Raw genomic sequence first — 55389 nt, 5'->3', positions numbered from 1 at the left:
CCACCAGGGAGCCGTGGCCGTCGGTGGCCGCGGCGGCGGCGGTGGCGAGGATCGCGAGGCCTACCGCGGCGCCGGTCTGCTGGCTGGTGGTGAACAGCGCCCCGGCCAGTCCCTGCTGGCTGGGCTGGACCCGGTTGGTGATCGCGATCGACGCGGCCGGCAGCGCCAGCCCGACCCCGGCCGCGGTCAGGACCAGGCCGGGCAGGACCGCCGCCGGGTAGCTGGCCCCGGCGGTGATCTGCGCGAGCCACAGCTGCCCGGCGCCAACCAAGGCCAGCCCGGCCAGCAGTATGGCCTTGATGCTGAACCGGGCCAGCAGCCGGCGGGTACCGAGGGTAGAGACAAGCACCACGGTCACGGTCGACGGGACCAGCGCCAGGCCGGTCGCCACCGGGCTGAACCCCAGCACCTTCTGCATGTACAGCGACGCGAAGTACACGTAGCCGGCCAGGATCGCGCCGATCAGCAGCATCGCCGCGATCGCGGCCCGCCGGGCCGGCTCCGCCAGGATCGACAGGGGCAGCATCGGGGCCGCCGACCGCTTTTCGGCGAGCACAAAGCCCGTGGTCAGCAGTACCGCCAGGGCCAGAGCGACGAGTGTGGCGGGCGCGGTGAAGCCGTGCTGCTGCCCGCTGCTGAGCCCGAAGATCAGCGCCGCGATTCCGGTGGTCACCAGCAGCGCCCCGCGCACATCGACGCTGCCGCCGCTGCCGGACAGCTTCCCGGCCGGCAGCCGCGGGACCAGCGCGAGCATGATGGCGATGATCGGCGGGTTGATCAGGAATACCGCCCGCCAGCCCAGGTACTGGGTGAGCAGCCCGCCGGCCACGATCCCGGCGGTCGCGCCTGCCGCGGTGGTGGCCTGCCAGATCGCCAGCGCCCGGTTGCGCGCGGTCCCTTCGGCGTTGGTCGTCGTCAGCAGCGACAGCGCGGCCGGGGAGACCATCGCCCCGGCCGCGCCTTGCACGATCCGGCCGATGATCAGCATGATCGGCCACTGTGCAAGCCCGCAGGCCAGCGACGCGACCGCGAACAGGGCCAGGCCGGCGGCCAGCACCTGCCGCCGGCCGAGCAGGTCCGCCAGGCGGCCTCCCGCCAGCAGCAGCGACCCGAACGCCAGTGCGTACCCGGTGACGATCCACTGCAACTGCGCCGCGGGCATGCCCAGCTCCCGCTGGATCGACGGCAGCGCCACGTTCACGATGCTGAAGTCCAGCTGCAGCACAAACTGGGCGGCGCAGATTAGCGAGATGACAAACACGGCCCGCCGCTGGCCGCCCGCAGCGGGCAATGGCGCGGCGCCATTTGTCGGGTGGTCTGCCATGACGGATCTCCTGTCCTGACTGTGTTCCTTACTGGTTCATCGGCGTCAACCACGCGCATCACAACGCCGATGCCGGTCCGGCGGCACCGCGTACAGATACACTGCATCTGCCTGGCAGATGACACTGTCCAGATAAGCTGCAATTCAGTCCTAGAGGTGGTGGCCGATGGAACTCAGACAGCTACGTCACTTCCTGGCGCTGTTCGAGGAGCGCAGCATCACCCGCGCCGCAAAGCGCGAGCTGATCGTGCAGTCAGGCCTGTCGAACTCGCTTCAGGCCCTCGAACGCGAACTCGGTACGCCCCTGTATGTCCGCGGAACCAGGCCTGTCCGGCTCACCGCGGCTGGCGAGGCTCTGGTGGGTCCGGCTCGCCGGACCCTGGCGAGCGCAGCGCAGGCGGAACAGGCCGTGCAGCACACCCGTGACGTGCTCATCGGCACACTGCGCCTGGGCGTCTCGCTGTCGGCTCAGCATCTGGTGCCGTTCGCTTCCTATCTCGGCGAGTTCACTCGCGATCATCCCGGCATCGACCTGCGCCTGCAGTACGGGCCCGCGTTGACGATGATCTCGATGGTCGAGACGGGAGAGCTGGATTGCGTGATCGGACCCGCGGTCAGCCAGGTCCCTGGCGTCCGGATGACCCGCCTGGCGGGGGAACCGCTGCACTTCGTCTGCCGTGCTGATCACCGCCTGGCGGAGCGGGCTGAGGTCAACGTGAGGCAGCTCGCCGGCGAGCGGTTCGTCGAGGTACCCCCCGGGTGGACGGCCCGCCTGCTCAGTGACGCGGCGTTCGCCGGCGAAGGAATACCGCGCCGCGTCGTCTGTGAGGTCGGCGACTGGGAACTATTCCTCGAGCTGGTCAGCGCAGGTGTCGGTATCGGCTTCGCTCCAGTGGGCCTGCGGTACCCCGTGCTTACCGCGCCAGAAAGCGTTCTGCGGCTCATCGCGGTTGAGGGCGTGCGCCTGGAAAGGCACATTTACCTGATGCTGCCCTCGGCGGGCGAGACCAGTCCGGCAGCACGGCGGTTCGCCGATCAGCTGTTGCACATCCACCCCATGGGCAGCTAACCGGCGCCTGGTAGCCAGCGCAGCACTGCCGACTCGGAAGCGGCGCCGCTGCCGGTGCGCTCATGCCGCGACCATCTGATCGTCAGATGGACTCCATCTGAGGCAGGTGCGACGCAGGCGACATCGGCGGCAACGCAGGCGCGGTTGTACCGGGCGAAACCTCCACGCCAACCGTGGAGGTGCCTGCTACCACCACCGGCGAAGGAGACCTGCCGTGACCACCAAGCCAGTACTCGAACCCGCCGCCCAGCAGTTCGCGGACGCGACCGCCGACCCGCCCTACCTGGTCGACCTCGGCCCCGAGAAGGCTCGCGAGACCGTCGACCAGGTGCAGTCCGGCGACATCGCCAAGCCCGACGTCGACGTCACCGACACGACGGTGCCCGGCGGGCCGTCCGGAGAGGTGTCAATCCGCATTCTGCGCCCGCGCGAGCCGACCGGCCCGCTGCCGGTCATCGTCTACATCCACGGCGGGGGATGGGTGTTCGGCAACGCGCACACCCACGACCGGCTCATCCGCGAGCTCGCGGTCGGCGCCAACGCAGCCGTGGTGTTCCCGAACTACAGCCTCTCACCGGAGGCCCAGTACCCAACCGCGATCGAGGAATGCTACGCCGTCGCCGCCTGGGTCGCCCAGCACGGCGCCGAGCAGAACCTCGACCCGGGCCGCATCGCCATCGCGGGCGACTCGGTCGGCGGCAACATGACCGCGGCACTCACCCTGCTGGCCAAGCACCGCGGCGACGTCAGCTTCGCGCAGCAGGTGCTCTTCTACCCGGTCACCGACGCGAACTTCGACACCGAGTCCTACCACCAGTTCGCCGAAGGCTACTTCCTGCGCCGCGACGAAATGCAGTGGTACTGGGACCAGTACACGACGTACCCAGCTCAGCGCGCCGAGATCACCGCCTCGCCAATGCGCGCTTCACTCGACGAGCTGGCCGGATTGCCGCCGGCGCTCGTGATCACCGGCGAAGCCGACGCGCTGCGCGACGAGGGCGAGGCGTATTCCGCCCGGCTGCGCGCCGCCGGTGTCTCCGTCACCGCGGCGCGCTACCAGGGCATCATCCACGGCTTCGTCATGCTCGACGCGTTGCGCGGCACGCACGCCGCCAGCGCCGCCATCGCCCAGGCGATCACCATCCTGACCGCCGCCCTGCACCCCGCCACCTGACAACCACACCCGCAAGCCAACGGCAACCACAGCGGCCGGGGTGGAAACGCGAGTCCAGCCGCCGAGGATAACGGCCAAGATCACGATGCCAGCTATCCAGGTGTCATGGGGGCATCCACCCCCTTCAGTTCCACTGCGCGACCTGACAGGAGGCCGGGGCCGACGTGCTCGGGCTGGGTGATGTAGTCCTGCCCGACGAAGCTGGCCGAGCTGCCCGGATCAATGACCTGCGCCCACGAGACCGGGTACGTGTCGGTCGAGTCCCCAGACTGGTCCATGAACGTCACGCTGGCACGGTTGGTGATCCTCGACTCAATGCACCATTTGAACGGGTTCTCAAGGAGGTCCGGTCGGCGACCCTGACGTGCGCACAAGCCGCCGCACATGACAACAACCCCGATGACCCGCACCGCCGCGCAGGCTGTCAGCGCAAGCTACGAGCACCCCTTCGTGGCCGCGGTGCGGGACTACGCCGAGCGGGTGCAGCGCCCGGCGGCGCTGGCGACCGACCGTCGCGGCGTCCCTGTCCGGCGGGTCGCCGAACTGCGCGACCTGGGCCTGCTCAGTCATCTCGACCCGGACGGCTACGCGGGCCTCGAGCGCGGCGCCGTCCGCCGGGCGCACGAGATCCTGGCGCGTGCCTGCTTCAACACCTGGCTCGTCTGGACCCAGCACAACCCGCTGGCCGGAGACCTGGCGGAGTCCGTCAAGGCGGGCAGGCCGCAAGGTACTCCGGTGTCAGCTCGGCGGGGCCGGTGTCGACGGTCTGCACCGTGTCCGGGTCACGCCGTCGGCGGCGACGATCGCGGCCACCATCGCCCGGCCCCGGGGGTGGGCGCGTAGCCGACGCGGCGGCCGGCCAGGTCGCGCGGCGCCGCTCTTGGCGGCGACCTGGATGGCCTCAAGGCTCTCGTGGTTGACCGCGGCGACCGCGACAAGTACCTCGCCGCGTTCCCGCCCGACCAGCAGCCGGTTGGGCGGGAACAGGGCGAATTCGGCCCGGCCGCGCGCGAGGTACATCCCGATCGCCCCGCGGTCACCCGCCCGGCAGGTCACCACGGCCGCGGCCTAGTCGGCCGACGGTTTCCGGCCCGCCTGCTGCCCCGGCCGGGTAGTCCGCCCGCCCTTCCGGCTCCCTCTCCCGGCGTAGGCTGGTGTCTCACACCCCCGTCCGCGAGAGGCCGCGTGCTACCCCCAAAAAATACGCCACTCGATGCAAAAGCGAGCATGAGAACAAGCTCGGGGACATCGCGTTTCATGTCGCGGCGCACCGCCACCGCCGCCTTTATCACCGTCGCAGCAATGGCCGTCGCCGCGGTTGCCGCCGCCGCACAGCCCGCCCGTGTCCAGTCGCCGGCAGCCGTTACGCCTACCCGGCTCGCCCGCAGTGCCGGGCTGGCAGCAGCACAGCGCCCGGTCATGGGATACAACACCTGGTACCAGTACGGGCGGTCCGCCACCGAGGCGGACGTGCTCACCCAAGCGCGGGCGATGAAATCCCGCGGGCTCCAGGCCGCCGGGTACAACCTGATCACCCTCGATGACGGCTGGCAGGGCACCACCCCGGCCCAGCGGAAGGCCGGCGTCAAGCTGACATGGAACCGGGCCGAGTTCCCGCACGGCATCCCCTGGCTGGCGCGGCAGCTCCAGACCCTCGGGTTCAAGCTCGGCATCTACACGGCGATCGGGGCTCGTAGTTGTTTCGTCCGCGGTTACGGCGCGGCCGGCAGCTTTGGCCACTATCAGGAGGACGCCCGCCTGTTCGCTTCCTGGGGTGTTTCCTTCGTCAAGGTCGATGACTGCGGCGGCCTTCCGCCGCGCACCACGGACGCGCAACTGCTCGCCGATTATGTGCAGTTTGGCTGGTACATCATGGCGGACGGGATGAAGGCTTCACAGGAGGCCCCGGTCTTCGTGGCTCCCGCCGACTTCACCGCCGCCGTCGCTGCCGCTTCCAACGCCGCTAACCAGTGGCGGGTCGCCGCGGACGAGCACACGTTCCAGACCGCGGCGCAAATCATCCTGGGCCATCTTGACACCGATCTGCCGCTGGCCCGGTTCGCCGGCGCCGGCCACTGGAACGACCTGGACATGCTCGTCCCCGGCCCGGTGGGCGCGCATCATTTCGGCTGGACCGTGCGGCAGGAGCAAAGCCAGCTCGCGGTGTGGTCGATGGAGGCGTCCCCGCTGATCCTGTCAACGAACGTCCCCAGGCTCACCCCGGCCGAGCTGGCGCCTCTCAAGAATCCGGACATGATCGCGGTCGACCAAAGCGGCGCCCAGGCGTCCCGTGGCGGCCTTACCGGGTACGTCCGCTACCTATTCAAGCCCGCCGACGGCGGCGTCGCGGTTCTGCTGGCGAACACCGGCACGTCCGCGGCCAAGGTCGCGCTCCCGCTCGATCGGGTGGGCATCCGGTCAGCGACCGCGCAGGTCCATGACGTATTCGGCGGCTCATGGACAGCCGGCAGCCTGCAGGCCGTGCTCGCCCCTGGTCAGGCCCGGCTGTTCGTCCTCAAGACGGCCTAAGCCGGGCCACCACCAGGCCGGCGCGGCCGCGGGTGCCCGCGTCCGTCTGGAGCGCGTTCTCCTGGCGGGACCAGCGCGCGAAGAACGGCTGGTACGTGCCCCAGTCGGGCCGCCGCCTGCGTTCCGCCGCCGGGGTGTCGACCCAGATCAGGTAGGGCAGGGCCGGGGCGGCGGGCGGCGGGCCAACGCAGCAGCCCTCGACCACGAGGAAGTCCGCGGGCTCGATGCGGCCCCATTCACCCGGTCGGCCCGCGTGCCAGTCGTACTTCTGCCACCGGGCGGGCCGTCCGGCGGCGAGCGGGCGGAGCACCCACTCGGTGAGCAGGCTGACCGATTCCGCGAGCGCGTCCCAGCCGGGGCAGGTTCGCCGACCTCGGCCCCGATTGGCACGAACGCAAGGCCGACCGCGACCGCAAGATCCGCGCCCACCTCCGCCAGCTCCACGCCCTCGACGTCACCGTCACCCCGCCGCCTAAACCCAGAAACCCCCGCTGACCAGGCCCGCAGCCCGCCCCGCCGCGAGCCGTTAAACCACGCCCGCATTCGGTTGCTGATTCTCATGGTCAGCAGCGGGTCCGTGGGTTCTAGTCCTGCCCGGCGCGCCTGTTCACAATCCTTCTAGACCTTCAGGGCGCGGCGCTGGGAGGTAAACCAGGAGCCAGCGACGCCAGCTGCCTACGACGCCGGCGAAAGGCCGAGGATCTGGCCCAGGCGGCTGAGGCCGACGTCGAGGTCGGCGTCGGGGCCGGCGACGAGCTGGACGGCGACGTGGTCGGCGCCCGCCTGGTGATGTTCCTCGAAGCGCCGCGCAATGGTCGCGCCGTCACCCGAGATGACGAGGGCATCGATGAGGCGATCGCTGCCCTCGCCCGCCACGTCCTGCTCGGTGAAACCAAGGCGCTGCAGGTTGCTCGTGTAGTTGGTGAGGCCCAGGTAAGGCTTGACGACCCACGGGCGGCCGACCGCTCGTGCCTTGGCCGGGTCCGCTTCCATGACGACGCGCTGTTCGGGGGCCACGGCCCGAGCGCGGCGAGTATCCGCCGGCCTTCCGGCACGCCCTCGGCGTCGAGGACGTCAAGGTAATCCACCAGCGTCTGATACGGCGAGCGGTACGCCGCGTGGGCTTCGGGATGCCCGACGCCGATGCCGAGCAAGAAACGTCCCGGGTGCGCCGCCTCGATCCGGTGGTAGGAGCGCGCCACCTCGGCGGCGTCGGCCGTCCACACGTTGACGATGCCGGTCGCGACCTTGATTGTGCTGGTCGCGTCCAGGATCGCCGCCACGTGCGAGAGGTCGGCGGGCGGCGAGCCGCCCTGCCAGACGGCCCCGTAGCCGAGCGACTCGATCATGCGTGCCCGCTCCGGCGTGAGTACCGCCGCGCGCCCGAAGACACCGTAACGACCCAACTCCATGGTGGCCCTCCTTGTTGACGAACCTCTTTGGCGCCAACTGCCGGGCGGCCGGGAATCATCCTGGGAAGGCTGGCTCGGATCAGCGTGCCGCGCCCGGCTGGCGGCGCCTGCTTCGAGCTGAAAGCAGGCTAGGGCTGGCTGTTTCGAGTTCGAAGGAGCCGAGCTGGGCAACACCGAGTGTCCGTCAACGAGGCAACCTCACGTGATGTTTGCGACACTCGACGCCGTCCCGTCGAAGATGGACGCCAAGTGGCTGAGCCGGACGAGGGCAGACCCGGGGCTAGCTGGATCCGCGGTCAGTGCCGTCGCGCCCGGGCCTGGGTCCGCTGCCGGGACGCCGTCCGCGCTGATTCCCCAGGCCGCAGGGATCGCGCTCACTGCGGCCTCGATCTCGTCCTCGATCGCCGCGACGGATCGGTCCAGCAGCGTGACGTGGTCTAGGTGCATGCGGATCAGCACGGGATGGTGGTCGCCGAGGAGCATGCCGTCCAGCGCCTGCCTGACGGCGGCGTGCCCGCCGGCGACCCGCCCGGAGGCCAGGGCCGCCAGGGTCCCCGGGTCGCGCTCGCCGCCGCAGATGGCCTCCAGGATCGCGCGGGCGGACTTGGAGGCGCCCAGCGACCAGACCGCTGATGACAGCTTGACCAGCGCGCCCTCCAGCAGCTTCTCCAGCCGCTGCCATTCCCGGAACCGGTCGCGGACCAGCATCAGCCGCGTGCGGGTCAGGTCCCGCAGCGCCCTGATCTCCGGCGGCGGCACGAAAGACGGGCGCAGCAGGCCCATCTCCGCCAGCCGGGCGATCCACTGCGCGTCCAGCCGGTCGGTCTTCGGCCGGCCGGCCAGCTGCCGGGCGTGGGACGGGTTCACCAGGCGGACGCTCAGCCCGGCGGCCTCCAGCAGGTAGTACCACATCCGCCAGTAATCCGACGTTGCCTCCATGACCACGAGCTCGACCCGGTCGGCGAGCAGCCGCCCGGCCAGGGCCAGGATCTCCCTCGCCGTCGCGGGGACCTCCTCGACCCGCGACGCCCGCCGCCCGCCCTCGCGGCCCGGCGGCAGCCGGGTGCACACGTCCGCTTTCGCCTTCGCGATGTCGCTGCCCGCCACCCGCTCGTGGCGGAGTTGGTAGTCCTCGTCTTCTACCAGGCGGGCGGGGATCTTCCGTGCTCTCGCGTTGCCCAACCGGGGCCTCCTGTGCTTGGAACCGGTGTTACCAGGCGGGCTGCCCGGGGACCTCGGTCGTGCAGGCTCGGAAGCCGCGAATGTTGACCGTCGTGCTCAAAGGCGACAAGAGGCGACCCTCAGGTCAAGGTCCCGGCGCCAGGCTTTAACACGGGCTCGCGTCCCAAAGGGGGCAGGCGTCACGGGCAGCCCGCGCCCATCGTCCCAGCCCGGCACGTCCCGCGAGAACCGATCAGCTGTCGCGGTCCGCAGCCAGCACATGAGGTGCCGCCCGCGCCACGGAGTGGCAGTGACCCGCGCCAGCCGGCAACCCGCGGCCCCGCGCCCACTTCTCACGGCAGCGCGACCGCCGCGGCGACCAGGCTTTGACGGACATCCACCATCAGGGGTTCATCCCCGGAAGGATTGCCGATCATGGAAGGCATGGGGAAGAAGCCCCGGCGGCGCCGTTCGTTTACTGCTGAGTTCAAGGCGGAGATCGTGGAGCTGTGCCAGCGCGGGGACCGGTCGGTGGGGCAGGTCGCGAGGGACTTCGACCTGACCGAGACCGCGGTGCGCGAGTGGATCAGGCAGGCCGAGCGCGACGCCGGGACCGGGGACGGCGGGCTGACCAGCGACGAGCGCAACGAGCTCGCGCAGCTGCGCAGGGAGAACCGCAGGCTGAAGGAGGATGTCGAGATCCTCAAGCGGGCGACGGCTTTCTTCGCGAAGGAGACCCGGTGAGGCTTTACCCCTTCATCGAGGCGGAGAAGGCGCAGCAGCGCAACGTCAAGCGGGCGTGCGAGCTGCTGAAGGTCTCCAGGTCCGCCTACTACCAAGCACGCGGGGACGGGCCGTCGGGCCGGGACCGGGACGACGCCGAGCTGGCCGCCCGGGTCAAGGCGGTCCACGAGGACTCCCAGGGCCGCTACGGCGCCCCGCGGGTCCACGCGCAGCTGCGCGCCCAGGGAAAGAAGCACTCCCGCAAGCGGGTCGCCCGGCTGATGCGAGCCCAGGGCCTGCGCGGGCGGGCCGCTAAGCGGTGGAAGAAGACCACCATCCCCGACCCGGCCGCCGCCGCACGGGCCGACCGGATCAGGCGGGACTTCACCGCCGACGCCTCCAAGCTGAACATGCGATGGTGCGGCGACATCACCTACATCGCGACCTGGGAAGGATGGCTCTACCTATCAGTTACGTGGAATCCGAGCGCGGAAGGCACTGTCGGCCGAAGGCCGTCCTCACCTGCGAGGATTCCCACGTAACACGGATTCTGTGGACTGCGACGAAGGAGCATTCCACAGAATCGCGACCGTGATCGACATCGCCTCACGCCGCGTTGTCGGCTACGCGATGGCCGATCACCTGCGCACCGAGCTGATCGCCGGCGCGCTGTCGAACGCGGTCGCCGCCCGCGACCCGCAGCCGGGCGTGGTCTTCCACTCCGACCGGGGCTGCCAGTACACCTCGGCCGCCTACGCCGCCCTCGCCGAGCAGAACCAGGTCACGCTCTCGGTAGGCAGGACCGGGCAGTGCTGGGACAACGCGCTGGCCGAGAGCTTCTTCTCCTCGCTCAAGGGCGAGCTCATCGACACCAGGGCCTGGCCGACCCGGGCCGGGGCCAGGCGGGCGGTCGTGGAGTACATCGGCTGGTACAACGGCACCCGGCTGCATTCCGCACTCGGCTACCAAAGCCCCGCCGACTTCGAAGACAACCATCACGAGAACGTCAGGCAAGTAGCCTGACCTAGCCATCAACCCTGTCCGTCAAAGCGGGGCAACCTCAGCTCAGTCTTGATGTCCTGGCAGGCGACCGCACCGATGACCGGGGCGGCAAACCGCCCGCACAGCCGCCGCTGCGTGTGCGCGTGCTTGCGTGACCACCATGAGCTGACCGGCAGGCGGTCCGGGTCCAGGTAGTGTGCGATCGAGTCGGCGCCTGGCCTTTTCATGTTCGGTGCGTCGGCCGCCAGCCGGTCCTTGACCTTTTCCAGCTTGGCGGCCAGCTTCTCTTCGGTGGCCGCCTCGCACTGTTCGCGTCGCCCGGCCTCGCGCCAGACCGCACGCCAAGCGGCCCCCTTCGTCGCGGCCGGTACACCGTGATGCCGTGCTCAAGCTCGATGACCTCGCCACCGCCGCGGGTGGCCGGGCGTCCGGCACCAGTAGAGCGAACCTGGCCTGGGGCACGGCGGACCGCAGCGCCCCGGGCTGGTTGTGGGGGAATTTGTGGGGATCTTGACGACCGCGGGCGAGGCCTGCGACATGGGAGAGCCCTCTCTTCCTGCGTTGATGCAGGTGAGAGGGCTGACTGCGGGCTGACCCTGGGTGGGCGGTACTGGGCTCGAACCAGTGACCTGCCGGTTGTAAGAGGGGCTGTCCCTGCCGGGGTGAATGCGACGCTCGGACTCGCCAGCCCCGCCACCTGCATAAAGACCTGTACGAACCGATAGGGCCATTCTAAACAGCCCTGCCGACGAATGCCGGATTGTGCGGTTTTATCCGTGGGTCTTTTGTGGGGCGCGCCACACAGGGCCGTCTATCGGCCAAGCCGGCCTAGCGGGACAATCGGTCACCTCTGCCGGGTGATCCGCAGACATGACGCTGGTGCGCACACTTCTTTCAAGCGGATTGCGACGTCGACGGTGTCACCGGGATGGACCCGCGTTCAAGCTCGCGATCTGATGTAGGACGGGACCGTCGCCATGAATCGGAGGTACATATGGAACTAATGGAGCTGAAGGAGAAGACCACGCTCTCGCGGGAGGAGGCAGCCAAGCGCCTGCATGCAATCGCTGACGAGCTAGCGTCGAACAACGACGTCGTGGTCGAGCGACAGGACCTACGGTTCGTTGCGCACGTCCCCGATCAGGTCCATCTGAAAGTGGAATTCGAGATTGAGGACGACGGCACCGAACTCGAGATCGAGCTGACCTGGTAGTCATCAGAGCGTTGGCGGGACAGTCGAATGGCGCGCCAAGCCGCTACCTCCTTGCCACCATGCCGTGAACAAATGTCAGCCACCGACCAGCAACGCCAGCAGCAGGCCCGGTAGCCGCCAGTCGGTGAGGGCTGTACCGGCCAGGACGGCCGGACCGGCGCGCAGCAACGAGCCGTCCGGCGAGGCCGCGAGCAGCGCGCGACCTGCCTCTGCGGCTGCCGGTTCGTACTCCAGGCCTGCCGGCGACTGCCGCAGGCGCTTGTCTTGTGGCTGGGCCCGCATCCGGTCCGGGCAGGCTCGGCTTGGTTTACATCGGTCCGGCCGCCCTCGAGCGTGCCGGCCCCGGATGGGTTCGGCGGCCCTCCTGTTCGCTATGCCAGCGATCGGGTGTGGGGCGCGGGGGCCGCGCCCTGGCCGGACTGGGCCGCCAGCCCGCAGCGTGTACGGCCGCATCCACGATGGCTGCAGCGGCTTGTATGAGCTCATCTGCCCCGACTGCGGCGATCATCCTGACCTGGATTACTCCGAGGTCGTGCCGCGGCTTCAGCGCGCACTCGTTCGGGTGAGGACATGAACGTTCGGTGCTCGGCAACGCCAGCCCGCCGCATGCCTATGAGGTTGCGAGCGACTGCGGCACAGCATGATCTCCGGACTGATACCACAGGAACTCGCCGGATGGGACGGGCTTTGGAGCGCCGGGGACCGAGGGCGGCGCGGCAGCGCCGCCTACAGGCGAGCAGCAACCTAAGCAAACCCTGCACCGGACCCGGTAAACGTCAACGGCTGGCATGCAGCATCTGGTAGGGCGGACAGTCGGCCGGGCTGCCCGACTCACCCTCAGAAGGGTGAGGCACAGACATCGCGCTAAGTGAGAGCCTGGCAGGGACATGAAACTAGGGATCGTGGCTGGGGCCGCCCGGTAATAGCTAGGCCCGCGCTCGGTGACATCAATTCAGCGGCACGGGACCTCCTGGCAGCGGCGACCGCGCGCTGCCCCTGGGCTGGGCCCGGCACACGAAGGCTGGATGGACCTAAGCCGGATCACCGACTGGGTGTGCGAGCACTGGGACCAGCCCGAAGAGGGAATCCGGGAAACCCGCGGGCGCCGCAAGGACTTCACCTACGGCCGGTTCCAGTGCTGGGTCGCCCTTGACCGCATGATCCGGCTGGCGGGCACCCACGGGCGGCCTGGCAACATCGGCCGCTGGATGGCCGAACGCGACAAGATCAACAACCAGGTCATGACGCGCGGGTGGCACCAGGAAGAGGGCGCCTTCATGCAGCATTACGGCACCGACGTCCTAGACGCCTCCCTGCTGCTCATGCCCCTGATGGGCTTCGTCACCCCCCACCGACCCCCGATCCAGCTCCGGCAGGAGATGCCGACACGCTATTTGTTCTTCCGGCGCTTGGGTTTCATGCGGCCTTTGCACTCTGGGGTGGGGAGGTGCGGGGCGGCAGGGCGGAAGATTCGCGGCGGTGTCAGCTGCTTAAGATCGTCCACTTGCTGGCGCTGCTTGTTCCGCGCAGGAGCTGACCGCGGTCTTCCCCCTGGCACCCGCGACGCTGCTGGCGTGGCATCCGTCACGACGCTGATCCTATTTCCGAGCTGGACGCCGGCGGAGGTAAGTACGACGCGGAGCGTCTGGAGCCGTTGCTCAGGCCGGGCGGGGCATATTGTGTGTCCAATCTGCGCCGGGGGCTGCCGCGCCCGGCGAACGGGGACAAGCTCAGACCGATTTCAGACTAGGTTCGGTCTGCCGGATGTCCGCGGCTTCTCAGCAGGTGAGTCGCGGTGGCGATGTGCTTTTGCCAGTCTGTCTGCGGCTGAGGATCGGGTTCATGTTTGCCGGCGGCGGCTGCTTGGGTCTGTTCGGCCGCCCGGGCTGCGGCGCCTGCTATCAGGTTGTGGTGGGCTGGCGCGGGGCGGGGCGCGGGGCGTGTCAGAAGTTCTCCCAGGTTGTTGGCGTGCGCGACCCGTGTTCCTAGATAGCGCGGATGGCCGGCTCTGAGCCAGGCGGACAGGCGCTCCCGGCGATCTCGGTGTTCGAGGTCGGCGGCGCAGAAGCGCAGCAGGATTGTCTTGATGACCGATGTGTGATCGAAGAGCGTGTGTGACACCGAAGCCGGCTCGACCCACGGCGACACGATCATCGCCGGTACACGCACGCCATAGCGGCCGAACGTCTTGGGATCGTCGTCGTCGGCTTCGGGTGGCGGAACATGATCGAAGAACCCGCCGTGCTCGTCGTAGAAGATGACCAGGAGCGTCTTGTCCCACTGCGGGCTGGTCGCCAGCGCGTGGTAGACCGCCAGAACGAGGTCTTGGCCGTCGCTGATGTCCGCGGTCGGGTGGTCATCGTTTTGCTCGAAGCCGAATGGGTTGAAGTTGCCCCAGTTCGGGTCGATCCACGAGACCGACGGCAATGTACCGCGGGCGGCGTCTTCAAGAAAACTCGGATCCTCGCTCTGAACCCGGAGGTTCAGCCTCGTCTTCCAGGGCAGGCCGGTCTTGGTGAAGTACGCGAATCTGTCGTGGCGGCCAAGGCAGTAGAGCTGATCAGCCATCCGCAAGGTGCCGATGTCGCTGGAGTACCAGCGCCAGGAGACGCCGTGCTCGTCGAGGCGGCGCACGAACGAGGGCTGGTTGTACAACGGCGGCAAGTTGTGCGGATGGCAATCGCGGCTGCCGGCGGCGCGGCCGCAGAGGGCATACAGGCGGTTCGGCCAGGTCGCCCCCGGAACTGAGCTGAACCAGCGGTCACAGGCGGCGAACTGGCTGGCGAGGTGGTCATAGACCGGGACATCCGCGGCGTGGTAGTAGCCCATGATGGGTGCCGGGTCCCCGTTCTCTACCCCGAGGTTTTCCATCGTGGCGGCGTAGCTGGCCACGAAGCCGTCCATCTTGCCGCCGCCGATCTGCAGGTCGACTGAGGTGGCGGAGTGGTCGGGATCTTCCCCGATGACCGTGGTGCCGAGGTGGTAGACCGGATAACTGCGTCCTTGGTGCTCGTTGGCCAGCCCTTCTCGCAGGCCGTCGACGTCACCGCGGCCACCCTCAAGAGACAGGTAACCGAGCATGTGGTCGAAAGAGCGATTCTCCATCATCAGGACGACGATGTGGTCAACCTTCTCAAGGTTGGCCGTACCGGACTCCCCCATCGCGACACCCCCGTGGTCCCCCAGCTACCCAAGTGCGGCGGCGCCCATGTGGGAAGTGAACCATCGGGCTGGCTGGAAGCTAAGATGCTTGCGCCTCCAGAATCGCACTGCCCGGATCTGGCGGACACCCCCTAGGGGGTGATCCGGGCCCGGCTAAACACAGCGACACTTTTTGCATGGACCCGCTTGCGCGACTGCGCCCTGTGAACGACCGGCTTGGCTCGTGGGTGGAGGCGCAGGCCCAGGCCGTTGCGGACCGTGCGGTCGAGCTTGTCGTTTCCGCGCTGGATGTGAATGGACTGCTGGACCGGGTCGACCTGAACGCCGTGCTGGACCGGGTCGACATCGAACGGGCGCTGGACCGGGTCGACCTGGACCGCCTGCTCGGGCAGGTAGACGTGAACGTCGTCGTTGAGCGCATCGACGTCGACGCGCTGGTCGAGCAGACCGACCTCGGTGCCGTCATCGCCAGATCCTCCAGCGGGGTCGCGAGCGATGCGCTCGACGTGGTCCGCAGCCAGACCGTCGGGCTGGATGAGTTCATCGCCCGCCGGATCGGGCGGCTTCGCCACCGGCCCGCCCGACGGACTGCGGGCCGGGGCAGCGTCATGACTGTGCCCGCGGGCGACGCCTCGCTGCCCCGACCCCCGGTCATCATCCGGGAGAGCCTGCAAGGGAAGTACTCCGGTTTCGACCTAAGTAGGCCGACTGGCACCGCAGAACCACCGGCCACCCCGGCCCGGCATCACCCAGGTACGGGTGAGAAGAGTGTCCCCTCAGCCCCACCGGCCAAGGAGACCGGCTCCCACCACGCGCGACCGAGCCCAACCAGGCGCGCTGGCGGCGTCCAGCCGCACATGATGACCCGGTGCAGTTCACTCCGACCGCCCAATTCGCATGGATTGTGTCCGGCCCTGGCGACGGCTTTCCGCTGAGACGATGGCTCCCCTAGATCTCGGTGGTGGCTTCGGCCTTGCCGTCTTTCACTGCGGCCTGGAATGCGGCGTAGTCGCGTTCGTTCTGGTCGGCGTAGGTTTCTGCGAAGTCCGCGATCACCTGGTCGAACCGGTCGGAGTCGCCGAGGTAGGCGGCCAGGGCGACGCGGTCACCGGAGCGCGCATGCGCCCGGGCCAGGGTCCACCCGCAGATACCGGCGTAGAGGGCCATCCCGGACGGGATCATGAGCTCGATCGGGAAGGAGAACTTCCAGTCCTTGAGCTGGCGCACGTAGAAGTCGCGGTCCACCTTGTCCGGGCCCGTGGCGCGGGTCCAGCCGAGGAAGATGTCGCTCTCGGCCTGCATGAGATGCTGCCCGGCGACGACCCGCTCACCCTGGTTGGTGTACTGGCTGCGCCCGCAGTACTCCGCAAGGACGGACGGCTGGGCCTCTTTGGCCTGCAGGAACAGCGGCTCGGTCCCGTCCCCGCCGTCCAGCAGCAAGATCCAGGCGCGGGTACCGACGCTGCCGACCCCGACGACCTTGCGAGCCACCTGTACCAGGCTGAACTGCTCGAGCAGGTGCCTCCGGTCAGACTGCAAGGTGCGCCGGTACTTGCCAAGCACCGTGCGGATCTCCTGGTAGATCGCGTCGGCCTGGACGCTGGCGAAGACCTCCTCGATGGGCATGATCATCGGAGGCTGGCTGACGATCCGCCGCTGTCCATCGGCGATGGTGGTGAGCTTACGCTGCGCCTTCGTACTGTCAGCGGTGTGTGCTTTGGCCAGCAAGCCTTTGGCCGCCTTGAACTTTTTCGCCTTCATCTGGGCCCTGAAGTCGCCGATGGCCTGCTCGATGTCCAGGTGGGCATACCAGACGTCCAGGAGCGGCTGCTCGGCGAAGCCGCGCATCGCGGTTCGGTACCCCTCGGCCGCCGCCAGGACGATCTTGCGGCGGGCCTTAAGGGGGAACCCATTGTCGCGTCCGGCTACAGCCAGGCTGGCAGCCAGCCGCTTCACGTCCCACTCGAACGGGCCAGGCACGGTCTCATCGAAGTCGTTGACGTCGAAGACCAGCCGCCGTTCCGGCGAGGCGAACGCCCCGAAATTGGCCAGGTGCGCGTCCCCGCACAGCTGCACCCGCAGCCCCGACGCAGGCGTGGTGGCCAGGTCGGCCGCCATCGGCAGCGCCGCCCCCCGGTAGAACGTGAACGCCGACACCAGCATCCGCCCGTGCCGCACCGGCACCAGCTCCGCCACCCGCGACTTCGCCTGCCCCAGCAGCAGCCCAACGGGATCCCGCGATCTATCCGGCGCGAACTCAGCCTGCGACTCCAGCGGCGCTAGCGTTCGGGCATCCTTACCCAGTGCCATCCGGTCCGCGCGGGTCAGCTGTTCCACCATCTCACGCGACGCCCGGATCCGGACAGAAGCCCGCGCACCAGACCTGCTTCCTGCGACACGATCAGCCATCACAGTCATGACCACTCCATCCCGGAGCGACCGCCTGGTATCGCCGGCCTGCGGCGGCCGCGGACCGCTCCCTTTGCTGGTACTAGCCGAGCACCTCCACGCCAGGTACGGCATCGCCCACCAAGGGGTGAACACGGCATTCATGGCCCTCCCACGCGGGAACGGCTGGTGGCCTGCCGCGGATGGGCCAGGACCAACGCTTTGACCTTGAGGACGGATGGCCCTGCCCCGTTGGCTGCTGCCGAGGCAAACCTGCTGGTAGTAGAGGGGCGCCTGAGGCGGGTGCTCACTAGGGGGTGAGGAAGATGCCGTTGCTAGACGCGTTCCTGCTCATGATGTGGTTCTTCCTGTGGATTCTGTGGTTCTTCCTGCTGTTCCGGGTGATCATGGACATCTTCAGAAGCCGCGACCTGGGCGGCTGGGGCAAGACAGGCTGGCTGGTCTTCACGATCCTCCTGCCGTTCCTCGGCGTGTTCGTGTACCTGATCGCGCGTGGCGGCCAGATGGCCGACCGGCAGGCCGCACAGGCACAGGCGCAGGACGAGGCGTCCGGCGCTTACGCCAGCATGGCAGTGCCGGAGGGCGTCGGTACCGCCGACAACCTGGCCAAGCTTGCCGGCCTGCGTGACCAAGGGGTCATCAGCGGCGCCGACTACGAGCGGGGGAGGGAAAAGATCCTGCACCAGACGGCAGCCTGACACGCGCGGGTCAGAGCCCGGTCCAGCCGGACGGCGAAGGCGGCACTGCCGTCTTCGCCGTCGCAACGCGATGCGCGTCAAGCATGCGGTGCTGCTCATCATCACCTCCGGCTGGCGTTCGCGCAGAATTTGTCGTAGGTACTACACCGGTCACCGGGCCTGCCCGGCATGTTCCAATCGCCGATCTTGAAGCCGCCGGCGCGGGCGATCGCGTCGCGCAGCGGTACCGCCCAGTGTTGTTCCAGGAGGATGAACGCGGCCGCGGAGTCGTTGGGGAGCTCCTCGAGGACATCCCATTCCTCGGCGTCGCCGAACGCCTGGATCCCCTCGGCCGCTTCTTGCGCGCCAGCCGCGGCGCCTTCCTCGCCCTCCATGCCCAAGCCGACCAGGGCACCGACCTTGCTGCCGAGCTCGATGGCCTCTTGCTGGGTCAGGTTGCTGAGATGCTCGACCTCGATTGGAAGGGGGGCCGGGCATGGCGGCCCACGCGGCTTGCCCGTGGCCAGCCTGCGCCAAGCCGGAGCGCTCATGGCATCACCCCGGCGGGGGGATGTCGTTCGTGGGGTAGCGTCCGGCCTTGCCACTTCGACCTGCGGGGTCGTCGCGCAACAATGACGCGTTTGATGCGCGGTCCTCGCGTATTTCCCGGTGGTGCTCGTCCTCGCCTACTGGGTCTCGGCGATCCGGGCCCTGGCCCACACCCGGGAAAGGGCCGCGCTAAGCGGCCAGGGCAATTCGCCTTCATGCTCTGACCGGCATCCGGTTGGGGTGCTCGGTCAGCCACTTCGCGTACGACTTTGAGGTATCTAGGCTGAATTCGACCCCGGCCGGCGGCGGGAGGGCGAACATGATGTCGGCGGCGTGCTCGAGCGCCCCCCGCAGCAGGTCGAGCGGCCCCGTCGCTTCGAACCCCACCGACCACCACGGTTCGCCGCGCAGCTGGACCTGGGCGAGTTCGACCGCGCAGCCCGCCTCGGCCACCACGAGCGACCCGGCAGGTGCCTCGCTGGCGGGCATTGGGAACCAGGTCCTGAGCCGTCTCTTGCTGACCGTTGTCCAGCCCACGGGCAGGACGTCGCCGTGGTCCACCGGCTCGCAGCGGAACGACCACTTCCGCCAGTACTCCAAGCGGCCGCGGCAGCTGTCAAGCCGGTCAATGACGCCAGGGCAGCCGAGATAGGACTTTACGTCTAGCGAGACCCCGTCCCGCAGCTTCACCGATAGTCCGGGCAGGCGCGGCAGCAGCAGGTAGGCGTCCTCCCGTACTTCGGTTCCGGTTGGAAAACGCCCGAACCACTGCCGCACCTGAGCGACCAGCGGGCCGGCGGCTATCCAGCGGACTTCCAGGGTGTCCACCGCCCCAACGGTCGGGATCTCAGTCGGCACAACCGTCATGGCATTCCTCCCCCGTCCAGCATTCACAGCCGTCGGGCAAGTCGCATCACCCACCTGGGGGTGACGCGGCGGACGGTACCGGATGAGGCCCGCAACTCCGGCTATTGCCCGCTCTGCTCCGCATCGCTGTCGGCGGCGGTGTCCGGGGGGACGACGTTGCCCTGGTCGATGTCCTCGGACGGTTCCGCCTTGGCGGTCAGCGCTCCTTTGTCCAGCTTGCCGGAACCCGCCGCCCGGGACATGGCGTCGCCGCCCCGGCCACGCAGCACCATGGCGAAGCCGACGGCGATCAGCGCGCCGGCGATCGGCCCCGCGACATACACCCAGTAGCTCGTCCAGTCGCCACTGACCAGGGCGGGGCCGAAGGAGCGGGCCGAGTTCATCGACACGCCGCTCACCGGTGCCGCCCACAGGCCGGCCAGGGCAATGTAGCCGCCGACGCCGAGCGCGGCGATCGCGCCGACGTTCTGCGCCGCCGATGCGGTACCCAAGATGACGCTGACCAGCAGCGCGGTCAGCACGATCTCCATCAGCAGGGCCTGCCAGTTCTTGTACCCCGGGCCCGGCAGCGTCGCCCCCAGATGCTCGACGTTCCCGAACACCCAGCGCAGAAACAGGCACGCCAGCGTCGCGCCGATGAGCTGGATGACGACGTAGCCCGGGACACGCTTCCACGGGAAGTCCCCGCGCAGCGCGAAGGCCAGCGACACGCCCGGGTTCAGGTGCGCGCCGGAGACCGCGCCCATGAACAAGATGATCGCCATCACCATCAGGCCCGGGGCGACGACCGCCGCGGCGAGGCTGATCTGCCCCTTCGCGTGCAAAAGCCCCCCGCCCGAGGCGACCAGGACCAGCGCGAAGGTGCCCAGCAGCTCCGAGAACAGCCGCCGCCACTCCAGGCGCGGATCATCGAAGTCCTTCCGGTCCCCGAACTCAAGCTGAAGTACGTGGTGCGTGCGCGGGAACGCCGTCCCCAGCGCCGCCGGGTCGACCTCCCGGGCCGCCGGGCCGCGCGCAGCGTCCGCCCCAGGTGCGTTCCCCGGTGCCGCCGGACCATCCACTCGGCTCACCGGCACGTTGCCTGCCACGTCCAAGTCCCCCCAACAACACCATCGAAGAAGCTTCACAATGAGGATCGCAACCCCGAGCCCGGCCCGGTCTTCGGCGAAGCCTTCGCCGATCATCGCTACCCTGCGCAAACCCTCCTGGAATCTCGTGATCTGGCCCATGCACCTACGCTGCCTGGCGCTATTGCACCTCCCACCACGGCCCAGTTCCATCGCCCCGATAGGGTGAAAGACGGGCCGTCACCCTCAGGAATCCCGGCTCGCCGACCACGGCGACTGCCTGGCGACGCGGCCCAGCTTCGCGACCATACAACTGCTCGGTCTGTTCGCCCGGCCGCTCCCTTAATTTGTCCCGAACGAACAGTGGTTCCCCGCTATCGTGAAACGGCAGGAGGCCAAGGTCCCGCGACCCCGGACGTTCCTGATCTCCACACACAAACCCCGACCGGAACTGGATCATCCCAACAGGACGATGTGGCGGCAGTCCCGTGGCGGTCGAATGAAGCGGTGATGGATCAGGGCAGCGCCGCTGCACGCCGCCGCCCGCTATGAGGTGACAGTGGTCTCCCGGGTTCACGCCAGTGCGGTGCATCGGGCTGATCATGAACGAGAGGGGGCGCGTCAATGCCTTACCGTGAAGCGCAGGCAGAGCATCAGCACAATCGTCTTCAGCCCCGTGTCCCCAGCCCAGCCATCTCGACGGAAGTCGGCGAAACGACCCGCGGGCAGGCCGGGCCTGGCTGGACAGTGGTTCTTCGGGGCCGCCCGACCCGCATCCCCGGCGGTCAGCCGCAAGGCGGCTCCATCCACGTATACGAGCTCATCTGCTGCGACTGCGGCGACGATCCGGACCTGGACTACCGTGACGTCTCACTGGAGCTGCAGCAGATCCGCGGGCCCTACCCGTTCAGGGAAGGCGTCGCCGCCTATGAGAGGCACGTCCGGCGGGACCATGCGGGCCAGACGCTCACCTGAGTCGACCGTCACCCGAGGGCGCTCGTGAGCTAGACCCGATGCCCCGGCACGACGGCCTAGCCGGAGTCCCCCGGTGTTTGAATGTCGAACATGCTGGTGAAGCCAGCGTGCTCGGCGCGCTCGCGTCCCCGGTAGGGATGCTGGCTCTTGTCCGCCTCGCCCGTGAGCACAGTGCCACCGGTCGCTCCATGACCTCCGCTGCCGCCGGCATCTTCGTCCCGCTAGGCGGCGAATGGACGGCCGCTCTGTGTCGATCGTGGGCCATGAGGTACCACCGCGCCTCACGCAGTGCGGGGCGAGGCCATTTCACCCCGCGCCGGGTGATGCCGCTGCCTGGCCGCCTGCCTAGCGTCGAGGTGTGGCCAACTCTGAAAGGAGGCCGTGTGATGAGCAGTACACACGACCAGCAGCCTGTCGACCGGCCTGCTGCCGCGGCCGGCCAGTCCAGGATTCCGTCCCAGCGGCCCGTCAGCGAACCAGTAGGCGGATACGCCAGCTCTACAAGTGACGCCAGAGACGTCACGTCGGGTTACGCCTCGGCTGCCGGGTGGCTGCTGATTCTCGGCGGCCTGTGGGACTTCTTCGCCGGGCTTGCCCTGGTGGTCAGGTCCTCCTACTTCAGCACACAATCGGGCTACTCCGCTACGCACCACTATGCGTACGGGTGGACCCTCAGCGGCTGGGGCTGGGCGAACCTGATCTTCGGGATCGTGGTGGCAGCCGTCGGCGTATGCGTCCTCCTGGGCATGGACTGGGCCCGGTGGGCAGGCCTCGTGCTGGGCGTGCTAGGCGCCATCGGAAGCTTCATGTTCCTTCCGATCTACCCGTTCTGGTCGATCCTGGTGATCGCCGTCGACGTCTTCATCGTCTGGGCGCTCGCCACTGCCCGCAGGCACCGGGAAATGCCCGCATAGGCGCAGCCGATCCGCCGGAAGGCTGTTGACCCCGCGATGGCGATAACCGCCGGGGTCAACGGCCATGACGCGGTTCACCGCGAGCCAACCCAGTCCATTAGGGACAGCGGCGCCCGCGGCATTGCTCACTCCTCCCCGGAAATGTAGTCACGCCGGTCCGGCGGCTAGCCGCCGGCCCGTCGTGCGGCTGTCAGCCGGCGACGCCAGCCGCGACGGCCTCCCTTGAATGGTGCTCGTGCCGGGCCTTCTCGTGTTCGTGAGCCGCGGGTTTGAGGTCCAATACCACTTTCTTGATGGTGCCGGTGAAGGCGTAGGGGGCCTTGTCTTCGTAGTCGAGGTCGACGACGCCGCCGTTGTCCCGGCCGATGTCCATGTGCTGCCGGGGTCCGTTTCACCCGTCGGCGGGTGATGCGGCAGGTCCGGCCCCTTGGCAGTCTGGCGGTATATCAGCCAGCAGACTGCGAGGCATCCCAGTGCGACCGCGAATATACGAAATCACCTTCTCCGGACAGGCGGGCGCTGCGCTGAGCGCGGAATTCGATGACTGCGAGGTCAGGGTCGGCGCGGGCACGACTACCCTTCGGGCCGAGCTGCCAGACCAGGCAGCCTTCCTCGGGCTGGTGTACCGGATCACCGGATTGGGGCTTGACGTCGTCGAAGTACACCTGGTGGAGCCAGTGCCTCCCGGCGGCGGCTGACCGCGTGCAGCCCTGGGAGCGGAGCAGCAAACGGAGCCGACGGTCAGACGATCTACCCAGCGATCTAAGAGCAGGCGCAGCTCAGCTGCCCGCTCGATGGCCTCCGAGCGTGACGCCGCCCCGAGCTTGTGGTAAATCGACCGGAGGTGGGTCTTGATGGTGTTGCGGGACAGGTAGAGGGTGGCTGCCATCTGCGGATAGGTGCTGGTCGGCAGGAGTTCCAGCACGCGCTGCTCGGCATCGGTCAGAGCCTCGGTCAACCCGCGGCGTGGGCGCTTGGCGCTCACCTGGAGGGCCGCGGCGATGAGCTGTGCGGTGAACGGGTCGTCGTGCATCTGCGCGGCGTGCTCGATCAGGTAGCTGGTCAGCTGGGGAGCGGTGGTAACGACGGTGCCGAGGAAGCCCGCGTGGCGGGCCGCGGCCAGCGCGCCGCCCACGATGCCCGCCGCCGCGGGGTCGCCGCGCTCGATCGCGGCCGCGGCCAGCAGCAGCTGGCGCACCAGCGCGTGCCGTGGCGTCGCCTGTCCCGGCGGCGCCCGCAGGTGGTCCAGCGCGGCGTGGCCGTCGCCGGCGGCCAGCGCGATCTTGGCCAGCAGCAGTTCCCGGCGGCCGGCGGGCAGGCCGCGGGCCAGCCCGGCCGGGGAGCGCAGGTCGCCGAGCGACAGGCGCAGCTCGGCCTGCAGCTCATCAGCGCGGGCCCGCAGCACCGGCGAAGGACTGGCCAGCAGCTGGTCCGCCGTCGCCACGGTCGCCAGCGCCTCGCGGACCTGCCCGCGGGCCGCCCAGATCCGCGCCCGGTCCAGCAGCCCCAGGAACTCCAACGGGGGCCGGCGATGTATGGATATCGTCAGGGCCCGTTCGGTGAGCTGCTCGGCGGTATCCAGGTCCCGCTGCTCCAGCGCCAGCCCCGCCAGCGCGCGCAGGTAGTCCACCGCGAAGAAGTGCCCGCTGAATCCCAGCCGGTCCGCCGCCCCCTCCGCGTCCCTGGCAGCCTCGGCGGCCTCAGCCAAGTACCCAGGCTCAAACCGCGCCAGCGCCCGCGCCCCGGGGACCATCACCAGCTTGACCGGCTCAGGCAGATCGGGCGCCGCAAGAGCGGTAGATCCCTCACGCTCAACCGCACACAAGTCCTCAAGCCAGGTATAGCCACGGACGAGGGGCACGGCGAGAATGGCGGCCCATTCGTCGGTGAGCTGCGCACGCTGCTCGATCGCCCGCGCGGCGAGAGCCTCGGCCACGGCCTGCTCGGCCTGGCCTGCCTGCATGCTGCGCACCGCCCGTGCCGCGGCGAGCTGGGCCGCCAGCGCAGGTTCGGGCGGCGCTGACGGGAGGGCATGCTCCAGCAGGTCAAGATATTCGCTGCCCCGGGCGATGTCACCTGACAGCAGCAGGTCGGCGGCCAGCGCCAGCAGCCGGTCAGGCACATCGATAAGCGTCGCGGGATCGATCGTTTCGATGTCGAGCGGCGCCGGCACCCCCGGGTCGCTCAGGAAGCTGGTCGCAAGCTGATCCCGGACAAGGGCCAGGGCCCGGTCGGCCTGATGAGCCGCGAGGAAGTGGCGGGCGGCGCGGCGGCTCTCGCCGGCAGACTCACCCCATTCGCCCGCCCGCAGCTGGAGTGCCCGCTCGCGGCCGGGGTCCCGGGCCCGCAGCTCCGCGCGCAGCACCTGCTGTACCAGATGGTGGTACCGGAAGGTCGCCCGCTCATTGTCGAGTGCCACCAGGAACAGGCTAGCGGCGTGGATGCCATGCAGCATCGCCCCCGCGTCCTGCCTGCCGGTGACGGCAGCACACGACGCCGCCGTAAGCTCTTCCAGCACAGAGGTGTCAAGCATGAACTGGGCAACTTCAGGCGGCTGCCGGTCCAGGACCTCTGCGATGAAGTACGCGACGATCGAATGCCGGCGGATATCCAGCGCCCGTGCTGCCAGTGCCGGCTCGCTGGCATCGCGCAGCGATAGCGCCGCCATCTGAAGCGCCGCCGCCCACCCCTCGCTTCGGTCATGCAGCAGCGCCAGGTCAGCAGCAGCGATATCCACACCGAAATTCGCCAGCAGGTCGCCGCTTTCCGTCAGCGAGAAATACAGGTCACGGTCGCGAAGCTCGCACAGCTCACCTGACATCCGCAGCCGATGCAGCCGCAGCGGAGGGTCGAAGCGACCTGAGAGCACCAGCTGTACCGTCCCGACTGGCCAGCATGCCACCAGATCGATCATCTGCGCGGCGACTGCAGGCGCCGCGCGATGGAAGTCGTCCACGACGATCGCCGATCCCGCGGGCAAGATCGCAGCATCATTGACGACCGACGCGATGACATCGGCCAGCGCGGCGCCCCGTGCCAGCAGACCGGCTGAGTCAGCGCCGAATTCCGGCACCAGCTGCCTGAGCGCCTTAATGAAGGCGACCCAGAAGCGGGGCGGATGAGCATCGGCATTGTCGCAGGACAGCCAGGAAGTAGCGGCAGGTGGTCGTGTCGCTGCCCAGCTCGACAGGAGCACGGTCTTGCCCGCGCCGGCCGACCCCGTCACAATAGTCAGCCGCTTGCCGATCCCTGCCGTCAGCCGGTCATGCAGCACCGCCCGCCTGACCAGTGTGCCAGGCAACTCCGGAGGCCGGAACTTCGTCTGCGCGAACCGCGCGCCTGGTGCGGGCCCGCGCTCAGTCGCGGTAGCCATTTCACCAGCTAATCAGGCCTGCCGCCCGCTTGCCAGAGGACCAACGTCCTCAGGCAGCAGTCCCTGTGGCTGCGGTTCGCCTGCTCTCATCGCCTCACAGCAGGCCCAGGTCGATTGCCCGCTCGATGGCGTCCGAGCGTGACGCCGCCCCGAGCTTCTGGTAGATCGACCGCAGGTGGGACTTGATGGTATTGCGGGACACATCGAGGGTGGCTGCCATCTCCGGGTAGGTGCTGGTCGGCAGCAGCTTCAGCACGCGCAGCTCGGCGGCTGTCAGCGGCTCGGGCAGCGCGCGGGGCGGCTGCAAGGTGCCAGGCTCGGTCGCGCGCGCATCGACGGCCGCGGCGATGAGCTGTGCGGTGAACGGGTCGTCGTGCATCTGCGCGGCGTGCTCGATCAGGTAGCTGGTCAGCTGGGGAGCGGTGGTAACGACGGTGCCGAGGAAGCCCGCGTGGCGGGCCGCGGCCAGCGCGCCGCCCACGATGCCCGCCGCCGCGGGGTCGCCGCGCTCGATCGCGGCCGCGGCCAGCAGCAGCTGGCGCACCAGCGCGTGCCGTGGCGTCGCCTGTCCCGGCGGCGCCCGCAGGTGGTCCAGCGCGGCGTGGCCGTCGCCGGCGGCCAGCGCGATCTTGGCCAGCAGCAGTTCCCGGCGGCCGGCGGGCAGGCCGCGGGCCAGCCCGGCCGGGGAGCGCAGGTCGCCGAGCGACAGGCGCAGCTCGGCCTGCAGCTCATCAGCGCGGGCCCGCAGCACCGGCGAAGGACTGGCCAGCAGCTGGTCCGCCGTCGCCACGGTCGCCAGCGCCTCGCGGACCTGCCCGCGGGCCGCCCAGATCCGCGCCCGGTCCAGCAGCCCCAGGAACTCCAACGGGGGCCGGCGATGTATGGATATCGTCAGGGCCCGTTCGGTGAGCTGCTCGGCGGTATCCAGGTCCCGCTGCTCCAGCGCCAGCCCCGCCAGCGCGCGCAGGTAGTCCACCGCGAAGAAGTGCCCGCTGAATCCCAGCCGGTCCGCCGCCCCCTCCGCGTCCCTGGCAGCCTCGGCGGCCTCAGCCAAGTACCCAGGCTCAAACCGCGCCAGCGCCCGCGCCCCGGGGACCATCACCAGCTTGACCGGCTCAGGCAGATCGGGCGCCGCAAGAGCGGTAGATCCCTCACGCTCAACCGCACACAAGTCCTCAAGCCAGGTATAGCCACGGACGAGGGGCACGGCGAGAATGGCGGCCCATTCGTCGGTGAGCTGCGCACGCTGCTCGATCGCCCGCGCGGCGAGAGCCTCGGCCACGGCCTGCTCGGCCTGGCCTGCCTGCATGCTGCGCACCGCCCGTGCCGCGGCGAGCTGGGCCGCCAGCGCAGGTTCGGGCGGCGCTGACGGGAGGGCATGCTCCAGCAGGTCAAGATATTCGCTGCCCCGGGCGATGTCACCTGACAGCAGCAGGTCGGCGGCCAGCGCCAGCAGCCGGTCAGGCACATCGATAAGCGTCGCGGGATCGATCGTTTCGATGTCGAGCGGCGCCGGCACCCCCGGGTCGCTCAGGAAGCTGGTCGCAAGCTGATCCCGGACAAGGGCCAGGGCCCGGTCGGCCTGATGAGCCGCGAGGAAGTGGCGGGCGGCGCGGCGGCTCTCGCCGGCAGACTCGAACCATTCGCCCGCCCGCAGCTGGAGCGCCAGCTCGCGGGCCCCGTCTCTGGCACGCAGCTCCCCCTGCAGCGCGTCGCGTACCAGAGGGTGGCACCGGAAGGTCACCTGCTCCTCGTCGAGTGCCGCGAGGAACAAGTTGTCCGCGTCAATGCGGCGCAGCAGCCCCGCCGCGTTCTCCCATCCGGTGACTGCGGTGCAGGCATCCGCGGTCAGCTCTTCGAGCACGGACGTGTCGAGCATGAACTGGGCTACCTCAGGCGGCTGCTGATCCAGAACCTCGGCGACGAAGTACTCGGCGATCGCATGGCTGTTGAGGGCAAGTGCTCGCGCCGGATCCGTTGTATCGCGCAGCGAAAGCGCCGCCATCTGCAAGGCCGCGGCCCACCCCTCGCTTCGCTCGTGGAGCAGCGCAAGGTCAGCAGCGGAGACACTTACACCGAACTTCGCCAGCAGGTCGCCGCTTTCCGCCAGCGAGAAACACAGGTCACGATCACGAAGCTCGCACAACTCGCCGGACATCCGCCACCGGTCCAGCCGAACCGGAGGGTCGGCCCGGCTGCCCAGGACCAGCTGGACGGTCTGGGCCGGCCACCGCTCGATAAGGTCGCTCATATCCCCCGAAACCACGGGCGCTGCGAGATGGAAGTCGTCCACCACAATCGCCGATCCCGCGGGAAGCTTCGCGGCGTCGTTGACAACCGATGCGACGACATCGGCCGAGATGACCTCGTCCGTGGCCAGCAGGTCGGCAGCATCGCTGCCAAATCCCGGCGCTATCGTTCGTGGAGCCTCGATGAAAGCAGCCCAGAATCGAACAGGGTTCGCATCAGCCTTGTCGCAGGACAGCCACGCTGTAACGCCAGGCGACCGCTCCGCGGCCCAGCTCGACAGCAGCACGGTCTTGCCCGCGCCGGCCGACCCCACCACTATGGTCAGCCGCTGGCCGGCACCAGCCGTGAGCCGGCCATGCAACGCGGATCGCGTGACCAGCGTCGCAGGCAGCGCCGGACGCCGGAACTTCGCGGCCCTGAACCGTACGTCCTGCGCCGTGTACCCAGCGTTCGCGTCGTCTGCCAAGACACTCCCTGCGTCTCAAACCGCCGGGCAGATAGCCACAGGCCCGAATCCCTCCCACCTCAGTGTGCGGCATCAGTCCCGCCTTATTCCTCCTCCTCTGCGGGTGAAGACCGAGCGCCATCACGTGGTCACCGGCCTGTTCGCCGAACGCACGCAAAGCAACCGGCGCCGGGTGATCTGGCCGCTGGCATCTCCGATGACGGGCGGCTCTAGGGGCATGACCTGCGGGCGGACGCCGCTTCGCCGCGGGCTCGTGCGCAGTCGGTGACGCCGATCCGGTCTCAATCACCCTGGTCCGGGTGGTGCCCGCACGCCTTCTCGCGGCTCATGGTGGTAGGGCAGCGAACCTGGGGCGGATCATAGGGGGCGACAGGGGTGAACCTTCCACACCGGCAGCGGAGCGCACTGCGGCAGATAGAAGCCGGACTCTCTTGCGCGGAGCCCAGGCTGGCGTCGATGATGGCTACCTTTGCATGGCTGACAGCCGGTGAGGACATGCCAGATCAGGAGAGCTGCCCATCGGCGGCCGTCGCGGCAGCCGTGCTGCTGGCGCGCGTAATGGCCGTGTGCCTGCGCGGGGTCCTGAGCGCCGCCGAAGCCCTGTGGACCGCGGCCTGCGGACACCAGGCGGCCGGGTGCCGCTCTTCTATATGGGGCACGACATGGTACGGCTGACAATCGTCATCAGGTCGATGGAGCTGACAACTTGTCGTGACGCCGCATGGTTGCCGGGGACCGGACCGAGCGGTATGCGCAAGGGGGGTACACGCCAGCGGGACAGGAGCGGTCTAGGCGCCTGCTAGGGCATCCAGTGGTTCGCCCGAGCTTGACGCTGCCGGGCGGCGGCCGATGATCGGGAGAGAGGAACGGGTGGTGTTTCCTGCTGGGTTGTCATGGTGCGGGGCCGGTTGCCGGGCGTTCCCCGGGTTGATGCGCTGGTCGTCGGAGTGGTCTCACATGCACCCATTCGGCTCCTGCCCTAAGGGCCGGGCGGTCGCCATGACCGTGTCATCCGGGGGACCGGCCTGCTCAGTCAGGTGATCGAGCGCGGCGCGGCCGGCTCATGCGAAAACGCGAGCTCGCCCGGGGCTGGCGGCCTCCCCGCTAGCTGGGCTCACCGCAGCGCTGGCGTCGGTGAGCAGGCGATAGACGCGGGTGAGGAGCTTGCGGGCGATCGCCGTGGTGGCGATCTTCTTGCCGCGGCGCCGGTGAGCGCCAGGGCGTCGCCGGTGACATGGCCCGCAGCTGGGGATCTCCGGCGGGGCGATCCATGCCTCCGGCAGCAGGCCGGCGCGCAGCAGCTGCGCGCCAATCGCGGCACCGGCCTTGTCGTTCTTCAGCCGCGCCGAGGCGATCGCCTTGCACTGCAGCGGGCGGGCCATGTGCGGCTCGAAGCCGTACTCCTCCAGCAACTCCAGCAGCGACCCCCAGCCGAACGCGGCCTCCTACGCTGCCGCGGTGCCCGCCGGCAGCCCGCCGATCACCGACAGGATCGGCCTGACACCGTTGGGCACGTGGCGGTTGGCGAGCACCTCGCCACCCTCGTTGATCACCGCCACCTGGGAGCGCTTGCGGTGCACGTCGATTCTGACGCAGACAGACATAGCCGGGCCTCCTTCCCCGAACTCGTTTGACAACCCGGAAACTACGTTCACCGGGCTTGAGCAGGGAAACGGGGATCCGGCCCCCGAACGGCCCAGCCCCCATGGGGTCAGGTGAGAGGGCTGACGGCAGGAACCTTCTCGGTGGGCGGTACTGGGCTCGAACCAGTGACCTGCCGGTTGTAAGAGGGTCTGTCCCCTGCCAGGGTGACCGCGAAGTCCGGACTTGCCAGCCCTGCACCTGCATAAAGACCTGTACGAACCGATAGAGCAATCTTAGGCGGCCGTGCCGACGAATGCCGGCTTGTGCCGTCTTATCCGTGGGTTTCTTGTGGGGATCACCCTCGGGAGCCCGGATTTGTGGGATTTCTGTGGGACGCGGAATGAGCTTGTCCCCTCTTCCCGGACACCGCCGCGCGCTAGCCGGGCCATGGGGAGTCAGTGCATCTTACGTCGCGCTGGCTTGAGTTTTGGGTTGGAGACCGGCCAGCCGCGGGATCAGTTTCATCGCCGTGCGGTCGGGAATGCCCGTCCGCTCGCCTTCGGTGAGTTCAGGACTGGCGTCGACATGCTCGGGGCTGGCTACGGCCAAATCGCGGCGCAGGTCACGTGGGCGCTAGGGCGCCGTGCGCGCCCGCTTGGCGAAGTCGGCGGGGCGGCCCGCAGCGCGCCGGCGGCGTTCACCGCGGAGCTGGTTGAGCTTGCCCGGCCAGGTTGGGCCGCCATCGTTCTGGATGATCTCGCCGCCGTCCCCGAGCACGACCTCGCCCCAGGCGGCGGTGCCCAGCGCCCAGATGAGGCCGCCCTCGACCTGCGCGCGGACCAGATCGGGATTGACGATGATGCCGCAGTCAAGGGCGAAGGTGACCTTCTCGATGCGGACGCGGCCGCGGCTGTCGAGGGAGACCTCGGTGACCTGGGCGCTGTGGCTGTCGAGGAAGCTGCTGCAGGCGACGCCGCGGGCCCGGCCTTCGGGCAGCGGGCTCCCCCCTCCCCCCGGCCCGGCTGGCGGCAAGCTCCAGCGTCCGCAGCCTCCGCGGGTTGCCGGCCAGCAGGTCGCGGCGGAAGTCCACGGGATCGCGCCCGCCGCTGGCGCGACAATCGCGTCCAGCGAACGCGGGACGAGCCAAACGCGATCTGCAGAGCATCCGCCCAGGTGGCACACAATTTCGGCACCCACAGCACGAGCAGCACGATCCGCACACCGGCGGGTCTGGTCCGCCGACAGGACCCGCTACCGCACGGTGTGCCCGGCGCACGAGAATCACCAGGCCAGTGAGCCCAGTGCGCCCGCGGTGGCCGCGTTACGTGAGAGCGGCCTGGCTCCGGCTGGTCATGACGTAGCGGACCAGCCGGATCAGCACCTGACGGACCGACTCGCGCTCGCGGGCGTCGCACAGCACGATCGGTACGTCCGGGCCGAGGGCGAGCGCGATCCTGATGTCGTCGGGCTCGAAGACCTGGGCGTCGTCGAAGCAGTTGACCGCAATGATGAACGGCGTGCCGGCCCGCTCGAAGTAGTCGATCGAGGCGAAGCAGTCCGCGATCCGCCGGGTGTCGGCGAGGATGATCGCCCCGATCGCGCCGAGCGACAGGTCGTCCCACATGAACCAGAACCGCTCCTGGCCCGGGGTGCCGAACAGGTAGAGCACCAGCTGGGACCGGAAGCTGATCCGCCCGAAGTCCATCGCCACCGTCGTGGTGGTCTTCGACCTGACCCCCTGGGTGTTGTCGATGCCCACGCTGCGGTCGCTGAGCGGCTCCTCGGTGCGCAGCGGGCGGATCTCGCTGATCGCCCCGACCAGGGTCGTCTTCCCCACCCCGAACCCGCCCGCGATCAGGATCTTGGCGGTGGTGGGGACGTCGTCTCCGGACGCCGCTGGGTCACAGTGATTGAAGTCCATCGAGAACCATTCTGAGTAGACGCTGGTCAGGTAGCTGTTGGCGCTGGGCGGAGACGACCCGGACCAGACCCTCGTGGGCTAGGTCGCCGAGCAGCACCCGGACCACCCCCAAGGGCAGGTCGATCTCCGATGTCAGGTCCACGAGAGGCACGGGCCGGTAACAGGCCGAGAGGATCCGCCGGTGCTCGGGGCCGGGCCGGAAGTACTCCGACGACGGCCGCTCACCGGTCGCTACCACCACGTCGATCAAGCCGAACGACACGGCAGCATGGGTTCGCCCCTTGGTAACCGCATAGGGACGGACCACCGGTCCGGCCTCTTGGCCGAACCAGCGGTCCCCGGGACTCTCGTGCCCGTAACAGTCCCGGGGGGTCATTCCGCGGCTGTCTCGGGCTCAGGGAATCTTGGCTCGGCCGCCAGGTGCTTACCCATCCGGCGGACTAGCATCGCCATCTCGTACGCGATCACTCCCACGTTCGCGCTCGCGGACGTCAGCACGGCCAGGCAGGTGCCCCGCCCCGCCGCGATCACGAACAGGAACGCGTGCTCCATCTCGATGATCGTCTGCCGGACCTCGCCCCCGTTGAAGTGCCGCCCGGTGCCCCGGGCCAGGCTCTGCACCCCGGCCGCCAGGGCCGACAGGTGCTCGCCGTCCTCCCGGTCCAGCCCGCTCGACGCCGCCACCACCAGCCCGTCGCGGGACAGGACCAGCGCCTGCTGCACGTGCTCAACCCGGCTCACGAGGTTGTCCAGCAGCCAGCTCAACTGTCCCGTGGTGTCGGTCTGTGCCATCTCTCAGCCTCGCTATCGCTCAGTCTCGTTGTCCAGGGCACCCGGCGGGTCGTCGATATCGTCGACCCGTCCGCGCTCCCAGCCTTGCTGCATCATGAACATCATGTTTCGCGTCGTCTCTGGCGACCGCTCGCCGACCGGCGGCGGCGGGCTGACCGGCTGCGCGCCGCCCCGGCGGTTCTTGAGCTGCGGGGCCAGGCTGGCCTGGGGAACCCGGACCGGCATGCCCAGGTGACTGCCTGGTGTGGCGGTGCCAGGCGCTGGCTGCTTGGCCGGCCCGGGAGCGGGCTCGGGCGGCGTCGCGGCCGGGCCCGTTTCCCAGGGCGGCCTGGACTCTGCGGGCCTGGCCACCTCCTGCGCCTGGGCGGACACCTCCCAGGGCGGGGCGGGCAGCGACCGTCGCGGCGGCTCGGGCGCGGGTTCCGCCAGCCCGATCATCGGCCCGGTGTCCGCGCGCCTGCCGGTCGCCGCCAGCCGGTGCCGCCCGGTCCTGCCGAACGGGGACGGCGTCGCCTCAGGGAACCGGGCGTCGCCTGGCTCAGGGAAGGGCGCCAGGGCCGGCCCGCGGTGACCGCTGGCGGAGCGGCTGCCAAGCGCGGCGTCTTCCTCGCGCACGATCACGCCGAAGGGCAGCACGATGATAGCCGTGGTCCCCCCGTACACCGACGGGCGCAGCGACACCTTGATCGAGTGCCGGACAGCCAGTCGGCTGACCACGAACAGGCCGAGCTGCTCGCTGTTGGCCAGGTCGAACTCGCGAGGGCTGGCCAGCCTTGCGTTGATATCGGCCAGCTCTTCCGGGCTGAGCCCGAGGCCGCGGTCCTCGATCTCGGCCACCAGGCCGGCGCCGGCCCGGTCCGCCCTGACCTCGACCCGGGTGTTCGGCGGGGAGAACACCGTCGCGTTCTCCACGAGTTCGGCCACCAGGTGGATGATGTCGTTGACCGCGCTCCCGGCCACCAGGTCGGTGGACTCGCTGGTGACGTCCACCCGGACGTAGTCCTCGACCTCGGCCACCGCGGCCCGCAGCACATCGACCACTGGCACCGGGTCGCGCCAGCCGCGGCCGGGCGTGGACCCGGACAGGATGATGAGGCCCTCGGCGTGCCGCCGCATGCGGGTGGTGAGGTGGTCGAGCCGGAACAGGTCGGCCAGCGCGTTCGGGTCGCTGGTCCGCCGCTCCATCGAGTCGAGCATCCCCAGCTGGCGGTGCAGCAGCGACTGATTGCGCAGGGAGATGTTCAGGAAGACCTGGTTGACGCCCTTGCGCAGCCGGGCCTGGTCGACCGCGGCGGCGACGGCCGCCTGCTGCACGGTGCCGAACGAGTCGGCGACCTGGGAGATCTCCTCGATGCTGCTGGCGTGAGGTGGCGGGGACTCGGCGGCCACGTCCACGTCGTCACCGCGCCGCAGCCGTGCCACGACGCTTGGCAGCCGTTCCTCGGCCATCGCCCGGACGCTGCCGTTCAGGCGGGTCAGGTCGCCGGTGACCTTACGGCCGAACCACACCATAAGGAAGACCGACACGACCACGGCCAGGAGCCCGACGCCGCCGGCCAGGATAGCCTCGGTGAACAGCCGGTTGCTTGCCGACCCGCTCAGCGCCTGCAGCTGCGCGCCGATGGCGGTCTGGTCCGTCAGCATGGTCTGGAGAATGGTGGTCGTGTCGTTGGTCCACTGGGTGTGGTCGATCGTGAGCGTGTGGCCGGGCGGGGTGGACGCGACGGCGTCTTCCATCGTCAGGAACTGCTTGTACGGCTGCGTGCCGATCAGCGTGACGTAGCCCGCCCGCAGGCCAGGCGACAGCAGCGATAGCGTCTGGTTCATCAGGAACTGCAGCCGGCTCACGCTGCTGATGAACAGCTGCTGCACGCCGTGGCTCATCTGGCCGTGGGTGACGCTCAGCGCGCCGGCGACCAGGGTGACTTCCCGGGAGAGGTCGTTGAGGGCCAGGGCCGAGTCGATGCCGCCGACCGAGATGCCCTGCATCGTGCCGCCCTGGTCGAGCACGGAAGCGTAGTACGACTGGAACTGGTCGTCGATGATGGTGCTGTAGGTCTGGAAAGCCTGGGACGCGGTCAGCTCCCCCGCGTCGACTTGTTTCCTGATGTCCGGGATGGTCCGCAGGTCGGCTTCGAGCCTGTCCAGGTTGGCCGTTGACGAGGCACCGCGCTGACCCTGTCCGACCAGCAGCTTCGTCTCGGCGTCTTGCAACGAGCCGGAAATCAGCGCCCGGGTGGCGTTCAGGTCCTTCTTGGGCGCTTGCCGCCCGCTGAGCAGCCAGATGTACGTCTGCTGCTGCTCAAGGGGCAGCTTGGTGGTCAGCGTGACGACCGACGGTGCGGTGGTCGCCTGCGCGACGCTATTGTAGTTCGCGTTGCTGATCGCATTGGGTACCGTCAGGGTCGCCGAAAAGGCCCACAACGCAGACAGCGAGATTAGCGGTACGACGATCATGCTGATTAGGAACAGCCGGATCGGCCGGGAACGGAACGGACGCCGGATAGCCGCCATAGCGCCTCACACATGACATGCACGAGGGAGGCGTCCGTCCGCACCGCAGAGGCCGCGCCGTCAAGCGTCAGTAGACGCAGGACGCCTCTGCCCAGCGGTCGCCAGCCCCCCGGCGTGACTAACCATTAATAACTTGATTCCTGCAAGGATTGAGACCATAGCAGGCTGAGGGCAGGCGCGGCATTACCATTGCCAATTTTGGCAAGCAAGCGCTAGATTAAAACAATATCTCCAGACGAGGACGAACGGGAGAGGCGCGATGACTGCAGCAGTTCAGCACCGGGAACTGCCCTATCTCGACAGTCACACAGCCGAGTTCATCGACCATCCGAACGGCATCCTGGGCATGGGACCGGACCGCATCCGGGTGGCGGACGGCAGGTCCGGGGTCGAGGTCTTCTCCTACGAGACGATCCGCGATCTGTTCCGTGACGACCGGGTCTCACCGCGCACGCCGCAGGTGTTCATCGACAAGGGAATCGAGAGCGGCCCGATCATGGACTACCTCGTTCTCGGCAACCTGAACCTCACCTGGGCCGACGTGCACGACCGGCTCCGGCCTGTTATGGTGCGCGGGTTCCGCGCCAGCCGCATCGCCCAGGCCCGGGGTTTCATCAGGGAACTGGCCAGCGACCTGATCGACGGCTTGCTGACCCGCGGCAGCTGCAACTTCGTCACCGACTACAGCCATCACCTTTCCATCCAGGTGATCTCGCAGTTCATCGGTATCCCTCCCGAGGACGTTCCCGAGTTCGAGCACGCCACGGTGGAGCTGCGGCTGCTCGGCCAGGAGCCGTTCTGGCCGGGCGTTCCCCGCCTGGAGTCCGCCCTGGCCCAGGTCAGGGACTACTCGCAGAAGATCGTCGAGAAGCGCAAGGCCAGGCCGGAGAAGGACTTCATAAGCGACCTCGTCGACGCCGCCCAGGCCGGCGACCGGATCTCCGAGGCGGAGATGGTCTGGAACATCGCCGGGGTGCTGCTCGCCGGCCACGACACGACCCGCTACCAGCTGGCCTCCTGCGTGCGCTCGGTGGTGGATGCTGGCCAGTGGGAGACCCTGCACGCGCACCCGGAGCTGGTTCCGGCGGCGGTCAATGAGGCGATGCGCCTGCACCCGGCGACCCCCCGTCAGGTCAAGGTGGCCCTCAGCGACCTGATCTTCGAAGGCCAGCACCTGGCGGCGGGAGATCGCATCACGCTGAACCTGGCGGCGGCCGGCCGCGACCCCGCGGCCTTCACCGACCCCGACCGGCTCGACCTGCACCGCCCGGAACCGCTGTTCGACATGGGCTTCGGGTACGGCGCGCACTACTGCCTCGGCTTCGCGATCGCCAAGGCCGAGATGGAAGAGGCGCTGACGCTGCTCACCCGCCGTCTGACCGATGTCGCCATCGACGGCGCGGTCGTGCTCAGCCCCGGCGGGGTCATCGCCGGGCCCGAGGTCGTCCCGCTGCGCTACCGGCGCCGGGCCTGAGGTCGGCCAGCATGACAGCGCAGCGGACCGTCAAGGTTGACCGTAACCTCTGCGTCGGCACCGGACTGTGCGCCGATATCGCTCCGGCAGCCTTTATGCTCGTAGCCGGGAAAAGTCAGGCGGGCGACGCCGGTTCGGTCGCCGTGGACGACCTCGCCGACGCGGTGGCGTCCTGCCCGACGTCCGCGATCTCCGTATGGGACGAAGACGGCAATGAGGTAGACCTTGCCTGACGGCAGGGGGTCAAGCTGGCAGACGCTGGTGTCAGTCCTGGGCGAGGTAGTCCCGGACGGTCTGCGGCTCGTGGCCGATGAGCGTGCGCAGGAGCGGGTCGGTGCCGGCGAAGAAGCCGCCGGCGGCGGCCTGATACATGCCGAGCAGGAAGCGGGCCATGAACTCCAGATGGCCGACCGCGGTCTGGGCGCGCATCCACTCGTCTGGGTCAAGCAGCTCGAACCGGACCGCCCGACCGGTGACGTCTGAGGCGATGCCGGCGATGTCCTCGAATGTCGGTGCGCTACCCGCCGTGATGGTGACGGGACCGTCGTACGCGCCGTCGGAGAGGATGACCGCCGCCGCCGCCTCGGCGGCGTCGCTCCCCGAGGTCCACGACACCGGCCCGTTGGCCGGGACGGCGATGGCTACGGTCTCGCGCCACGGCCCGAGCAGCCACTGCAGGCTATGCATATAGAAGCCGTTGCGCAGCGAGGTCCACGGCAGCCCCGACCCGGCGAAGATCTGCTCGGTGGCGGCGTGGTCGGGCCCCGGCCCGAAGGGCGTGTCCGCGGCCGCGCCTTGATGGCTCGTGTATAGGACCCGGCCGACGCCTGCTTTCACTGCGGCGTCGATGGCGGATCATCGACGCTGCCGCCGGGCTTCTGCGCGAGGGAGGTCAGGCGGCCGTCACCACACGGGGCGTCGCCGAACGCGCGGGCGTGCAGGCTCCGGCCATCTACCGGCTGTTCGGCGATAAGGACGGTCTTCTTGACGCCGTCGCAGAGCACGTCATGACCGGTTTCGCGGCCGCGAAGGCCTCGGCGGTGCCCGCCGCCAGCCCGGTCGGCAATCTGCGCCGCGGCTGGGACATGACGATCGATTTCGGCCTGGCTAACCCGGAACTCTTCGTGCTCCTCGCCGACCCCGCCCGCGGGCGGCGGTCACCGGCCGCGCGGGCGGGAATCCGGCTCCTCGCCGGACGCGTGCACCGGGTAGCGCTCACCGGACGACTCCTGGTCAGCGAGAACCACGCCATCGAGCTCATCCACGCAGCCGGAACCGGAGCAATCCTCACCATCCTCGCGCGGCCCGCCGGCCAGCGCGACCGCCGCCTCGCGGAGGCCATGTTCGACGCCGTGCTAGGCCAGATCCTCGCTCCCGGCAACCATCCACCGAACGCAGCAGCGCACGGCGCCGACCGCGACCTTTGAGCAGGACCTTTGAGCACGCCATGGCTCGTCACCAGGACAGCGTGCGACGAAAGCCTAGCCGGAGTTCGGGCGGCGAACGTAGGCGTTCCGTCCCGTGCTGCGATCCCAGATAACGACGCTGCCGCGGGCGTTCGGTGCCGCCGTAGATCACCTTCGTGGTGGCGGCACGTGAGTACTTCTGACCGGCTGCTGCCGCGCCATTTCCGAGGGTGCCCTTCGGTTTGTCAGTGGCGCAAGCAGCGTTAGGACCAACCTTCGTTGCATTCTCGCCGCCGCGGAATGGACATCGCGTGACCAAGCGCTTGGTTGCCAGCTACGATGTGACCGCGGACCTCTATGCGGAGGATGTCACGTGAGTTACCGCTACGCTCCTGACCTTGTCCGTCTGATTGCCCAGCTACCGCGACGCGATCTTGCGGACCTGGCAGCTGTCAGGGCAGCCGTGGCCGAGACGGCGGCGGCCATCCCGGTCGACACGTCGGGTGTGGATGTCACCGAGCACCGCACCCCTGACGGCGTTAAGGTCCGGCTCTACCGACCCGAACGTGCCGCAAGCCCGCCGTACGGCGCCATCCTGCACGCCCACGGCGGCGGCTTCGTCATGTGCGACCTGGAGTCCAGCCACGCTCGCAACACGGAGCTGAGCAGAGAGCTTGGCGTTCCCCTCGTTTCCGTGGATTACCGGCTCGCACCCGAGCATCCCTTCCCGGCAGCGCTGGAGGATACCTACGCTGCGCTGCGGTGGCTGGCCGCCGAGGCGCCATCGCTTGGCGCGGACCCTGACCGCATCGCCCTGCACGGGACGAGCGCAGGCGCCGGCCTGGTCGCGGGACTGGCGCTGCAGAACAGGGACGACGGCGGCCCAGTGCCGTGCTTTCAGTACCTCGGCATCCCGATGCTTGACGACCGGATGCGGACCGGCAGCAGCAGGCAGTTCACTGATACGCCCATGTGGGACGCTGGCAAGGCGGCCACCAGCTGGAACGCTTACCTCGGCTCAGTCGTGCCCGGATCGCCGGACGTCAGCCACTACGCCGCTCCCGCGCGGGCCACCGACCTGGCCGGGCTGCCGCCCGCGTACATCAGCGTCATGGAATTCGACCCGCTGCGTGACGAGGGCATTGGCTACGCCCAGGCCTTGCTCGCTGCCGGAGTGCCGGTCGAACTCCATGTGTTCCCTGGAACGTTCCACGGCGCGGCAATGGCCGCCCCAGATGCGGCAATAGTGCAGCGCGAGCGTGCCGAGGAGATCGCCGTTCTGGCAGCGGCGCTGGCGATGAAACGCCCATTTCAAGACAGCGGTGAGGAGCGTGAGTAAACGGGTGGGCGTCGTGGTCGTCTGCGTGGGATGGCCGGCGTGTACGCGGTCTGCAAAGCCGGACTCTTGATCAATATTGTGCTCGCCAACCGCTACCTTGACAGGTGCGTGTGGTCCGACGGCCCCGAAAAGCGTCACACCGGGGGTACGTTCAAGCCTTTGTCGCCCGTCTGGCTGCTGAATGAGCCTTTCGGGGCAAGGAGATGGTTACTCGGGCGCAAGCTCGACGACGATCCGGGCTGCGCCGGGATCGGCGGCGCAGCCCGGTGACGCGCCGTCAGCTATGCCCGAACTGCCCGTTGACGATGAGCGATGGTGAGATGAAGGTGAACTCGCTCGGGCTCGGCTGCGGCGAGTGCTCAGCCGCGGTGAACCCGTAACGGGTCAGCATAGCCGTGTGCGCGGTGCTGAGTACCGACGGGCTCACCAGCTCCTTGGCTAGCGCCGTTGGGTCGGTCGAATTCGCCGCCTTGGCCGCGGCCGCCAACAGCGGGAAGGCGTCGTAGTTGTATGCAAGGATGAGCGTTGCCTTGATTGAGCCGAGCCCCGTCATGGTCTTCACGGCGTCGTTCACCAGCGTGTTGGACGGACTGTAGACGGTGCTGTTGAAGACCTGCATTTTCAGATGCTTGACAAGCGCCGTGCCTTCGAAGCCACTCGGCGCTGAGGTTGAGATAAGCCCGGTCGCCGACACCGAGTTGTCCGCGAGGATCGGGATGTTCCAGCCGAGCTGCTGGAGGCTCTTGAGCAGGTAGCCGACGGGCGGCCCGTAAGCGTCCATGATCAGTACATCCGGTTTGGTGGCCTGGATGGCTTGCAGCTCCGGGGTCATGCTGAGAGCGTTCTCGTCGTACTGCTGACTTGTCGTCACCGTGAAGCCAGCCGCGATGAACGCACTCTTCAGCTCGTTCCCGAAGGCGGTGCCGTACGCGTCGCTGCCGTGAATGATGCCGACCTTCTTGTAGCCGGCCGCCTTCATCGTCGGGATGAAGCCCTTGACATAGTCCGATGGGCCGGGCGACAGGTCGAAGTTCAGCGGGAAGTCAGCCGGGTTTGACGAGGTCGTCGTGGGGGCGATGTTGAAGGACAGGATGTGGTTCGCCGTCAGGATGGGGAGGACGGCGGCCGCGACAGGCGACGGGCCGGAGTCGAGGTAGAGGTCCGGCTTGTTTCCGGAGTGGATGGCGTTGAGCAGGTCCGTCACGGCCGTCGACGGGTTCCCTCCGTCGTCGGCCGCGGTGACGACCACCTGGTGACCGTCGATACCGCCCTGGGCGTTGATCGCCGCGGCGCCCGCCTTAGCGGAGAGCACGGAAGTGGAGGCGTTATCCGCCAGCACACCCGCCGCGCTCAGCCCGCCAGTCACCATAACCCGGTACGGCGTCGACGACTCCTGGCCCGTCGAGGCGCCTGCCGATCCGGTGTTGGTCGAGGCGGGCGTCGTGCTACTACTCGAACTGCATGCCGCGACGCCAACTGAGGCGGCGAGCGCCACCGCGGTGGCGAGCAATTGACCTCTCATGTTCCCCTCCCGAGAATTGCCCAAGCGCTTGCTTGTTTTGATCAAACTAGTGAGCCCGATCACACAGGTCAAGGTCACGAGCCCCAGAAATGACACACGTGGCCCGGCCGTTATACAAGCGTCACTTATGACGACTGGTCGCTGGCTGCATGCCGGGCGGATTGAGCTGGCGGCGGTGACGACGGACATCCCGCTGCGGTTTCAATCACGTGGCTAGCGCCAGGAGCCGGGTGACAAGTTCGGGTGACCACCATCCGTCACGGAGGTTCACGTCGTAGAGGCGCAGGCCACAGACGCCGTCGAGGAGTCCATCTCGCCGAACGTGGTGGTGATGCCTTCGGGTGATACCACCGCCGGCCGGTCTCGCCCGGCGGCGGGGCTCAGCAGGAGGTCGTGCAGTCGTTGCGCCCGATCCGCTGCCACGGCACTCTCCATATCAGCGTCGTCCGTTAACTGACACCGCTGGCTGCCACCTGGTTGGGCCCCGCTGAACAGGCACGCCGCTAGTAGAGGACCACGCCGCGGATGTTCCGGCCGTCGCGCATGTCCTGGTAACCGTCGTTGATCTGGTCCAGCGAGTAGGTGCGGGTGATGAGCTCGTCCAGTTTCAGCTTGCCCGCCTCATACATGGCGAGCAGGCGCGGGATGTCGTAGCGCGGGTTGGCCGATCCGAAGATGGTTCCGACAAGCTGCTTCTGCAGCATGCCGAGGTCGAAGAGGCTGAGCCTGACGTCGGTCGCGTACATGTTCGCCACTGCGGTGACAACGGCGCGGCCGCCCTTCCTGACCAGAGACATCATGGGCGCGATCATCGCACCCTCAGCGAGCCCGACGGTGAGGATCGCCTTGTCCGCCATGCGGCCCCAGGTGATCTCGCGCACCAAGCCGACCGCGTCGGCGAGGCTGTCCGCGGTGTGGGTGGCACCGAAAGTCAGCGCCTGCTCGCGCTTGAACTCGACGGGGTCGACCGCGACGACGAACCCGGCGCCGGCGAGTGCCGCGCCCTGCACGGCATTCATGCCCACTCCCCCGGGTGCCGATCACGACCACGGTCTCCCCCGGCCTGACATCCGCCGCGTAGACGGCCGACCCCCAGCCAGTGGTGACACCGCAGGCGACAAGCGCCGCCTTATCCATCGGGAGGTAGTCAGGGATCTTGATGACCGACGCGGTGTTCAGAACGCTGTACTCGGCGAACGTGCCGAGCGCGCACATGGTGGCGCATTCCTCTCCGCCGCGCGTGTGATGCCGGGACGAGCCGTCTGCCTGCCGCCCGGCGGTCAGCGTCGCTCCGAGATCGCACAGGTTCTGGTGCCCCGATGCGCAGGGGGACAGACGCCGCAGGACGGGACGAACGAGGTGACGACGTGGTCACCAGGACGCACGCTGGTTACTCCCGGTCCGACTTCCTCGATGACACCCGCGCCCTCGTGGCCGGCGATCATGGGGAACTGCTTCCAGGTGGAGCCATAGGCCGGGTCAGCGACCATGTCGCCGGTTACCAGGTGCTCGTCGGAGTGGCACAAGCCGGCGGCGGCGAACTTGACGAGGACCTCGTCCTCCCGAGGCGGGTCAAGCTCAATCTGCTCGATCTGGTACTTCGTGCCCGGGCCGTACAGGACGGCTGCCTTCACCCTCACAGTGTTACTCCCATCTCCGCGAGCCGGGGGCGAGGGTCGGCCGGCGGGGTGAGTTCGGCGAGCAGCCGCGCCCGGCGGGCCGCGACCGCGCGGCAGCGCTCATCGTCGGAGAAGACCCAGAATTCGCCCCGGGCGAGGGCGCCGACCATGTGCTCGGCCGCTTTCACCGGGTCGAGGCTGGTTTCCTCGTTGTCCTTCTGCATGGCCGCGAACAGCTGGTTGGCGGCCCGGTTGCCGACTGGGGCGTCGCGTTGCGCGTCGAGGAAGATCTGGCTGCGGACGGAGTACGGCAGGATGGCGCTGACCTGGATCGGCGCCCCGGTCAGCAGGATCTCCTGGTGCAGGCACTCCGTCAGGGCGAGCACGGCGTGCTTGCTGGCGATGTAGGGAGCCTGCATGGGCATCGTGGAGATGCCGCCGATCGACGAGAGGTTGGCGATGACCGCCGGCTCGCCTGCGGCGATCATCTTCGGCACGAAGGCCCGGATACCGAAGAAGACGCCGTCCAAGTTGACCGCCATCAGCCGCTGCCAGCGCTCGACGGTGACCTCCCAGGCCAGGCCCGCGGTCTCCAGCCCGGCGTTGTTGATGAGCAGTTCGACGCTGCCGTGCGCGTCAAAGGTTGACCTGGCCAGTTCCTCGACGGCCACCGCATCGGTGACGTCGACGGTCCGGGGAATGGCGTCGCCGCCGTCCCTGGTGAGCTCCTGCGCGAGGGCGGTCGCGCGAGTCGTGTCGATGTCGGCGATGACGACCCGCATCCCGATCCGGCAGAGGTAGCGGACCAGTCCCTCGCCGATCCCCGCGCCGCCGCCCGTTACCACGGCGGTCCCGCCGCGGAACCGCTGCTCGGCGCTCTCTGGCGGAAGGCTGTCACCTGTCATGCGTTAACCTCTTCTCTTCCGCTTGGCTTGGCTAGGCGCCGGTGAACTTGGGCTGGCGGCGCTCAAGGCTGGCGGCGATGCCCTCGCCCGCGTCCGCGGTCGCCCACAGTCGGGCCTGCTCGGCGAGTTCGTGCTCAAGGACGGCCCGGGCGCGCCGCGGCAGGTCGCCGCGGAGCGTGCGGCGGATGGACTGCACGGCGAGCGGCGCGGCCTCGGCCAGTTCGGCCGCCCACTCCTGGGCGGCCGCGCGCTGCGTGCCCGGGGCGACGAGCCGGTCGGCGAGGCCGATGCGAGCGGCCTCCTCGCCTTTGACGCTGCCGCCGGACAGCAGCAGCGCCATGGCCGGTTGCTGCCCGACGATCGCGGGCAGCGTCACGCTGAGCGCGAACCCGTGGTGGAAGCCCAGCCTGGCGAAGTTGGCGGTGAACCGGGTGCCCGCGTCGGCCACGCGGAAGTCGGCGGCGCAGGCCAGGCCGAGGCCGCCGCCGACCGCGGCGCCCTGGACCGCGGCGATGACCGGCTTACTGGTGTCAAGGATCCGCATCGCCTGCCGGTACAGCCGCTCGGAGACCGCGACCCGGTCATTCCCGAAGCCGCCGCCGTCGCCGAAGTTGGCGCCCGCGCAGAAATTCTTGCCCTGTGAGCACAGCACCACGGCGCGGCACCGGGCATCGGCGTCGAGTCCGGCCAGGGCGTCGGCGATCTCGGTTATCAGCGCCTCGTCGAAGTAGTTGTGCGGCGGCCGGGCGATCTCGATGGTGGCGACGTGGCCGTCGGTGGTCAGGGTGATATCGCTCATCGCGCTCCCGTCGTGGTGTGGTGCCGGCCTTGGACGAGGGCGGCGAGGTCGCCAGTCGCGGCGACGGCGGCCGCCAGCTGGCGGGTGAGCGTCTGGTCGGTCCCGTCCTCGCCGCGCCAGACAAGCAGCCGCCGGGTGAACCGGTTCAACGGGTACTCGCGGGTAAGTCCGATGGCACCGTGGGCCTGGTAGGCAGCCCTGATGCAGAGCGTCGCGTGCTCGTTGGCGAGGTGCTTCACGGCGGCCGCCTCGAAGGCCCCGCCGGCCGCGTCAACGGCCCGTGCCGCCCTGGCCACGTTCAGCCGGGTGACGGCCGCCGCCTGCGCGATGGTCACCAGATGCTGCTGCACCGCCTGGAAGGCTGCTAGCGGCTTGCCGAACTGGACGCGGTCGGCGGTGTACCGGTTCGTGAGGCGCATGATCGCGTCCATGGCTCCGGCCATGGACGCGGCGCGCAGGACCGCCGCGCGCCGCAGGAAGGCGTCTTGGGCGCCCGGGCTGATCTCCTGGATGGTGGCGCGCGCCCCGTCAAGCCGCAGGTCCGCGCGTGGCTGGTCAGCGAGGTCGGCCGAACGGCCGGTGACTTCGCCTGACAGCGGACGCCAGGTCACCAGGCGCGGCGCACCATCGGGCCCGGCCACGATGGCGGTGACAAGCGCTACCTCGCAACCCCAGGGAACGGAGAGCACGACCCCCCGCGCTGCGCCGTCGTCCAGCGGCAGGCTGGCGGCCCGCGCTGCGACGCTCATCGGGACCTGGTCGACGCTGAGGCCGGCCGCGGCCAGCAGCCAGCCCGCGAGAAGGGTCTCCACCACTGGCAGCGGGGCCGCCTGCGCCCCCGCGGCATACGCGACAGTGACCGCGTCAAGCAGGGTCCCGCCGGGTCCGCCCGCCGATTCCGGTACCGATACCCAGGGGAGTCCGGCCGCGGCGGCCAGATCCCAGCTCCGGGTGAAGGTATCACCCGACTCCGTTCCGGCTGGCTCTGCTGTTGCCGCAGCGAAGACCCGCTCGGCGACCTCGGCCAGTTCCGGGTCCATCGTGAGGCCGGTGGTCGTCATGGGCGCAGCCCCTTCGCGATGACCGTGCGGAGAATCTCGTTCGTGCCGCCCCGGATCGTCCAGGACGGTGACGCGAGGAGCGCGCTCGCGAGCAGGCGCTCGTAGCCGTCGGCGCTCGCGGCGTCAAGCGGGCCGGGCGCCAGCCGAGCGAGGGCGTCCACCAGGTCCTGTTCCAGGCGGGTGCCAAGCTCCTTGACCAGGGCCGCCTCGGCGGCGGGGCTGAGTCCCTCGTCGACCATCCGGGCGACCGACAGGGACATGCCGCGCAGCCCCCATGACCTGGCGGCAACCCCGGCGAGGAGGTCGTAGGCCGCGTGATCCGCGGCCGCGGCCGCCCGCTCGAGGGCGAGCTGGGCAAGGAAGAACGGGGACATCCAGCGGTCCACGCCGCCGCGTTCCAAGACGAGTTCCGCGGTGTTCTGCGCCCACCCCCGGCCCGGCTCGCCGAGGACGCGGTCGTCTGGCACGAAGACATCGGCGAACGAGAGCTCGCAGAATTCGGACGTGCCGTCGACGAAGGTGATCGGCCAGATAGTCAGTCCCGCCGCGTCCGTCGGGATGATCATCTGGGTGAGGCCGTCGTACCGCTCGGGTGAGGTGCGGAACAGGCCGAGGATGTAGTGGGCGGTAGCCGCCCACGAGGTCCAGACCTTGGTCCCGCTGACCAGCCACCCGCCGTCGGTCTTCGTCGCCTTGGTCTTCAGGCTCGCCAGGTCGGAGCCGCTGTCTGGCTCGGACATGCCGATGCAGAAGGAAACCTCACCGCGGGCGATCTTCGGCAGGAAGAACCGCTTCTGCTCTTCGGTGCCGAACCTGGCGATCGTCGGCCCGCTCTGCCGGTCCGCGACCCAGTGGAACGCCACCGGCGCGCCGGCCGCGAGCAACTGCTCGACTACGACAAGCCGCTCCACGGCCGTGCGGCCGCCGCCGTACTCGGCCGGCAGTGCCATGCCGAGCCAGCCCCGCCGGCCAAGTTCCCTGGAGAAATCGGGCCGCCACTGGGATGTCATGCCGAGCCCTGGCGCGTAGCTGCCGCGCGGGAGCGTCTCGGCCAGGAATTCGCGCACCTCGTCTTGCAGCTTGAGTTCGGCGCCGGTGAGCTCGGTTGGCTCGAATCTCATCGGCCCGCGCCCGCCGGCGTCAAGATGAAGTCGCCGGTCGCCGGCGCTCGCAGCCGGGTCCAGTAGTCGACCATGCGCCACGGGCAGGCGACGACTGCGCGGCCGACCGCGTTGCGATAGTAGCCGTGCGCGCTCTTGCCGTGCTGCCAGACCGTCTTGTCAAGCTCCTGGTCGACGAGCTTGTTGTAGGCACTGGTGGCCTCGCTGGTGACTTCGATCGCCGCCAGGTCTCGCTCGACCATGAGCTGGAGGCACTCGGTGATGAAGTGCACCTGCTCCTCGCCGGTCAGGTTGTGGCCGCCGCCGTGGTTGGGCGCGGTGTTCGGCCCGGCGGTGGTGAACAGGTTCGGGAAGCCGGGCGTGCACACCCCGAGGTACGCACGCGGATCGCGCCACGCATCGCCGAGCCGGACGCCGCCGCGGCCGCGGATATCGATGGTGGACAGGAAGTCCAGCGTGAATCCCGTGGCCAGGATCAGCACGTCGCACGGCACCCGCGTGCCGTCGCTGAGGATCACCGTGCCCGGCTCGAGGCGGTCGATGACCCCGGTATGCAGGGCGACATCAGGCCGCCGCAGCACCGCGTAGTAGCCCGGGTCCTTGATGATCCGCTTCGCGTACGGCGGGAAGTCGGGGGTGAGCTTGGCCTTCAGGTCCGGCCGGTCACCGAACATCTCATCAAGGTACTTCAGGCAGACCTGCATGACCTTGTCGTTCGCGGGCGACGCGGAGACGTGGGTGGCGAACCATTCCCAATCGATGCGCGGCGTGTCGTAGTTGTTGTCAGACGCGAACCAGTAGGTCCGGAGCCGGAACCACTGATGGTAATAGGGCACGTTCGCTAGCAGCCACCGGGTCTCGGCGGGCACTCCCTCTAGCGTCTTCGCCGGGGCGATCCAGTGCGGCTGCCGCTGCACTACCGTCAGGGTGCCGACGAGGTCCGCGATGTCGGTGGCGATCTGCACCGCCGTGCAGCCGGTGCCGAGCATGACGACGCGCTTCCCGGCCAGTTCCACCGCGTGGTCCCACTCGGCCGAGTGCACGATGACGCCGCCGAACGATTCCCGGCCGGGCAGGTCCGGCTTGGCCGGCCGGTTCAGGAATCCGGTCGCGGTGATCAATGCCGTGGCCACGTGGGTGGCACGCTGCCCGTCGCGCTCTGTCGTCACGTTCCACTTGCCTGTGCCTGCGTCCCAGGCACAGGCGATGACCCTGGTGCTGAAGCGGATGCGCTCGGTGACCTGGTACTTGTCGGCGACCCGGCGCAGGTAGGCCAGGTACTCGGGGCCGGCCGGGTAATACCGCTGCCAGTCCGGGTTCAGCTCGAAGGAGAAGGAGTAGTAGTGGCTGGGGGTGTCCACGGCCGCGCCGGGATAGGTGTTGATCCACCAGGTCCCGCCGAGGTTTTCCCGCTCTTCGAAGATGGTGTACCGGAATCCGGCCTCGGCGAGCTTGACCCCGGCGTTGATGCCGACCATGCCGGCCCCGATCACGATGACCTCGAAGTCCTCTGCTGGACGTCGCGTCGGCTTAATGTGACGACGGTCCTTCTCGAAGCCCGCCTGCTCGCGCAGCAGCGGGACGAATTCGTCTCCGACCGGCTCGCCGACGGCGAATTCGGCCATCCGCCTGAAGGCGGGATCGTCAAGTACGGCGGATCCGGCGGCCTGGGCCCCGCGCCCGAGCTCGTCGAGCACCGACTGGCGGACGGCGCGGGCTGTCTCCTGGTCAGTCTCGTGCACTGCGCGCGGACCGCGCGCCGGCAACGGCCGGAACGCCGGGGCGTACCGGTTGATCAGCGCGGGATCGGACTTCCACGCGGCGAGGCAGGCCAGCAGCAGCGCGGGATCGGCCGCCATGATCGCCGCCGCGCGGACCGCGCCGGCGTCGGCCGGCTGGCTTGCCGTGGTGGCTTCGCTGTCGCGCGTCATCGCGTTCGCCTCTCCATGTCTTGCCGTTCGCTCGGTTCGCGCTTCCGGGCGGCTGCTGCCAGGGCAGCCCGCCCCGAGGTCACCCGCCACGCACGGCCCAGGGCAGGTGAGATCGCTTACGATAGTTAATGGCCAGTTACTAGAGTCTGTCTCTAGCGAGATGGTTACAGGACAGCCGCTGGGTGTCAAGGGCTGGTTTCCGCGCCTGGCCTTCAGTCTTGGAGCGCGGCGAGCCACATCTTGGTCAGCACGTCGAGCGTATGTGCGGCATGAACCTTCTCCAGGTCGCGCACGGCATTCGCGAAGAACGCGTGGTGCAGGGTCATCAGCAGTTCGGCCCGCTCGTGCTCGCTCCCGTCGGCGAACCGCGCCGCGCGCTGCAGGCCGGCCTCGACCGCCTGGACCCCGAGGTGGCGCAGGTCGTTGCTGGCGACCCGGACCTGGTCGTCGCCAAGCGCGGCCTCGCCGACCACGCGCCACAGCGGCACGAGTTCGTCCCAGCCCGCCGTGACCTCCGCCAGCCACCCGCGGACCGCCTCGGCGGTAGCCGCGATGGCCACGTCCTCAAGGCGCGGGTAGAACTCAAGCCCTGCCGCGTGGAGCCTGGCCGCGAACTCGAGCGCGATCTCCCGCTTGGCGGAGAAGTGCAGGTAGAAGGTGGCGGGCGACGCGCCCGCCGCCGCCGCGATGTCCTCGACCTTGGTCTTGGCGTAGCCGTCGGCGATGAACAGCTCCCGCGCCGCGTCGATAAGCCGCTGCCGGGTGGTTTCCTTCTGCACCTGGCGGAGGTTGCCGGGGCGCCGGGGCGCGTTCACGCCACGACCTTACCCGCACGCGGCAGGTTCAGGTATGGCCTCACGTGACGGCATCCGGCCGTAGCGCTCACCGCCTCGGTTTGTTGTGCCTCACCGAGCATCACCAGATTTCATCTTTTCAATTGATGACAGATTTACTCACTAGAGTTACCATCAGCGAAAGATGGCGGTCAAGTCACCGCGCCGCCTGATTTCTGAGTGGAGGGTGATGCGCGTGGCCGCCGTGCCCGCACCTGACTCGCCCGGCCCCTTGGCCGGCATCCGCGTGATCGACACGTCGAACACCTTCATGGCCCCGTACGCCACCCTGCTGATGGCGCAGATGGGGGCGGAAGTCATCAAGGTCGAGGAGCCAGGCGGCGACATTCTCCGGCAGGTCGCGGATACCACGGGGACCGGGGCCGGCCCTGTCTTCCTCAACACCAACCAGGGCAAGAAGAGCGTGGTACTCGACATCCGCGGCGACCACGACTACGCCATCCTGACCCGGCTAGTCGCGGACGCGGACGTCTTCGTCCATAACCGGCCGCCCGCGGCGGCCCGGCGGCTCCGCGTCGATTACCCGTCGCTGGGCCCGGGAAACCCCCGGCTCATCCACTGCGGCGCCTTCGGTTACGGTAGCGGCGGCCCCTACCGCGACCTGCCCGCCTATGACGACGTCATCCAGGCAGCCTCCGGCTTCGCGTACGTCCAGACCAACGGCGGAGAGCCCCAGTACGTGCGCTCGTCCGTCGCGGACAAGACGAGCGGGCTGTTCGTGCTCGCCGCGATCCTGGCCGCCCTGTTCGAACGGGAGCGCTCCGGCCTCGGGCAGGCGGTCGAGGTGCCGATGTTCGAGGCGATGGCTTCGTTCGTCCTACTTGAGCAGCAGGGCGGCGCGGTCTACGACCCGCCGCGCGGCGCTCCGCTCTACGCGCGCACGGCATCGGTCAACCGGCACCCCTACCGGACGGCCGACGGGATGATCGCTGTCATGCTGTACACCGACAAGCACTGGCAGACCTTCTTCCGGCTCATCGACCGCCCCGCCCTCGCTTCCGACGCCCGGTTCGCGACGATGAGCGCGCGGACCGCGCACACCGACGCCCTGTACGGCATCGTCGAGTCCGAACTCAAGGCCAGGCCAACGGCCGAGTGGCTGCGGTTGTTCGGCGAGCACCGCATCCCCGCGACCACCGTCAACTCCATTACCGACCTCCTCGGCGACCCGCATATCGCGGCTGTCGGGCTCATCAAGGAGTCCCGGCATCCCGAGGTCGGAAGGATCCGCACCCCGGGTCTGCCGGTCAAGTTCAGCCGGAGCAAGCCGCCTGTCGTTGGTCCCGCTCCTCTCCTCGGACAGCACAACCACCTACTTGACGAACTCGGCGGCGGGGCATCCGGATGAGGCGCGGGAGGGGAACGCGCCAGCCACTGGTAATGCGCGCGGGGCGACGGCCGCGAAGTGCTGCCTCAGCGTGACGCTGGTGTCTGCGGCGGCTTCCCTCGGCAGATCGGCGCCGGCGGCGAGCGCCTTGCGGACCGCTGCGAAGTCGGCGGGGCTGTTGACGCACTCGGCGGCAACGAGACGGTCTCCCCGGTAGCGCAGGAACGTGTGCTGGCCGGGGCGCGTGCCCGGCCGGGCCACCGTGCCGTCACCGGCGCGGGCCAGTCCCGCGATATGGAGCTTGAGGCCGCCCTGTTCGGACCAGAACCAGGGGACGCTGCGGTACGGCGTGGACCGGCCCATCAGCGTGGCGGCCGCGGCGGCGGCCTGGGTGACGGCGTTGTCGACGCTCTCCAGGCGCAGCCGGGCCGGGCCGGGCTGCGGCGAGGGGTCGGGCAGGTTGGCGCAGTCGCCGACGGCGATGGTCCGGCCGTCGGATGCGAGCGAGAACTCATCGACCACGATGCCGTTGTCGCAGTGCAGGCCTGCGGCGCGGGCTAGGTCCTCCCGGGGCGTGGCCCCCACGGCGACCAGTACTACCTGGGCGGGGATCCGCGTGCCGTCCGCGAGCTCAACCGCGGTCACTGGGCCGTGGCCGTCAGTGCGGGGATCCGCGCCGACGAACCGGCTGGGCCGGGCGCCGAGGAGGATCTGGACGCCTGCGGAGCGGTGGGCTTCAGCGATCACCTTGGCCGCAGCCGGGCTGACCATCCGGTTCATCAACGTCGGCGCGGCCTCGATGACGGTCGCCCGGACGCCCGCGGCGGCCGCGACGGCCGCGACCTCAAGGCCGATGAGCCCGCCGCCGATCACCACGAGGTCGCTGGCGGCGGCAAGGCGCCTGCCCAGGTTCTCGGCGTCGGCGAGGTCCCTGAGCATGACGACGCCGTCGAGCGCGGCACCGCGGACCGGCAGTGCGCGCGGGCGTGCGCCGGTTGCGAGCGCGAGCCGGTCGAAGGCGAAGCAGCCTCCGGATGCGGCGGTCGCGGTGCCGCCTGCTCCCCCGCCATCCAGCGTCAGGCGCTCGATGCGCTCGCCGAGCGCCAGCGTAAGCCGTTTGTCGGTGTAGAAGCCGGTGCTGCGCAGCACGAGGCTGTCCATGCCCGCCGAGCCGCGCAGCACCGCTTTGCTCAGCGGGGGGCGCTCGTAGGGCGGATGCGGTTCCGCTCCGGCCAGGGTGATGGGGCCGCTCCAGCCAAGTTCCCGCGCGTTTGCCGCCAGTTGCAGGCCCGCCTGGCCGGCTCCCACGATGAGCAGCCGGCCAGCTGTCTCGCTCACAGCTGGCTCTCCGGGATGGTGACCCGCACCTCCTGCCACGCCGCCAGCTTGAGCTGGCAGGACAGCCGCGAGTTGGGCCTGCGCTCGGTGGCGGCGCCGTCAAGCATGTCGTCCTCGTCCTCGCCGGGCGGAGGGAAGTCGTCCGCGTGCGCCTCGTCGAGAAACACGTGGCAGGTCGCACAGGACAGCACGCCGCCACACTGGCCGACGATGCCGGATACCCCGTTGCGGACCGCGGTCCTCATGACCGAGTCGCCTGCCGTTCCCTCGATTACGCGCTCGGTCCCGTCCGGCTGGGTGTAAATAACCTTGGGCACGGTGCTGTGTCACCAGGTGACAGGCAGGTCGGTTATGGGCCGGGTGAGGACGTCATGCCGGATGACGGGCTCGCCAGCCAGCCGTATCCCCGGCAGGCGCTTGAACAGTTCGGCCATCCCGACCTGCAGCTCCATCCTGGCCAGCGGCGCGCCGAGGCAGTGGTGGATCCCGTAGCTCAGGGTCAGGTGCGGGTTGTCCGCCCGGGCGATGTCGAAGCGCCCCGCGTCGGGTACGGCCTCCGGGTCGTGGGCGGCGCTGGCCGGGTCGACGGCGACCGCTTCGCCCGCGGCGACGGGTTGCCCGTCGATGACCAGGTCCTCGGTGGCCACGAACGGTACCAGGGCTCCGCCCCCGGCCATCGGCAATCCCATTTCCTGCCCGCCATGGCGGAGTGTCTCCTCGGCTGCGGTGGCCGCGAGGCCGTCGGGATCTGCCAGGAACAGGGCTCGCTGGTCGTCGTTGCGCAGCAGCGCGGTGACCCCGGTGGTGATGAAGTTGGACGTGTTGTCGAAGCCCCCGACGATGAGGATGAACGCGATGGGCAGGATTTCCGCGTCGGTGAGGGTCTCGTCCTTTTCGCGGGCGTGGGCGAGAGAGCTGAGCAGGTCGTCGCGCGGCTCGGCGCGGCGCTCGGCGATGAGCGCCGCCATGTAGGCGGCGAGTTCCCCCATGGCGCTGGCAACCTGCTCCTCGGTCATGCCGGACGTGGCCAGGGTGGCGGAGCTCCACCGCTCGAACTTCGCCCGGTCGGACGATGGCACTCCCAGCAGGTTGCTGAGCATCTCGATCGGCAATGCGATGGAGTACTCGGCCACGAGGTTGCGAATCCCGCCGCGGGCGATCATCTGGTCGATCAGCTGGTTGGCGAACGCGACGGCGGAGGCACGCATCTCGCCGACCCGGCGGGGCGAGATCGCTTTCTGCACCAGTCTGCGGAGCCGGGTGTGCTGCGGCGGGTCTTCGAACTGGATGGTCGTGCGCAGGAAGTCGGGGAACTGTACGAAGTAAGGGACGACGCGTTCGCCGGTGCGGAAGGGGGCGCGGACGAAGCGGGGGTCGCTGAGAATGTCCCTGGCCGCCTGGTTGCGGTGCACGACCCAGCAGTCGCCGCCGATCGGCATGGTCACCTTAGTCATCGGCCGGTCTGCCATGATGCGCTGCATTTTCTCGATCGCCTCGGGGACGGGAAGCGGCCCGAATGGGTAATCGGTGCCTGCCGCGGGGTTCTGCGTTAGCGGGGACTCGGTCATTGGGTGCCTCCGTGGTCAGGCCGTGCGCTCGGGCACGGGGACGATCTCGGGACGCGCGTCCGGGGTGATGGTCATGACCTCGTCCCAGCGCCCGGCCACCGTCTCGATGGTGAGCGCTGGGTCGTAGATGCCGGGAGTGGTGACGACGGCGCTTCTGCTCACGGCTCCCGCTGCGGCGTTGAAGAGCTCGCCGGTGACCTGGCAGGAGGGGTGAACCAGGTAGGCGGCGAGCGGGGCGACGAGCTCGGGAAACATGGAGGTCCGCATGAACTGCATGATCTCCTCGGTGAGGCCGGCCGCCGATGCCTCAGCCATCCGCGTGCCGGCGCCGGGCGCCAGCGCGTTGACTCCGATGCCGTGCGGTCCGCCTTCGATGGCGAGGTTGCGGGTGAAGGCCCAGACCGCGCCCTTGGAGGTGCCGTAGTGGGTGAGCATCGGGTTGCCGAGCATCGCGGCGGACACGGTGTTGACGACGCGCCCAGTACCCGAGGCGATCAGGTGCGGCCAGGCCGCCCGGCATACGTAGAGGGAGCCGAACAGGTGCACGTCGAGATTGCGCTGGTATTCCTGCTCGCTGATCTCGTCGAAGTGACCGGTCCGCACGATGCCCGCGTTGTTGATGACCGCGTCGAGCTTGCCGAATGCGCCGATGGCGGCGGCCACGATCGCCCCCGCGCCGTCCGCCGTCGCCACGTCGGCCTGCACCGCGATGGCGGTGCCGCCAGCGGAATGGATCTCCGCGGCCACGTCGGCCGCCGGGTCATCGCCCGCCACTCCGTCGCCGGCCACCTTCGCGCCGAGGTCGGCGACGACGACGCTGGCCCCGCGGGACGCCAGCAGTAGCGCGTGCGCGCGGCCGATGCCCCGACCGGCGCCGGTGACGACGACGACGCGGCCATCGAAAGTCAGTGGATCCACCATTGCTCCCTTCGTTTGCGGCTGATGCCTGCCGGCTTCGCTACGGGCGGCTCTCGCCGCCGCTCACCGGGACGGGAGCGGTCCAGATCGATCCCCGCCGGTTGCGGCGGGACTCCTCCCAGTCGAGCACGTCGAGTCCGGCCGTGATGTAGAGGGTCCGCCGGTCCGCGCCGCCCAGGACGCAGGCGGGCGGGATGGCCACGGTCGCGTCGAACCGGATGACGTCGGTGACAGCGCCGCCGTCCGTGAACCGAGCTAGTCCCGGCAGGGCCGGCATTCCGGCCCAGACGCCGTCCTCGGCATCGAGGCAGACGCCGTCGGGGAGGGACGGGGTCTGCGCGAAAACGCGGCGGCCGCTGAGGGCCCCGGTCGTCGGGTCGCGGTCCAGGGCGGTGATCAGGTTGGCGAACGCCTCCGCGGTCACCAGCTTGGTGCCGTCCGCCGTGATGGCAACGCCGTTTGCGCCCCAGAAACCGCCGAGCTCGGTCAGGTTCCGCGCGCTGCCGTCCGGCTCGACGACGATCAGCAGCGATTCCTTCGGCTCCTCTCCGGCGAACAGCTCGAAGCCGAGCTGGCTGACGTACGCCCGGCCGTCGGCGTCCACGACCATGTCGTTGACCGGCCCGGTGGCCAGCTCGCGCAGATCGGCGTACACAGTCAGCGACCGTCCGTCCCAGGCGAGGACGAGCCGCTCGTGCATCGAGGTGACGATGAGACGGCCGTCAGGCAGCCAGCCAAACCCGCCGGGGATGACCTCAGTGCCGTTGACCGAGGTCCGGTCCGAGAAGTCGATCACGGTTTCCGGAGTGCCGTCGGCGTCGAGCCGCACGATCCGGTGGGCGTACATGTCGCTGAACCAGAGCGCACCGTGGTGCCAACGCGGGCACTCGGCCCAGGTGTACCCGCGCGACAGCTCGCGGGGCTTGATGTCAGCCGCGTCCGCGAAGGCGTCGACTACGGCGTCGGTCATGGTGACCTCCTGGCTTGCGGGTGAGAGGTTGAGGATCGCGCTCAAGAGAGTGGGACTTGTCCTGACTGTGCACTGGTTCCGGGTGCCGCGGAGCCGACGTGTCCATTCAC

General features: G+C 69.1%; 56 protein-coding genes and 4 pseudogenes (1 of these 60 cut by a window edge). 19 read left to right on the top strand and 41 right to left on the bottom strand.

The window, feature by feature from the left end; translation table 11 throughout:
* A protein-coding gene (locus tag EAS64_RS25890) for an MFS transporter (protein WP_145857083.1) crosses the window boundary here: on the bottom strand, positions 1 to 1324 show its 5' portion. 173 nt of this gene lie to the left of the window's left edge; 1324 of the gene's 1497 nt are visible here — the first part of the coding sequence; the start codon lies at positions 1322 to 1324; the stop codon falls past the left edge of the window.
* A 166-nt stretch (positions 1325 to 1490) separates the two neighbouring features.
* Between EAS64_RS25890 and EAS64_RS25885 the strand changes: the two genes are divergently transcribed.
* A complete protein-coding gene (locus tag EAS64_RS25885; RefSeq protein ID WP_145857081.1) occupies positions 1491 to 2393 on the top strand; it encodes a LysR family transcriptional regulator in 903 nt (300 codons plus the stop codon).
* 214 nt (positions 2394 to 2607) lie between these two features.
* Positions 2608 to 3567, top strand: coding sequence for an alpha/beta hydrolase (locus EAS64_RS25880; protein WP_145857079.1), 960 nt, complete (start codon positions 2608 to 2610; stop codon positions 3565 to 3567).
* 92 nt (positions 3568 to 3659) lie between these two features.
* Here the strand turns inward: EAS64_RS25880 and EAS64_RS25875 are convergent, their stop codons facing one another.
* Positions 3660 to 3845, bottom strand: coding sequence for a hypothetical protein (locus EAS64_RS25875; protein ID WP_145857077.1), 186 nt, complete (start codon positions 3843 to 3845; stop codon positions 3660 to 3662).
* A gap of 106 nt (positions 3846 to 3951) precedes the next feature.
* Between EAS64_RS25875 and EAS64_RS25870 the strand changes: the two genes are divergently transcribed.
* Positions 3952 to 4410: an acyl-CoA dehydrogenase family protein gene (locus EAS64_RS25870; protein WP_145857075.1), complete on the top strand. Its 459-nt coding sequence runs from the start codon at positions 3952 to 3954 to the stop codon at positions 4408 to 4410.
* On the opposite strand, the gene EAS64_RS47600 is transcribed toward EAS64_RS25870, so the two are convergent.
* The gene (locus EAS64_RS47600) at positions 4306 to 4587 is read right to left on the bottom strand and encodes an ABC transporter substrate-binding protein (RefSeq protein WP_369333567.1); all 282 of its coding nucleotides are present in this window, start codon (positions 4585 to 4587) and stop codon (positions 4306 to 4308) included. The genes EAS64_RS25870 and EAS64_RS47600 overlap by 105 nt on opposite strands.
* A 237-nt stretch (positions 4588 to 4824) precedes the next feature.
* On the opposite strand from EAS64_RS47600, the gene EAS64_RS25860 reads away from it, so the two are divergent.
* Entirely contained in the window at positions 4825 to 6096 is a 1272-nt protein-coding gene (locus EAS64_RS25860; protein WP_187366178.1) for a glycoside hydrolase family 27 protein, read from the top strand.
* Here EAS64_RS25860 and EAS64_RS25855 read toward each other — a convergent pair.
* The 4 genes and pseudogenes from EAS64_RS25855 to EAS64_RS25845 form a co-directional block, all read right to left on the bottom strand.
* Positions 6083 to 6406, bottom strand: coding sequence for a nucleoside/nucleotide kinase family protein (locus tag EAS64_RS25855; RefSeq protein ID WP_145857069.1), 324 nt, complete (start codon positions 6404 to 6406; stop codon positions 6083 to 6085). The two genes, EAS64_RS25860 and EAS64_RS25855, sit on opposite strands and share 14 nt — an antisense overlap.
* A 365-nt stretch (positions 6407 to 6771) precedes the next feature.
* Positions 6772 to 7113: an LLM class oxidoreductase gene (locus EAS64_RS46140; RefSeq protein ID WP_246115901.1), complete on the bottom strand. Its 342-nt coding sequence runs from the start codon at positions 7111 to 7113 to the stop codon at positions 6772 to 6774.
* A 107-nt stretch (positions 7114 to 7220) separates the two neighbouring features.
* Positions 7221 to 7445, bottom strand: a pseudogene (locus EAS64_RS46135) (LLM class flavin-dependent oxidoreductase); the annotation flags it as partial.
* Between the two features lie 261 nt (positions 7446 to 7706).
* Entirely contained in the window at positions 7707 to 8690 is a 984-nt protein-coding gene (locus EAS64_RS25845) for an IS110 family RNA-guided transposase (RefSeq protein WP_145857067.1), read from the bottom strand.
* 423 nt (positions 8691 to 9113) lie between these two features.
* On the opposite strand from EAS64_RS25845, the gene EAS64_RS25840 reads away from it, so the two are divergent.
* The 3 genes and pseudogenes from EAS64_RS25840 (at position 9114) to EAS64_RS25830 (ending at position 10415) form a co-directional block, all read left to right on the top strand.
* Positions 9114 to 9413: a transposase gene (locus EAS64_RS25840; RefSeq protein ID WP_222849609.1), complete on the top strand. Its 300-nt coding sequence runs from the start codon at positions 9114 to 9116 to the stop codon at positions 9411 to 9413.
* Positions 9410 to 9700, top strand: a pseudogene (locus EAS64_RS47990) (IS3 family transposase); the annotation flags it as partial. The gene EAS64_RS25840 and the pseudogene EAS64_RS47990, both read left to right, overlap by 4 nt.
* 172 nt (positions 9701 to 9872) lie before the next feature.
* On the top strand, positions 9873 to 10415 hold the full coding sequence (locus EAS64_RS25830) for an IS3 family transposase (protein WP_145857062.1): 543 nt from the start codon (positions 9873 to 9875) through the stop codon (positions 10413 to 10415).
* Between the two features lie 8 nt (positions 10416 to 10423).
* Here EAS64_RS25830 and EAS64_RS25825 read toward each other — a convergent pair whose 3' ends face one another.
* Positions 10424 to 10621 carry a hypothetical protein gene (locus tag EAS64_RS25825; protein ID WP_145857059.1) on the bottom strand — a complete coding sequence of 66 codons (198 nt, stop codon included), beginning with the start codon at positions 10619 to 10621 and terminating at the stop codon, positions 10424 to 10426.
* A 767-nt stretch (positions 10622 to 11388) separates the two neighbouring features.
* On the opposite strand from EAS64_RS25825, the gene EAS64_RS25820 reads away from it, so the two are divergent.
* On the top strand, positions 11389 to 11607 hold the full coding sequence (locus tag EAS64_RS25820) for an amphi-Trp domain-containing protein (protein ID WP_145857058.1): 219 nt from the start codon (positions 11389 to 11391) through the stop codon (positions 11605 to 11607).
* A gap of 75 nt (positions 11608 to 11682) precedes the next feature.
* On the opposite strand, the gene EAS64_RS25815 is transcribed toward EAS64_RS25820, so the two are convergent.
* On the bottom strand, positions 11683 to 11889 hold the full coding sequence (locus tag EAS64_RS25815) for a hypothetical protein (protein ID WP_145857056.1): 207 nt from the start codon (positions 11887 to 11889) through the stop codon (positions 11683 to 11685).
* Positions 11890 to 12632: 743 nt separating this feature from the next.
* Here EAS64_RS25815 and EAS64_RS47595 point away from each other — a divergent pair.
* Positions 12633 to 12947: pseudogene (locus tag EAS64_RS47595) on the top strand (glycoside hydrolase family 15 protein); the annotation flags it as partial.
* Positions 12948 to 13353: 406 nt separating this feature from the next.
* On the opposite strand, the gene EAS64_RS45035 reads toward EAS64_RS47595, so the two are convergent.
* From EAS64_RS45035 to EAS64_RS25795, 3 genes are all read right to left on the bottom strand, one after another.
* Positions 13354 to 14769 carry an alkaline phosphatase family protein gene (locus EAS64_RS45035; RefSeq protein ID WP_145857052.1) on the bottom strand — a complete coding sequence of 472 codons (1416 nt, stop codon included), beginning with the start codon at positions 14767 to 14769 and terminating at the stop codon, positions 13354 to 13356.
* A 131-nt stretch (positions 14770 to 14900) separates the two neighbouring features.
* Positions 14901 to 15341, bottom strand: a complete 441-nt coding sequence (locus tag EAS64_RS25800) for a hypothetical protein (RefSeq protein WP_145857050.1) — start codon at positions 15339 to 15341, stop codon at positions 14901 to 14903.
* A 376-nt stretch (positions 15342 to 15717) separates the two neighbouring features.
* Positions 15718 to 17109: a DUF2252 domain-containing protein gene (locus tag EAS64_RS25795; protein WP_145857998.1), complete on the bottom strand. Its 1392-nt coding sequence runs from the start codon at positions 17107 to 17109 to the stop codon at positions 15718 to 15720.
* Positions 17110 to 17483: 374 nt separating this feature from the next.
* Between EAS64_RS25795 and EAS64_RS25790 the strand changes: the two genes are divergently transcribed.
* Positions 17484 to 17876, top strand: a complete 393-nt coding sequence (locus EAS64_RS25790) for an SHOCT domain-containing protein (protein WP_145857048.1) — start codon at positions 17484 to 17486, stop codon at positions 17874 to 17876.
* A 101-nt stretch (positions 17877 to 17977) separates the two neighbouring features.
* Here the strand turns inward: EAS64_RS25790 and EAS64_RS25785 are convergent, their stop codons facing one another.
* The 3 genes from EAS64_RS25785 to EAS64_RS25775 all read right to left on the bottom strand — a co-directional run bounded on the left by EAS64_RS25785 (position 17978) and on the right by EAS64_RS25775 (position 20500).
* A complete protein-coding gene (locus EAS64_RS25785) occupies positions 17978 to 18406 on the bottom strand; it encodes a hypothetical protein (RefSeq protein WP_222849607.1) in 429 nt (142 codons plus the stop codon).
* 211 nt (positions 18407 to 18617) lie between these two features.
* Positions 18618 to 19271: a hypothetical protein gene (locus EAS64_RS25780; protein ID WP_145857046.1), complete on the bottom strand. Its 654-nt coding sequence runs from the start codon at positions 19269 to 19271 to the stop codon at positions 18618 to 18620.
* Positions 19272 to 19372: 101 nt separating this feature from the next.
* Complete coding sequence (locus tag EAS64_RS25775) at positions 19373 to 20500, bottom strand: MIP/aquaporin family protein (RefSeq protein WP_222849606.1); 1128 nt, start codon at positions 20498 to 20500, stop codon at positions 19373 to 19375.
* 585 nt (positions 20501 to 21085) lie between these two features.
* Here EAS64_RS25775 and EAS64_RS25770 point away from each other — a divergent pair.
* Both EAS64_RS25770 and EAS64_RS25765 read left to right on the top strand, forming a co-directional pair.
* The gene (locus EAS64_RS25770; protein WP_145857044.1) at positions 21086 to 21313 is read left to right on the top strand and encodes a hypothetical protein; all 228 of its coding nucleotides are present in this window, start codon (positions 21086 to 21088) and stop codon (positions 21311 to 21313) included.
* Between the two features lie 386 nt (positions 21314 to 21699).
* Complete coding sequence (locus tag EAS64_RS25765; RefSeq protein WP_145857041.1) at positions 21700 to 22227, top strand: DUF7144 family membrane protein; 528 nt, start codon at positions 21700 to 21702, stop codon at positions 22225 to 22227.
* Positions 22228 to 22417: 190 nt separating this feature from the next.
* Here the strand turns inward: EAS64_RS25765 and EAS64_RS25760 are convergent, their stop codons facing one another.
* Complete coding sequence (locus tag EAS64_RS25760) at positions 22418 to 22600, bottom strand: hypothetical protein (protein ID WP_145857040.1); 183 nt, start codon at positions 22598 to 22600, stop codon at positions 22418 to 22420.
* Here EAS64_RS25760 and EAS64_RS48080 point away from each other — a divergent pair.
* Positions 22593 to 22925: a DUF8691 family protein gene (locus tag EAS64_RS48080; RefSeq protein WP_500691524.1), complete on the top strand. Its 333-nt coding sequence runs from the start codon at positions 22593 to 22595 to the stop codon at positions 22923 to 22925. The genes EAS64_RS25760 and EAS64_RS48080 overlap by 8 nt on opposite strands.
* A gap of 104 nt (positions 22926 to 23029) precedes the next feature.
* Here the strand turns inward: EAS64_RS48080 and EAS64_RS48075 are convergent.
* The 9 genes and pseudogenes from EAS64_RS48075 to EAS64_RS25715 all read right to left on the bottom strand — a co-directional run.
* A pseudogene (locus tag EAS64_RS48075) lies at positions 23030 to 24895 on the bottom strand (winged helix-turn-helix domain-containing protein); the annotation flags it as partial.
* A 799-nt stretch (positions 24896 to 25694) separates the two neighbouring features.
* Positions 25695 to 28316, bottom strand: a complete 2622-nt coding sequence (locus EAS64_RS25750) for a helix-turn-helix transcriptional regulator (RefSeq protein ID WP_145857036.1) — start codon at positions 28314 to 28316, stop codon at positions 25695 to 25697.
* Positions 28317 to 29377: 1061 nt separating this feature from the next.
* Positions 29378 to 29728: a hypothetical protein gene (locus tag EAS64_RS25740; protein ID WP_145857033.1), complete on the bottom strand. Its 351-nt coding sequence runs from the start codon at positions 29726 to 29728 to the stop codon at positions 29378 to 29380.
* Positions 29729 to 29761: 33 nt separating this feature from the next.
* The gene (locus EAS64_RS43830) at positions 29762 to 29920 is read right to left on the bottom strand and encodes a hypothetical protein (protein ID WP_187366175.1); all 159 of its coding nucleotides are present in this window, start codon (positions 29918 to 29920) and stop codon (positions 29762 to 29764) included.
* Positions 29921 to 30533: 613 nt separating this feature from the next.
* Entirely contained in the window at positions 30534 to 30932 is a 399-nt protein-coding gene (locus tag EAS64_RS25735; RefSeq protein ID WP_222849605.1) for a molybdopterin cofactor-binding domain-containing protein, read from the bottom strand.
* Between the two features lie 289 nt (positions 30933 to 31221).
* Positions 31222 to 31821: a GTP-binding protein gene (locus tag EAS64_RS25730; RefSeq protein ID WP_145857032.1), complete on the bottom strand. Its 600-nt coding sequence runs from the start codon at positions 31819 to 31821 to the stop codon at positions 31222 to 31224.
* Positions 31802 to 32083: a DUF742 domain-containing protein gene (locus EAS64_RS25725; RefSeq protein WP_246115866.1), complete on the bottom strand. Its 282-nt coding sequence runs from the start codon at positions 32081 to 32083 to the stop codon at positions 31802 to 31804. Before EAS64_RS25725 ends, EAS64_RS25730 begins: the two co-directional genes overlap by 20 nt.
* Positions 32084 to 32193: 110 nt before the next feature.
* Positions 32194 to 32613: a roadblock/LC7 domain-containing protein gene (locus EAS64_RS25720; protein WP_145857030.1), complete on the bottom strand. Its 420-nt coding sequence runs from the start codon at positions 32611 to 32613 to the stop codon at positions 32194 to 32196.
* A 12-nt stretch (positions 32614 to 32625) separates the two neighbouring features.
* Positions 32626 to 35070, bottom strand: a complete 2445-nt coding sequence (locus EAS64_RS25715; protein ID WP_187366174.1) for a sensor histidine kinase — start codon at positions 35068 to 35070, stop codon at positions 32626 to 32628.
* Positions 35071 to 35386: 316 nt separating this feature from the next.
* Here EAS64_RS25715 and EAS64_RS25710 point away from each other — a divergent pair, with 316 nt between their 5' ends.
* Together EAS64_RS25710 and EAS64_RS25705 are read left to right on the top strand one after the other, a co-directional pair.
* Positions 35387 to 36601, top strand: coding sequence for a cytochrome P450 (locus tag EAS64_RS25710; RefSeq protein WP_145857026.1), 1215 nt, complete (start codon positions 35387 to 35389; stop codon positions 36599 to 36601).
* Positions 36602 to 36612: 11 nt separating this feature from the next.
* Positions 36613 to 36834, top strand: a complete 222-nt coding sequence (locus tag EAS64_RS25705) for a ferredoxin (protein ID WP_145857024.1) — start codon at positions 36613 to 36615, stop codon at positions 36832 to 36834.
* A 31-nt stretch (positions 36835 to 36865) separates the two neighbouring features.
* On the opposite strand, the gene EAS64_RS25700 is transcribed toward EAS64_RS25705, so the two are convergent.
* A complete protein-coding gene (locus tag EAS64_RS25700) occupies positions 36866 to 37438 on the bottom strand; it encodes a Rossmann-fold NAD(P)-binding domain-containing protein (RefSeq protein ID WP_222849604.1) in 573 nt (190 codons plus the stop codon).
* Here EAS64_RS25700 and EAS64_RS25695 point away from each other — a divergent pair.
* The 3 genes from EAS64_RS25695 to EAS64_RS25685 all read left to right on the top strand — a co-directional run bounded on the left by EAS64_RS25695 (position 37411) and on the right by EAS64_RS25685 (position 39616).
* A complete protein-coding gene (locus EAS64_RS25695; protein WP_222849682.1) occupies positions 37411 to 38028 on the top strand; it encodes a TetR/AcrR family transcriptional regulator in 618 nt (205 codons plus the stop codon). The two genes, EAS64_RS25700 and EAS64_RS25695, sit on opposite strands and share 28 nt — an antisense overlap.
* A 352-nt stretch (positions 38029 to 38380) precedes the next feature.
* A complete protein-coding gene (locus tag EAS64_RS25690) occupies positions 38381 to 39346 on the top strand; it encodes an alpha/beta hydrolase (RefSeq protein WP_145857018.1) in 966 nt (321 codons plus the stop codon).
* Between the two features lie 30 nt (positions 39347 to 39376).
* Entirely contained in the window at positions 39377 to 39616 is a 240-nt protein-coding gene (locus tag EAS64_RS25685) for a hypothetical protein (RefSeq protein WP_145857016.1), read from the top strand.
* Between the two features lie 7 nt (positions 39617 to 39623).
* On the opposite strand, the gene EAS64_RS25680 is transcribed toward EAS64_RS25685, so the two are convergent.
* From EAS64_RS25680 to EAS64_RS25645, 10 genes are all read right to left on the bottom strand, one after another.
* On the bottom strand, positions 39624 to 40868 hold the full coding sequence (locus tag EAS64_RS25680; RefSeq protein WP_145857015.1) for an ABC transporter substrate-binding protein: 1245 nt from the start codon (positions 40866 to 40868) through the stop codon (positions 39624 to 39626).
* A gap of 267 nt (positions 40869 to 41135) precedes the next feature.
* Positions 41136 to 41291, bottom strand: coding sequence for a hypothetical protein (locus EAS64_RS43825; RefSeq protein ID WP_187366173.1), 156 nt, complete (start codon positions 41289 to 41291; stop codon positions 41136 to 41138).
* Between the two features lie 80 nt (positions 41292 to 41371).
* A complete protein-coding gene (locus EAS64_RS46130; protein WP_246115864.1) occupies positions 41372 to 41887 on the bottom strand; it encodes a zinc-binding dehydrogenase in 516 nt (171 codons plus the stop codon).
* A gap of 261 nt (positions 41888 to 42148) precedes the next feature.
* Positions 42149 to 42502 (bottom strand): alcohol dehydrogenase catalytic domain-containing protein, encoded by a 354-nt coding sequence (locus EAS64_RS46125; protein WP_246115863.1) that lies wholly within the window; start codon positions 42500 to 42502, stop codon positions 42149 to 42151.
* 2 nt (positions 42503 to 42504) lie between these two features.
* The gene (locus tag EAS64_RS25670) at positions 42505 to 43392 is read right to left on the bottom strand and encodes an SDR family oxidoreductase (protein WP_145857013.1); all 888 of its coding nucleotides are present in this window, start codon (positions 43390 to 43392) and stop codon (positions 42505 to 42507) included.
* 31 nt (positions 43393 to 43423) lie between these two features.
* Positions 43424 to 44191, bottom strand: a complete 768-nt coding sequence (locus EAS64_RS25665) for an enoyl-CoA hydratase/isomerase family protein (protein ID WP_145857011.1) — start codon at positions 44189 to 44191, stop codon at positions 43424 to 43426.
* Complete coding sequence (locus tag EAS64_RS25660) at positions 44188 to 45252, bottom strand: acyl-CoA dehydrogenase family protein (protein WP_145857009.1); 1065 nt, start codon at positions 45250 to 45252, stop codon at positions 44188 to 44190. The genes EAS64_RS25665 and EAS64_RS25660 overlap by 4 nt, the downstream gene beginning before the upstream one ends.
* On the bottom strand, positions 45249 to 46373 hold the full coding sequence (locus EAS64_RS25655) for an acyl-CoA dehydrogenase family protein (protein WP_145857007.1): 1125 nt from the start codon (positions 46371 to 46373) through the stop codon (positions 45249 to 45251). The genes EAS64_RS25660 and EAS64_RS25655 overlap by 4 nt, the downstream gene beginning before the upstream one ends.
* Positions 46370 to 48304: a flavin-containing monooxygenase gene (locus tag EAS64_RS25650; protein ID WP_145857005.1), complete on the bottom strand. Its 1935-nt coding sequence runs from the start codon at positions 48302 to 48304 to the stop codon at positions 46370 to 46372. The genes EAS64_RS25655 and EAS64_RS25650 overlap by 4 nt, the downstream gene beginning before the upstream one ends.
* Positions 48305 to 48516: 212 nt before the next feature.
* Complete coding sequence (locus tag EAS64_RS25645) at positions 48517 to 49119, bottom strand: TetR/AcrR family transcriptional regulator (RefSeq protein ID WP_145857004.1); 603 nt, start codon at positions 49117 to 49119, stop codon at positions 48517 to 48519.
* Positions 49120 to 49333: 214 nt separating this feature from the next.
* Here EAS64_RS25645 and EAS64_RS25640 point away from each other — a divergent pair, with 214 nt between their 5' ends.
* Complete coding sequence (locus EAS64_RS25640) at positions 49334 to 50506, top strand: CaiB/BaiF CoA transferase family protein (protein WP_187366172.1); 1173 nt, start codon at positions 49334 to 49336, stop codon at positions 50504 to 50506.
* Here EAS64_RS25640 and EAS64_RS25635 read toward each other — a convergent pair.
* From EAS64_RS25635 to EAS64_RS25615, 5 genes are read right to left on the bottom strand one after another with little or no spacing between them, the layout of a single operon-like run.
* Complete coding sequence (locus EAS64_RS25635; protein WP_145857000.1) at positions 50471 to 51823, bottom strand: NAD(P)/FAD-dependent oxidoreductase; 1353 nt, start codon at positions 51821 to 51823, stop codon at positions 50471 to 50473. The genes EAS64_RS25640 and EAS64_RS25635 overlap by 36 nt on opposite strands.
* On the bottom strand, positions 51820 to 52140 hold the full coding sequence (locus EAS64_RS25630) for a 2Fe-2S iron-sulfur cluster-binding protein (RefSeq protein WP_145856998.1): 321 nt from the start codon (positions 52138 to 52140) through the stop codon (positions 51820 to 51822). The genes EAS64_RS25635 and EAS64_RS25630 overlap by 4 nt, the downstream gene beginning before the upstream one ends.
* A 9-nt stretch (positions 52141 to 52149) precedes the next feature.
* On the bottom strand, positions 52150 to 53391 hold the full coding sequence (locus tag EAS64_RS25625; RefSeq protein WP_145856996.1) for a cytochrome P450: 1242 nt from the start codon (positions 53389 to 53391) through the stop codon (positions 52150 to 52152).
* Between the two features lie 15 nt (positions 53392 to 53406).
* On the bottom strand, positions 53407 to 54312 hold the full coding sequence (locus tag EAS64_RS25620; protein WP_145856994.1) for an SDR family NAD(P)-dependent oxidoreductase: 906 nt from the start codon (positions 54310 to 54312) through the stop codon (positions 53407 to 53409).
* A 37-nt stretch (positions 54313 to 54349) separates the two neighbouring features.
* A complete protein-coding gene (locus tag EAS64_RS25615) occupies positions 54350 to 55279 on the bottom strand; it encodes an SMP-30/gluconolactonase/LRE family protein (protein WP_145856993.1) in 930 nt (309 codons plus the stop codon).
* Between the last annotated feature and the right edge of the window lie 110 nt (positions 55280 to 55389).

This window comes from Trebonia kvetii (genome assembly GCF_007827045.1).
Taxonomy (GTDB): domain Bacteria; phylum Actinomycetota; class Actinomycetes; order Streptosporangiales; family Streptosporangiaceae; genus Trebonia; species Trebonia kvetii.
This window is presented reverse-complemented; position numbering and strand designations above follow the sequence as displayed.

Bases quoted from the DNA above. Each gene is read 5' to 3' on its own strand.
- EAS64_RS25885 (WP_145857081.1), top strand. From the start codon at position 1,491: ATGGAACTCAGACAGCTACGTCACTTCCTGGCGCTGTTCGAGGAGCGC.
- EAS64_RS25875 (WP_145857077.1), bottom strand. From the start codon at position 3,845: ATGGACCAGTCTGGGGACTCGACCGACACGTACCCGGTCTCGTGGGCG.
- EAS64_RS25870 (WP_145857075.1), top strand. From the start codon at position 3,952: ATGACAACAACCCCGATGACCCGCACCGCCGCGCAGGCTGTCAGCGCA.
- EAS64_RS47600 (WP_369333567.1), bottom strand. From the start codon at position 4,587: ATGTACCTCGCGCGCGGCCGGGCCGAATTCGCCCTGTTCCCGCCCAAC.
- EAS64_RS25860 (WP_187366178.1), top strand. From the start codon at position 4,825: ATGTCGCGGCGCACCGCCACCGCCGCCTTTATCACCGTCGCAGCAATG.
- EAS64_RS25840 (WP_222849609.1), top strand. From the start codon at position 9,114: ATGGGGAAGAAGCCCCGGCGGCGCCGTTCGTTTACTGCTGAGTTCAAG.
- EAS64_RS25825 (WP_145857059.1), bottom strand. From the start codon at position 10,621: ATGAAAAGGCCAGGCGCCGACTCGATCGCACACTACCTGGACCCGGAC.
- EAS64_RS25820 (WP_145857058.1), top strand. From the start codon at position 11,389: ATGGAACTAATGGAGCTGAAGGAGAAGACCACGCTCTCGCGGGAGGAG.
- EAS64_RS25815 (WP_145857056.1), bottom strand. From the start codon at position 11,889: ATGCGGGCCCAGCCACAAGACAAGCGCCTGCGGCAGTCGCCGGCAGGC.
- EAS64_RS45035 (WP_145857052.1), bottom strand. From the start codon at position 14,769: ATGGGGGAGTCCGGTACGGCCAACCTTGAGAAGGTTGACCACATCGTC.
- EAS64_RS25795 (WP_145857998.1), bottom strand. From the start codon at position 17,109: ATGGTGGAACAGCTGACCCGCGCGGACCGGATGGCACTGGGTAAGGAT.
- EAS64_RS25790 (WP_145857048.1), top strand. From the start codon at position 17,484: ATGCCGTTGCTAGACGCGTTCCTGCTCATGATGTGGTTCTTCCTGTGG.
- EAS64_RS25785 (WP_222849607.1), bottom strand. From the start codon at position 18,406: ATGAGCGCTCCGGCTTGGCGCAGGCTGGCCACGGGCAAGCCGCGTGGG.
- EAS64_RS25780 (WP_145857046.1), bottom strand. From the start codon at position 19,271: ATGACGGTTGTGCCGACTGAGATCCCGACCGTTGGGGCGGTGGACACC.
- EAS64_RS25775 (WP_222849606.1), bottom strand. From the start codon at position 20,500: ATGGGCCAGATCACGAGATTCCAGGAGGGTTTGCGCAGGGTAGCGATG.
- EAS64_RS25765 (WP_145857041.1), top strand. From the start codon at position 21,700: ATGAGCAGTACACACGACCAGCAGCCTGTCGACCGGCCTGCTGCCGCG.
- EAS64_RS48080 (WP_500691524.1), top strand. From the start codon at position 22,593: ATGTCCATGTGCTGCCGGGGTCCGTTTCACCCGTCGGCGGGTGATGCG.
- EAS64_RS25760 (WP_145857040.1), bottom strand. From the start codon at position 22,600: ATGGACATCGGCCGGGACAACGGCGGCGTCGTCGACCTCGACTACGAA.
- EAS64_RS43830 (WP_187366175.1), bottom strand. From the start codon at position 29,920: ATGTCTGTCTGCGTCAGAATCGACGTGCACCGCAAGCGCTCCCAGGTG.
- EAS64_RS25730 (WP_145857032.1), bottom strand. From the start codon at position 31,821: ATGGACTTCAATCACTGTGACCCAGCGGCGTCCGGAGACGACGTCCCC.
- EAS64_RS25720 (WP_145857030.1), bottom strand. From the start codon at position 32,613: ATGGCACAGACCGACACCACGGGACAGTTGAGCTGGCTGCTGGACAAC.
- EAS64_RS25715 (WP_187366174.1), bottom strand. From the start codon at position 35,070: ATGATCGTCGTACCGCTAATCTCGCTGTCTGCGTTGTGGGCCTTTTCG.
- EAS64_RS25710 (WP_145857026.1), top strand. From the start codon at position 35,387: ATGACTGCAGCAGTTCAGCACCGGGAACTGCCCTATCTCGACAGTCAC.
- EAS64_RS25705 (WP_145857024.1), top strand. From the start codon at position 36,613: ATGACAGCGCAGCGGACCGTCAAGGTTGACCGTAACCTCTGCGTCGGC.
- EAS64_RS25685 (WP_145857016.1), top strand. From the start codon at position 39,377: ATGGCCGGCGTGTACGCGGTCTGCAAAGCCGGACTCTTGATCAATATT.
- EAS64_RS25680 (WP_145857015.1), bottom strand. From the start codon at position 40,868: ATGAGAGGTCAATTGCTCGCCACCGCGGTGGCGCTCGCCGCCTCAGTT.
- EAS64_RS46130 (WP_246115864.1), bottom strand. From the start codon at position 41,887: ATGAATGCCGTGCAGGGCGCGGCACTCGCCGGCGCCGGGTTCGTCGTC.
- EAS64_RS25670 (WP_145857013.1), bottom strand. From the start codon at position 43,392: ATGACAGGTGACAGCCTTCCGCCAGAGAGCGCCGAGCAGCGGTTCCGC.
- EAS64_RS25665 (WP_145857011.1), bottom strand. From the start codon at position 44,191: ATGAGCGATATCACCCTGACCACCGACGGCCACGTCGCCACCATCGAG.
- EAS64_RS25660 (WP_145857009.1), bottom strand. From the start codon at position 45,252: ATGACGACCACCGGCCTCACGATGGACCCGGAACTGGCCGAGGTCGCC.
- EAS64_RS25655 (WP_145857007.1), bottom strand. From the start codon at position 46,373: ATGAGATTCGAGCCAACCGAGCTCACCGGCGCCGAACTCAAGCTGCAA.
- EAS64_RS25650 (WP_145857005.1), bottom strand. From the start codon at position 48,304: ATGACGCGCGACAGCGAAGCCACCACGGCAAGCCAGCCGGCCGACGCC.
- EAS64_RS25625 (WP_145856996.1), bottom strand. From the start codon at position 53,391: ATGACCGAGTCCCCGCTAACGCAGAACCCCGCGGCAGGCACCGATTAC.
- EAS64_RS25620 (WP_145856994.1), bottom strand. From the start codon at position 54,312: ATGGTGGATCCACTGACTTTCGATGGCCGCGTCGTCGTCGTCACCGGC.
- EAS64_RS25615 (WP_145856993.1), bottom strand. From the start codon at position 55,279: ATGACCGACGCCGTAGTCGACGCCTTCGCGGACGCGGCTGACATCAAG.